The organism is Arthrobacter sp. MYb213 (genome assembly GCF_002979915.1).
Lineage (GTDB): Bacteria > Actinomycetota > Actinomycetes > Actinomycetales > Micrococcaceae > Glutamicibacter.
Genome location: NZ_PCQA01000001.1, coordinates 805,028 through 862,238 on the forward strand (window position 1 = coordinate 805,028; position 57,211 = coordinate 862,238).

The window sequence follows — 57,211 nt, forward strand, 5'->3', positions numbered from 1 at the left end:
TGGTTAGTGAGTCAAGGCCAGGTCGTTCTTTGAAGCGCAACTTCGGTGCGCTATAGGCAAGGACCGCAAACAAACTAACCAGCAAGATGATATTTGAGAGCGCCGTGCCACCCAGCATCAGTGCCACGACAAAAGGCAGGGCACTAAGCAGACTGGCGACAAGAATCATGCGATGTTTGTTTTTGGATAACAGTGCTCCTTCAATGCCTCCCTTGCGTGGATTACGCAGATCAGATTCATAGTCAAAAACGTCGTTGACCCCATACATGACCAGGTTGTATGGAAAAAGGAAGAACACCGTACCAACCACCAGAAGCCAGTCGATTTGTTGTCCGGCAATCAGGTAGGCGGCTGCGAAAGGGTAGGCGGTGTTCACCCAGGACACCGGGCGGGAGGTCGCTAAAATAGCCCGGATCATTTCGCCGCCTCCTTGTGTACAGTTGGTTTGCCGCCAAAGAGCCACCACAGCGCAGGCATCAAAAGAATCGCGGCTAGCGGGTAGAGGAAGTCCTCTATAGGCGCTCGTCCTACATACAGGCCAAGCAATGTTTGCTGCCCATAATCAAAGAGCCCTACGGCAATCATCAGGTTGTCGAAAATCGCGGTGAGCACCAGCATAATCACCAATGCCATCCCGAGTACGGCGAGCGCCTGACCGTAAGGAATTCGTTTGACCAGCAGGACTATGAGCAAAAGCAATGCCGCTGCGGCGACAAACCAGAATCCCATTTCAAGAAACATTGTGACCTCCGGTAGTTATTCCTTTGTTCCTGCGCAGCGTGCGGCGCACTACCGGTAATCCGGTAACCACCACCATGGTGGAGTAGCACAGGAATATCAGGAAGAAGACTTCTTCCAGCGGCAGTTGTTCGCCCACCATGATTCCTGTCATCAGGTGTGAATCTCGGTGCAGGAAGATCCCCTGGCTAATGGCCAACACGTCCCACAAGAGGAAAAACGCCGTACCCAGAATCAGGCTCAATACTGCGGCCAGCGGCTTAGCAAAAATGAAAAGCTTAAAGCGCGCATCGATGAGGGCCATACAGGCAAGCAACCCCAGCAAGATCAGTAGATAAATCATAGTTTCACCCCGTGCTTCTGCGCCCACCAGGTCTCATCAATGGCTCCCGGAGTATTGATGCCGTTGACCGCCTTGGCGGCAAGTTCCCCGCTGATCAGACACATGGGTACGCCGATACCTGGGCGTACCGAGCTTCCGGCAAAGTAGAGTCCAGATACTTTGTTGCTGCGGTTTTGTGGGCGTAAAAATGCGCTTTGCCCCAGGGTGTGTGCCAGTCCTAAAGCAGAGCCTTGGTAGGCACCGTACTGGGTGGCGAAGTCTGCTGGTCCAATGCTCTGTCGCACCACAATGCGCTCTCGCAGGTCTGGGATCTTGGCCCACTGCGCCAATTGGTCAATAGCCGCATCAGCTACCCGTTCCACCATTGGATCTCCTTGCCCGTCTGCTCCCCCGCTACCCCATTGCGGTAAGGCCGGTGCCGGGATCAAGATGAAGAGATTTTCGTGTCCTTCCGGAGCAACGGAGGGATCGGTGGCGCTGGGTTTACACACGTAGATGCTGGTGTGCGTCGCGAGGTCGCGTCCTTCATGGATTCGTGCGAAGTTATCGTCCCAGTCCTTGGTGAAGAATAGGTTGTGGTGTTCGAGTTCTGGAAGGTCACCGGTGATACCTAAGCAGAGCAGTACCGCGCTTGGTCCAGGGTCTTTGGACTTCCACGTCTTCGCTGGGTAGGTATGTAGCGAGGGGTCTAATAGTTCGCCTTCAAGGTGGTGTAGGTCTGCCGCCCCAATCACCACATCGGCTTCAATGCGTTGCATTCTTCCTACAGAATCAACCCAGCGCACAGCTTCCACCGCGGTCTCCGGGCGCCGCCCAGTTTCAATTTTGGTAGCTGTTGCTCCCAGCTTGATTTCTACTCCACGGCTTTGCGCGAGCTCCCCCATCGCATCGGCGAGCGCCGCGAATCCTCCCATAGGGTATTGCACCCCTTGGGTGAGATCTAAGTGGCTCATCAATTGATAGAGAGCTGGGGTGCGCCGCGGGCTGGAGCCTAGGAACACCGCCGGGTAACCAAGGATCTGGCGTAGTTGTGGATTGCGGAAGCGTTTGGCTACATAGCCTTGCAAGTTATTTGTCAGCAATGAAGCCAAGGTGAGCGCGTGGCGTGCTATCGCCGGGCGTACCAGGCCCTTCAGGGTGTTGAAATCGTCGTAGAGAAAATGATCTCGGGCAAGTCTGTAGCCGGTCGCAGCCCGGTCCAAGTATTTAGCTAAGGCAGGGGCAGAGCCTGGTTCCAGTTGCTCAAAGAGATCCTGTACTTGTGTGCCGGTCCCTACGTCTACCGGACTGTTATGACCTTCAAAGAAGGTTCGGTATCCCACGGGAAGCTGACGAAGATCCAGGTGCTGCTCCACACTGGAGCCCATGAGCTTGAACCAGTGGTCAAAGACCTCGGGCATGAGGTACCACGAGGGCCCGGTATCAAAGTTGAAACCTTCGCGGTGTAGCCGTCCGGAGCGACCGCCTAAGCTGGCGTGCTGTTCAAGCAAAGTTACCTGGTGTCCGCTGGCAGCCAGTAGACCGGCACTGGCCAGTCCGGAGAACCCTCCGCCAATCACCACGATGCGCGAAGACGTTGTGCTCATTTAGTACTCCAAGGAATAGTCGCGAGCACGGCCTTGAAGGTAAGCAAGGCCTTACGCGGTGTTGAGACCGAGATCCGCCTGGTCAGCAGCTCCCGTGCCGGGGTGTTATCTATTTGCCTGTTAAGTTCGGCAAATAAGTCGTGGGCTATACGTACCGCTCGTGCAGCACTGGGCGCGAGCAGGTTAATACCTTCTCGCGCTATTGCCAGGTCTGCATTGATCTGTGCGACTAGTTCATCCTTCTTGGCTTCGCTAAATGTGTTGGCAGCGGCGCCAGGGAAATAATTACGGCCCAATTGTTGGCTATCGGCGGCAAGGTCACGCAGGAAGTTCACCTTTTGGAAGGCGGCGCCTAAGCTTCGAGCGGCCTGCGCAGCCTTGGGTGAATCACTGTGATGTTTACCTGGCATCGCGCGGAAGACCTGCAGGCACATTAGTCCCACGACTTCGGCTGAGCCGTAAATATAGTCTTCTAAGGAGGAGTCGTCGTGATCGTTGCGCATCAGGTCTGCGCGCATCGATGCGAAGAATGGTTCGGTCAGTTCCACGCCGATACCGGTGGCTCTGCAGGTGGCTGCGAAGGCATGGACCACTAGGTTGGTGCTGTACCCGCGTTCCATGCCTTGTACGGTTTCTGCTTCCAAGGCATCTAAGACGGCGGCCACCTGAGGACCGCTCAAACCGGCCTCACTGGCTACCCCATCAACTACCTCATCAGCCAGACGGACCAACGCGTAAATATTGGAGATGTGTTGGGCAGTGACGCGGTCCAGCATTTTGCAGGCCAATGAAAAGGAAGTTGAGTATGCACCGATGACCACCTGGGCGCTGCGGGTGGCCGTGGCTGAATAGCGTTGAAGATCTGTCAGTTCCATGGCTTAGTTACTCCGTGAGAGGATCAGCGCGGTACATTCGTGCAGCATGGCCTGCGCCGTGGCGGGCAAACGCAAGAAGGTGGCCGAGCGGGTTGCCGAGGTACACAGCTGGTGGGCGAGTTTGCGGGCGAATTGTTCGGCCCCTGATTCTTCAAGGGCGCGGCGTAGGTCGCTAAGCTCGCTTTTTCCTGCGCGGTAGTGCGCTAACTGCGAGCTGAAGGCCTGCTGTCCATTAGCCAACGAGATCAAGATGGTGCTCTTGGCTTCGCGAAGATCCGAATCTACGGATTTTCCGGTAGCTTTCGGATCCCCGAAGGTTCCTAAAACGTCATCAATGACCTGATAGGCGATACCTAGCTGGCATCCAACGTTTCCTAGTACCTCTGCTTGCTCTTTTCCTGCCCCAGCTAATAGTGCGCCCGCCTGCAAAGGGAGTTGGAAGGAATAGGCTGCGGTTTTCAGTTCTTCCATGCGCAGCACTTCCCCGGTGGTGGCCGGCCGTTGCGACAGGGAGTAAAGCAGGTCTTCGAGTTCTCCGGCACCGGCTTGGGCGATGGCACGGTGAAATGCTGCCTCCACCTCGGCCTCGCAGTCCAGGCCCTGTGCCGAGCGGCCCGCGATTTTGATTGCTTCGGCCAACAGGAGGTCGCCAGCAATGATGGCGGCGCTATTGCCCGCATGATCGGCGTCGACGCTGTTACGTCCCGCGGCCAAGGCAAGGTCGCGGTAATGCGCGGAGAGAGTCGGTGCTCCACGGCGTACGTAGTCGCGGTCCACTACATCGTCATGCATCAGCAGTGCGGTGTGCAGTAGCTCGAAGGCACATGCCAAATCAAGCAAAGCCTTGGAAGCTACCCCGCCAAAGGCTTGATAACCAAGTACCACTAAGGCCGGGCGGGTCAGTTTTCCGCCGTCGATACTTACCGAAATTTGTTCCCACAATTTAGCGGTGTATGCCGAATAGCTTGCGGCGCGGGTTTGGGCTTCGGTCACCAGCTGGTCTAGGTGCGTGCGAATCTCGGCCAAGGTCTGCGTATCGGCAAAGCTAGGCAAGGCGGCGTGGGCGGTATAAGCGCTCATGATTTGTTACTCCGTGGCTGTTTTTCTGCGGCAGAATCTAATACTTTGCAAAGTTGTGTCAGGAAGCCGAGGATGGTTTGCTGCTCGGTCTCGCCTAGTTCTCGATATGCGCGGTAGATATTGCGCAAACGCATCGCCGTCTGTTGTGGGATTCCCGGGAAATTTTCGCCGTGCCGAATTAATGTTTTGCGTCGGTCGTGACTGTGGGCTTCGCGGCGAATATATCCGTGGGTGGCGAGCCGGTCCAGAACCGCGGTGATGGAGGCGGAGGTGAGCGACAAGCGTTCAGCTAGTTGTCCCGGGCTGAGCTGTTCGTTGATACCTAGTGCGCGCAGTGCACGCAGGTCTGTCTCATTCAGCCCGAGCTCTTTACGGTAGCCCGCCTCCGCATCTATGTATGCTTCTTGGAACTGCTCCATTAGGCGCAGGACCTTCGAAGACCGGGCATCCGGTGGGGTTTCCATAAAGAACTTCTCTCGACAGGTTGATTATTAGCTTCTCTAGATACATCATGGTTTAAGTATCCTGATTTGTCGACCCGACGATCGAGAAAACCGAACAAACAATCATTCGGAGCAACTGATGAAGCAAGCTCGACAAGAAACTGCCCCGGCGTCTTGGCCGGTGGTGATATTGGAAACCCTCGCCTTGGGAGCCGCAATTACTGCGGCTTTTATCGGCAGCGGAGCCATGGGCGGCACCCCGATACAGGAAGCCGCCGGTGGATACCTCAGCGCGGATTCAACCTTGCTAGCCCCTTCGGGCCCAGCATTTTCCATCTGGAGTGTCATTTACCTAGGTCTGGCAGTCTTTGCGATTTATCAGGCTTTGCCCCAGGGCCGGCGTTCACAGACTTTGCGCGCTCTGCGGGTTCCCGTGGCAGCCTCGGCATTGCTCAATGCCGCGTGGATCGCCGTTGTCCAGTTGGACCAACTTCTGGTGAGCACCATTGTGATTTTCATCTTGCTTGGGGTTTTGATCTGGATTTTGCTGCGACTGGTGAACTTCGGCACCGCTTCACGAGCCGAACACTGGATCATGTGGTTAACCTTTGGCCTGTATCTGGGGTGGGTGAGTGTGGCGAGTATTGCCAACACCTCAGCACTTCTATCCTCTTGGAATGTAGGAATTGATACAGCCTGGGCTCCCTACGCTGCGGTAGTGCTCTTGCTGGTGGCAGCGATCATTGGTTTGGGCGTTACTGGATACACTCACGGAAAGATCTACACCGCATTGGCCATGACCTGGGGTATCGCGTGGATTGGGGATAGTCGACTGACCGGCACCAACCAATCAACACTCGTGGGATACGCCGCGCTAGTCATCGCAGCAGCGTTACTCATTGGTGCGCTGGCCATTGCCTTTTCACAACGCCACCGCACAGAATCGAGCCGACCATGAGCGTCATTGCCGTCACCGGAGCCACCGGCTACATTGGGGGTCGGCTAGTCCCGCTGCTGCTGGAACGCGGGCACCAAGTGAGGGTTTTCTCGCGCAATAAAGAGCGCCTTCGTGATGTGCCGTGGCGTGCGCAGGTCGAGGTGGTCATTGGAACGTTGGAGGACCCCGAAGCAGTGGCTGAGCTCTGCGCAGGAGCCGACGTGGTCTACTACCTGGTGCATTCAATGTCCAACACCAAGAATTTTAAGCAAGCCGAGGAAGACGGTGCACGCAACATGTTGCGTGCTGCGACCAAGGCTCAAGTAGGACAGCTGGTGTATCTCTCCGGGCTACATCCTGAGGGCGAACTCAGCGATCATTTATCTTCGCGGGTGAGTGTGGGTCAGATCCTAGGTTCCGGCCCGGTTCCGCTACTCACCTTGCAAGCTGGACTAGTCATTGGTTCGGGTTCGGCAAGCTTTGAAATGATCCGTCACCTCAGCGATGTGTTGCCGGTAATGCCGGCCCCGCGCTGGGTACTCAATAAGGTCCAGCCCATAGCCGTGCGCGATGCGCTGCATTATTTAGCTCGCTGCGCCGAACTTCCGCACGGCGTTCAAGGAACCTACGATATCGGCGGCCCCAACGCCTACAGCTACGCACAGCTGATGCGCAGTTACGCCTCCGAGGCTGGATTGCGTCAACCTTGGGTCATTGCCTTGCCGTTGCTCACCCCACGCTTGGCTTCACATTGGGTCAATCTGGTCACTCCCCTGCCCCACACGCTCGCCGGAGCCTTAGTTGATTCTTTGCAGCATGACTGTGTGATGCGCAACTGGGATATTGATGAGCTGATTGAACGCCCTGCTGGCGGTCTGACGGACTACCCGCGTGCGGTGGCGCTAGCCCTTGAGAAAATTCGCTCCGACTCGGTGGAGACTAACTGGGCCACCTCCCATCCGGTCACAGCCCCGGCTGACCCGTTGCCTTCAGACCCAGACTGGGCAGGACACCGGGTTTACCTAGATCAGCGGACCGCGCATACCACCGCCAGCGCCGAAAGATTGTTTGCCGTGGTGGGGCGCATTGGTGGAGAAGCGGGCTACTTCACGTTCCCACTGCTCTGGAAAGCGCGGGGACTCATGGACAAACTCGCTGGCGGTGTGGGAATACGCCGCGGCCGTAGGCAACGCGAAAGCCTAGCCTTGGGAGATGTGGTGGATTGGTGGCGGGTTGAAGCTCTAGAACCTGGCCAGTTATTGCGTTTACGTGCAGAAATGCGAGTGCCCGGAAACGCGTGGCTTGAATTCCAACTAAGCCCGGAAGAAAACGGGCAGACGCGGCTCACCCAGCGAGCCATCTTCTTCCCCCGGGGACTATCCGGGCGCCTGTATTGGTGGTCGGTGTACCCATTTCATGGGCTCATCTTCTCCTCGATGCTGCGTAGCATCGTGTCGCAGGCCGAAGCCAGCAAGAACTAAACGATTATTTACCCGGCTCGGTAGCCTGCGGTTCATTCCCGTCAAGGCTATCTTGCAGGGCGTCGGAGGTGCCGGCGAGGAAACGAATCACTACATCCCGTTCGGCGGAGCTCAAATTGCGCGCTACGTCGAAGCGCTTGGCGTGGTGACGCCCCACTTGTTCGCGGGCGGCGAGGTGGGTTCCTGCACTGACTTCCACCTGTTGGGAGCGCCGGTCGGTGGGATGTGGTTTGCGTATCACGTGTCCACCGGCTTCGAGCCGGTCAATCATCTTAGTCACCGAGGCGGTGGTGACGCCCAAGTGGCGCGCAAGCAGACTCGGGGTGACGGCTTCACCTGCGTTCTTAGCGGAAATCAATTGGCGGATGGCGCGCATATCGGTTTCGTTGAGCTTCATGTAGCTTTGGCTGCGAAGCATGATGCGCCGTTCCACCGCGCGCAACCGTCCAAATTCAGCCATGATGCGGTCAATTTGCTCTAGATCCTGCGCGGGAATATCGGCGCGGGGTATGAGGGCTTGCTCTGGATCCGATTGCGCCAGACTAAACATCGTGGGCAGCTTTTCGCGCTCCACATTCCACCCCTTGAGTTTCACCTACATCGTTTCCCGCGTGGGAACACTCTTCCAAAGCTTACTCCCGCGTTGCGTGGGAGCTATGACACATAGGCTGCCCAAATTTTTCGCCGGATACACAAAACCTCCCGAACTTTAGAAGTCCGGGAGGTTTTATATCTTTGGTGCGAGTAGAGAGACTTGAACTCTCACGTCCGAAGACACTGGAACCTAAATCCAGCGCGTCTACCAATTCCGCCATACTCGCTCGCGCTACACCGACTTGAAGCCCGGTAACTCGACCTCAATAAGCATAGCGGACTTTTTCGCAGATATAAAATCGGCGAACCTTGGAGCTACTTTGGGTCAATCCCCAAGTCACGGCGAAGCTTTGCAACGTGACCTGTAGCACGCACATTGTACTGAGCTAGCATGACCTTACCCTGCTCGTCGAGCACTACGGTGGAACGAATCAGGCCCTCGTAGGTGCGGCCATAGTTCTTCTTTTCGCCCCATGCGCCATAGGCTTTGGCGACCTTATGGTCTTCATCTGCCAGCAGTGGGAAGTTCAATTCTTCCTTGGCAACAAATTTGGTCAGCTTGGTCACGCCGTCCGGAGAAATTCCGAGAACTTCGTAGCCCAGGCCCTGCAGCGAGGATAGAGAATCACGGAAGTCGCATGCCTGCTTGGTGCAGCCCGGTGTCGAGGCAGCTGGGTAGAAGTACACGATAGTCTTCTTGCCCTGGTAACTGGACAGCGAGACTTCGTTACCTTCGGCATCGCTCAAAGTGAAGCCGGGGGCCTGATCCCCTACTGCTAAGCGAGTAGGCGTGGTTGCTTCGTTGCTCATCGGTAGAACTCCTTTAGCTGGGTATACAAAAAATCCGATCTGAAGAATTCAGACCGGATCTAATGGTGCGCCCCTCGGGACTTGAACCCGAAACCTACTGATTAAGAGTCAGTTGCTCTGCCAATTGAGCTAGAGGCGCTTACTTCGCTCTGACTAGTCCGTTTCCGGAACATGTCTTTGCGACGTAGATAATCATAGGCAGAACTACCCCCAAAAGGAAAATCGGCCACCCTCCCCTGTTGATGGTATATAACTCCTAGTCAACTAGGAAATACGGACATTTTTGATTCGATTTCACCAAAAATTGATCAAAAATACCTGCGTGGCTTGAGCCACATTTAGCGCCAAAGGCAATCCCGAAAGGGGTTAGACCTTGCTTTCAACCTCAAATTCAACCAGAGGCGCACCGCGTTCAGCACGGCGGAAGTCGCTTCGCAGTTGCCCATAGCCTGCCGCACCATTCAGCGCCTCACCGGTGGTGCGATACACGCGATATCGACGCACAGCAGAACATTCATTGGCCAAATGTTCAGCTACCGCTTCCGGCTTTGATTTATCGCCAGGTCCATTGAACACCTCTCGAGCAAATTCGTACGGTACCCACCGGGCACCTAAATCGTCTTCACCGGCCAATGAGGCCTCGTGCATTTCTTCCCAGCGCTCGGTGATGCGCTGTTCAGAGACTTCGTACGGAACATGAGCTTCAATAATCTGCACGCTATAGCGTGCAGCGTCTAGATCGCTGATCAACTCTAGGGCAGGCTTCAGCGAAGCGAGTACCTTGTCGACAACCAGGTTGTATCCCAAGTCAATGCAGTCGCTGCGTAGTTGCTCGGCAAGTATCGAAGATTCCTCGTGAACCAGTGTGGCTAGGTCCAAGGGGAAGAATTCTTCGCCCTGAGCCTCTAGATCTTTAACAACCTGGGGTTTGATCCATGATTCGTAACTGCCATCGGATTGCGCCTCGCGAAGCAGTGCCTCTTTGAATTCATCAGAATCAATGACCACATAGTGCTCGAGGTTTCCCTCAAGCACCTGGCCAAGTAGCGTGCTTTTGCCAGCTCCGGGCGGGCCCGCTAGAACCAGGGCACGCCGGTCGGCGCGAACTTCTGGAACGGCAGCTAAGAATTCGTTTTTTAATTGTTCGTGTAGTTGCTTTCGCACATCGGTGGCCACCCACACACCCGGCTCTACCTCGGTGAACCAGTCAGGGTTTCGCACGGTCACGTGCGCAGAATCTCTGGCCAAGGCTTCGCCCGGCGCCGATAGGTCACTGACCGACTGGCGGTGTTGTTCAATTACTTCGTTATCTGCCAAGGCAGAAGCCCCCTCGAATCCTTAAAAATTCCAACTCATGTCCGATCAACGGTCTTGGATCAGCAAGAAATGTTCCACAAACTAATCTATGTGGTTCGGCTGGAAATTTAGGGTAAGCCTGTACCGAGCAGCCCACGTTTCGAGTTCAGTGCCAAAAAGTGTGTACAGAAACTTGCCAAAACAGATAACCATTAGGACTTACATCACCAACAAATACTGTGAGAGCAGGCACCGTGGCAAAAGATCTCGGAAATGCAAAAAGGCCGGACCGAAGTCCGACCTTCTCTACTGTGCGCCCCTCGGGACTTGAACCCGAAACCTACTGATTAAGAGTCAGTTGCTCTGCCAATTGAGCTAGAGGCGCCCGCTGCGATGTTCTAGAAGCTTTTTGTGCTTCGCGCTTTCGCAACGAGATAAAACTTTACCAGCTTTCGCCCGGAGTGCAAATCGAGAGGCATCTGTCTGCCGGTGACCTTCGTTACAGGAGCTGACTTGGGGTTATTCCGTAGATCTTCACAACTTTGTACAGTGAACCCATGAGCAACCAACGCACGGTTTCCTTCCCAACCCAAGAACTCCTCGACGCTGTCGGGCCGCTACCTGAGAACCTCACCCCGGTGATCTGGGACTTGGTTAATGAGCCAGAAACAGACTTAGCGCAGATCGACATCACGATCTTTCCGTACATGGCATCCCCGCATAGCCTGCGCAATATCAATCAGGCACCGAACGTCACCCACGTGCAAACCCAGACCACGGGCTTTGACGGACTAGTTGATCTGGTCGGTGACCGTGCCAACATCACCACCGCTGCAGGCGTCCACGCGGCGGCTACCGCCGAGATGGCCGTGGGGCTGGCCATCGCCTCGTTACGCGGGTTCCCGCAAGCGGTACGCGATCAGGCCGAGGGCAAATGGAATCCCATGCAGTGGCGCGGTCTGGCGGACCGCACCGTAGGTCTGGTGGGCGTAGGCGGCATAGGCGAGGAAATCCACAAACGTCTTGCACCCTTTGAGATCAACCTATTGCGCTTTGGCTCCCGTGCCCGCACCGATGAACACGGCGAGGTATTGGCCATTGATCAGCTAGCCCAGCGTGCCTTAGAGATTGAGGTACTAATACTGATCGTTCCGCTCAACGATTCCACCCACCATCTGGTGGACGCGCAATTACTTGCCGAACTTCCTGATGGTGCACTCATCGTCAACGTGGCTCGCGGGCCGGTAGTCGATACCGACGCACTCGTGGCCGAGGTAGCCTCTGGCCGACTCTCGGTTGCCTCAGATGTTTTTGATCCCGAACCATTGCCCAGTGATCACCCGCTGTGGAAGTGCCCCAACGCATTGATCTTGCCGCACAATGGCGGAAATACCGCGGCATTCTTCCCACGTATGGTCAGCCTGCTCAAAAGGCAGCTCAGAGCATGGTCTGCGGGTGAACTCGGAGAAAACGCTGTGCACCAGATCACCAGCTAAGGCTTTTTAGCTAACAATTTGATGCTACTTTGCGGCATCCCGTCAGATACTCGGGGTGCCGCAAGTGGTGTGCGCTATCTTTGATAAATACCCAACCGTTCACCACCGGGAAATCTGCTGTTTTCTTTTGGTTCGGTACCGCGACCATTTACCAGGAAGTTGAGTCTTCACTGTGCCTTCGAAGCAACACCATCTCGTGACGCGACGCATGATGCTCACCGGATCACTCGCTGCGACAACGTTGGCGTTGGCTTCCTGCACTTCCAAGGATGGACAAGCACAGGCTTCGGCTAGCGCTTCACTGAGCAAGCCGGCTACCCCACGCACGCTACGTCTAGCCTCTTCTGCTCCCCCGGTATATCTGGATCCATCCTTAGCCAATGACAGCGAGTCTTTCCGGATCACCCGTCAGGTCTATGAAACCCTGATTTCCATTGATCCAAATACTGGCAGCCCCATTGCCGGGCTCGCCGAAGCTTGGACCGAGAGTGAAGACGGATTGCGTTACACCTTCACCTTGCGCCGCGGTGTCACCTTCCATGACGGCAGCGCCTTTAATGCCAAAGCGGTCGTGGCCAACTTCAACCGCTGGGTCAAGCTGCCCAAGCCCTTGGCGGTGCGTGCATCCGAAGGTTTCGGCCATGTCTTCCACCACGAAGAGAATCTCCCGAAGCTGCCCACCGAGGCCGAGCTGAAATTGAAGTTGGAAAAGGGCGAAGAACTAACCGAGGAACAGCGCACCGCTGAGACTCTGCGTCTGGCAGAACTTGAAAAACTTCAGACTGTTTTTGCCGGCGACTTATTCAGTGGCAAATCTTCCGGTGGTAGTGCCAGCTACTTTGCTGGCATCGAAGCCACCGATGATTACACCGTGACGCTGAAACTGCGCCGACGTCGCGTAGGGCTCATCGAAGCATTTACCCTCCCTGGCTTGGCCATCGCCGCACCAGACTCCTTGACGGGTGGGCCAAAAACCAATCCGGGCGAATCACTACTTACCGCGCCGGTTGGTACCGGCCCGTACAAGTTTGTCTCCAATGCTGATGGCATTGTGAAGTTAGAACTCTTCGCCGATTACTGGGACAAGGCAAAGCTAGGAAATAATCCCAACCATCCGCAGCTGGTGGAAGTCTCCTCCATTTCCTCACCGTATAACCGTGAAAGCGCGTTGATGGCCGAGGAAATTGACGGCTTTGACATGGTCTCGGTGGACATCATGCGCACCTTGGTACGTAATGCCAAGGTGGTAGTGCAACGTGACCCATTCTCGGTGCTGTACCTCGGAATGGACCGGCGTAATACCTGGTTGGCCAAACCAGACTTTCGTAAGGCTATTGCGCACGCCATTGACCGCGGCTCGCTGGCAGACAAACTCTTCTTGCAGGGTTCCAAGGCAGCGCAGAGCATCTTGCCACCAACCTTCGGTGTTCCAGATCCTGAGGACACCATCACGCACAGCGTAGACAAGGCCAAGGCACTTTTGGCCGGCCTTGGCTACAAGGGTGAACTTATTGAGTTTGCCTACCCATTGCGGGTCTCACGCAGCTACCTACCGCTACCCGAGCGTACCTTCGCCCAACTTGCCGAAGACTTAGCCGCCGTGGGTATCAGAATCAAGCCACGCCCGATTCCGTGGACCGATGGTTACGTGCAGAAGATTCGTTCAAAAGACTTCACCGGACTACACCTCTTAGGTTTCTCTGGCGGTTACCGATTAGAAGATGACTTTATTTCCGGAATTTTGGAAACTAAAGAACATGAGTTCGGATACACCTCTAAGTTGCTTGACTCACAGTCTTTGGTGGCTCGTTCTTTGCCCGCTGGGGACGAACGTACAGCGGCTTTGACTGGCATTTTGAGCACACTGAACACCGATCTACCGCTGGTCCCACTGGTATTTCCTATCTCGGCGTTGGCCTTCAACTCCAACGTCACCTACTACCCGTCCTCCCCTATGCTCAATGAGAGCTATTTGGACGTGCAGATGACGAACTCACCCGCACTTTCCAGTTAACGATTTTAACCGGTGCGCTACTAGGTCTAGGCTGTAGTAGAGCAAAGTACCACTGTCGATGGAGATCCTCGTGCCTTCTGAAACGTCAACCGAATCATTTGACGTAGTACTAATCGGTGCCGGCATCATGAGTGCCACCCTTGGCACCATGATCAACCAGCTGGAACCGACCTGGTCCATTGGTCTTTTCGAAAACCTGGACAAGGCCGGCGAGGAATCCTCCTCACCATGGAACAACGCAGGTACCGGTCACTCGGCGCTGTGCGAACTAAACTACGCCCCGGCCAAGGCCGACGGCACCGTTGACCCCGCTAAGGCGGTTGGAATCAACGAGCAGTTCCAGGTATCACGCCAGTTCTACTCGTGGGCAGTTGAGAACAAGCGCGTCTCCGACGCGAAGTTCATCAACGCACTGCCACATATGTCATTCGTTATTGGTGAAGACCACTCCAAGTACCTTCAGGCACGTTACGACGCGCTGAAGCCTAACGCCCTCTTTGGCGATATGGAGATCACCACCGATTTAGACACCATCAACGATTGGGCACCGCTGGTTGCTAAGGGACGTGACGCATCGCAGAAGGTTGCTGCCTCCCGCGTTACCTCGGGTACCGACGTTGACTTCGGTCGTCTCACCAAGGATCTGACCAACTCGTTGGCTTCCAATGGTGCTTCGGTGAACTACGGCCACAAGGTCAAGGGTTTGAAGCGCGACGGTGCTGGCTGGGCCATCACCGTGAAGAACAACGCCACCGGCGCGGTCAAGACCGTCAAAGCAAAGTTCGTCTTTGTTGGTGCTGGCGGCGGCGCACTGTCACTGCTGCAGCACTCGGGCATCGATGAGATCAAGGGCTTCGGCGGCTTCCCAGTCTCCGGACAGTTCCTGCGCTGCACCGATGAGACCATCATCAACCAGCACCACGCTAAGGTGTACGGCCAGGCTTCGGTCGGTGCCCCACCAATGTCGGTGCCACACTTGGACACCCGCTTCGTCAATGGCGAGCGTTCGTTGATGTTCGGCCCATACGCTGGGTTCTCAATGAACTTCTTGAAGTCCACCACCCAGCTTGACCTGCCATTGTCGTTGCGTCCACACAACATCATCCCGATGCTTGCTGTTGGCAAGGACAATATGTCACTGACCACCTACCTGATCAAGGAGGTGCTCAAGTCACGCGCTAAGAAGGATGAGGCCCTGGCCGAGTACTTCCCAGAAGCAGATGGTTCCAAGTGGGAACTGATCACCGCCGGTCAGCGCGTACAGGTCATCAAGAAGGATGCCAAGAAGGGCGGTGTCCTTCAGTTCGGTACCGAGGTCATCACCTCTTCGGATGGTTCGATCTCCGGTCTGCTCGGTGCCTCCCCTGGCGCCTCGACCGCGACCCCAATCATGGTTGGTCTGCTCTCGCGCTGCTTCCCGAAGCAGTTCGCTGGCTGGGAGTCGAAGCTTGCGGAAATGATTCCTTCTTACGGTCAGAAGCTGAACGAAAACCCTGCGCTGTACGCAGAGGTTAAGGCTGCTACCGATAAGACTCTGGAACTGATCTAGTCTCTTAGCTACTAATAAGGCCCGTTCACCATTTGTGGTGAGCGGGCCTTATTAGTTAATACCTGAGTGCACCAGTCATCCTTTAGAGGCCGGTTGTGCTCACACCATAGGCAGCTTGCTTCTTGGTGTAGCCCTCGAAGATGAGCTGGTCGGTGAGACCAGATTTGGAAAATGAGGTGTAATCCAAATAGTCGGCTGCCTTCAACGCTGCCTGCTCATTCCAGTCAACACTCACTCGCTCAACAGCCCATTTGGCGTCCCCATTTGAAAATCCTTCAAATTCCAGCTGCTTGATGAGCCCAATCTTAGAAAATGCGGTGTAGTCCAAATAGTCACTGGCCTTGCTCAGCGCATTTTGTTGGCTCAGTGTTCCAGCCTCTTTTTCGGCTTTCGCTTCGGCTTCTGCTTGAGCACTAGCCTCCGCCTTTGCTTTCTTTTCGGCTTCAACCTTGGCTTTCTTTTCAGCCTCGGCCTTTTCCTCAGCTTCCGCCTTGGCACTAGCTTCGGCGGCATCCTTCTTTGCCTCCTCATCGGCAGCCTTTTGTGCACTGGCTTCCGCTTCGGCGCTTGCCGATGACATCGTGGTCGGTTCTGCCGTCGGTTCCAGCGTGGCGTTGGCTTCCACCGCGCTTGGACTTGGGCTAGCGGCAACTGGCGCCGGCTGCTCTTCGCCCCCTCCTCCAAGAGCCCCGATGACTCCGATAGCAAGGACACCAGCTACTACGCCCAGACCAATTTTCTTTCCACGACTCAGTGGTCGCTTCTTTGGCTTGTGCTGGGATGCCATCACCGGTGTAGTCAGCTGAGCGGTTTCTGGAGCATCCCAATCGGGCATCACCGACATATACAGGTAGGGATTAGCTTGGTACCGAATTGGAGGTTCGGATGCCGCACCAGTGATGGATTCGACCCACATAGGCCAGCCAACTGGTGGCGCACCCCAGGCACGTTCAGGAATCCAATCTGCGGCCGGCACAAAATCCTCCGGCAGGTAAGCACGCCATGCAGGCGGTGGGTTGAAACGAATCGACATGATGCCCCCTAGAACATTCAACGAGTGTGCTTGGCCGGAGAAAACTTCTTCGTGACCAAGTAGCTCTGAGCATAAGGACAAGTACCGACACAATGACCCGTCATCTCTTTGAGTGTCTCCGTGTGCCGCGAAGTAACTGCGACTTCGAGAACTTTTTGGCCGGCCATCGTCAACCCTTTGGATGATATTGGGTGGTTTACATCTCTTAGAGACCGTTGCGCACTGACAACCAACTAAAGTTGTTTTAAACCCCTCACTTCGCGACACCGCTAGGACTACACCCGCATGCAGCGCTTGGCCACCTTGTCATTAAAGAACCGGGCGCTCATTGCGCTCATCACGGTTTTTGCCGCCGTTTTTGGCGTGATCTCTATGGGATCTTTGAAGCAAGAACTCATTCCTTCCATGGAGTTCCCGCAGATCTCGGTGATGGCCACCCAGATGGGTGCGAGCCCCGATGTGGTGGACGAGCAGGTTGCAGCACCACTAGAGACCGCACTGCAGGCAGTCGAAGGACTTGAATCCTCTACCGCTACCTCGCAGGCTGGTTTCACCCGTATCGCGCTGACCTTCGAGTACGGTACCGACATGGACCGCGCGCGTGCTCAGGTTGAGCGTGCCATCTCCAACGTCAAGTCCCAACTTCCGGAGAATGTTGAGCCAACCGCGCTAGCCGGCTCCATTGCCGACCTACCGGTCTTGATGCTTGCGGTCTCCTCGGATCAGTCGCTGGAAGCGCTGAACGATGATGTTGAACGCATTGCGCTGCCTAAGCTGCAGAAAATTGATGGGGTGCGTGAGGCTTCGGTTTCCGGTGGTGCTTCCCAGCACATTGCGGTGATTCCTAATGATGGAAAGATGAGTCAGTCCGGACTGACCGTGGCTGATTTGAAAGACGGCATCGAGAATGCCGGTTCGCCTATGCCTATCGGCAATATGAACGTTGATGGTCTAGAACTTCCGGTCATTGCCGGTTCTACCCCAGATAGCTTAGATGCCATCAAGAACATCCCGCTGGTCACCGACAATGGTCCGGTACTGCTCAAGGATGTTGCCAAGGTTTCTGTCGAAGCCGATAAGGCCACCAGCGTCACCCGCACTAATGGTGAAGAGACTTTGTCTATCCAGGTCACCAAGACCCCAGCCGGCGACACCGTGGGGATCTCCCATGCGGTCAACGCGATGATTGGCGATCTGGAATCTGAGCTTGGAAACAAGGCAAAGATGACCACCATCTTTGATCAGGCACCATTTATCGAAGACTCCATCAGCCACCTTGCGCTGGAAGGCGCACTGGGTCTTGGCTTCGCGGTCATCATCATCCTAGTTTTCCTCTTCTCGGTACGCTCCACCCTAGTCACCGCGATCTCTATCCCGCTGTCCTTGCTGGCCACCTTCATTGGAATGAACGTGTTCGGCTACACCCTGAACATGCTCACCCTTGGTGCCCTGACCATCTCCATTGGCCGCGTGGTGGATGACTCGATTGTGGTCATCGAAAACATCAAACGTCACCTTTCTCATGGGGAGTCTAAGGCCCAGTCCATCTTGCTTGCGGTGAAGGAAGTGGCAGGCGCTATTACCGCCGCGACGCTAACCACCGTGGCGGTGTTCTTGCCTATCGCGATGGTTGGTGGCATGGCCGGTGAGCTGTTTAGCCCATTCGCCATGACCATGACCATTGCGCTGCTTGCCTCGTTGCTGGTCTCACTGACCATTGTTCCGGTGCTCGCGTACTGGTTCTTGCCACACCGCCCCGGCACAGGGGTTACCCGCACCGTACACGTGGCCGAGGATAAGTCTTGGTTGCAGCGAGTCTATGTGCCAGTACTCAACGGCACCCAGAAGCACCCGGTGATCACCTTGCTGGCATCGGTAGTGATCCTTGCAGGCACCGTGGCCATGACTCCGCTATTGAACACCAACTTGTTGGGCTCCACCGGCGAGAACTCGATCTCGATCACCGCTAAGATGCCTTCGGGCACCGCGCTGGGCACCACGTTGAAGGAAGCGGACAAGGTGGAGGCGAAGCTTCAGGACATCGACGGAATCGAAGATGTCCAAATGACCGTCGGCAGCGCTAGCGGCATGGCTGCCATGTTTGCCTCCGGCGCTGACACCGCAAGCTTCACCGTGATCACCAACCCTGATGTGGATCAGGAAGAATTGACCAACACCGTTCGCACTCGGGTTGAGTCGCTGGATCTTGCCAAGGATTTGACGCTCAGCTTCGGTTCCAACTCCTCGGCCATGATGTCCAGCGATGTCACTGTCGAGGTGAAGGCGCCGGATGAGGAAATCCTGCGCGAAGCCACCGATAAGATGCGTGAGGCACTGACCGGCACCGAGCACGTCACCGGCATTAGCGACAACCTCTCGGCAAAACGTGAACAGGTATCTATTGATATCAATGCAGACAAGGCCGCAGAAGCAGGGCTGACCGAAACTCAGCTCGCCGGAATGGTCGCATCTCAGGTCTCGTCCGTCCCGGCCGGCACCCTACGCCTGGACTACACGGATATGACCGTGCAGATTGGTGAAGGTATGGACCTGAACGGTCTGACCAAGCTGCGTGAGCTACAGATCCCTACCGCCACTGGAATTCTTGAGCTGCAAGATCTTGCCAAGGTGGATCGCACCGAGGTAGTCCAGCAGGTCACCACCTCCAATGGAGAACGTATTGCTACCGTCACCTTGACCCCAGCGGAGAATATGCTCGGTGCGGTTTCCAAGGATGTCACGCAGCGTCTGGATTCGGTGCAGCTGCCTGAGGGTGCCAGTGTTGAGCTTGGTGGCGCGGCTACCGAGCAGGCAGAGTCCTTCAACCAGCTCTACCTCGCACTGCTAGCAGCCATCGCGATTGTTTACGTGATCATGGTGGCAACCTTCAAGTCATTGATTCAGCCACTGGTTCTGCTGGTATCCATTCCATTCGCCGCCACCGGCGCAATTGGCCTGCTGCTGATTTCCGGCATCCCACTGGGTCTGCCATCGCTGATCGGCATGTTGATGTTGGTGGGCATTGTGGTGACTAACGCGATTGTGCTCATTGACCTGATCAACCAGTACCGTAGGGATACCCCCGAGCGTCCTGCAATGCCATTGGATCAGGCAATTATGCAAGGTGCCCGGCAACGTCTGCGCCCAATCTTGATGACCGCCTTGGCGACCATCTTTGCGCTGGTTCCTATGGGTCTGGGCCTCACCGGCCAGTCCGGGTTTATCTCCCAGCCATTGGCTGTGGTGGTCATTGGTGGCCTGGTGTCCTCGACCCTGCTGACCCTGATCTTGGTTCCAGTGCTCTACCGGTTGGTGGAGTCGCGCAAGGAAAAGCGCATGTTGAACCGTGCGGCACGTAAGCACTCAACCGAGCAGCACACCGCAGCTCAGGACCTTGCGCTTGCCATGGACGGAGCTAGTGCCAAGATCTCCACTGCTCCGGCGGCAAAACCCGCTCCAACGCCGGCAAAGAAATCCGCTAAGCGCGCTGCTGAACGGGTAGCAGAAAAACCTTCCAAGGACGCTAAGCCAGTTTCCAAGCAACCGGCAAAACCCGTTAATCCTGGGGAGCCGATAGTCAATCCGCTCACCGGGCAGATTCCGGTCACCCGCAAGGAACGTCGCGAATTTGAGGAAATGATCAACAAGGCTAACGAAAAGCCCAAGGAGTAATTAATTCGGCTTGCTAAGCAAACGGGTCTGCAACCACTTTGAACTGGTTGCAGACCCGTTTACTTTGGGCGCACGCATCGATGCAAGGTGCTCCCCCTATTCATCGCTTTTAATGCTCTATCCGGTTTTGAGGGGTTGTTGAATCATCAATTTCCAATTTAAGTTGTGCACAATTGAATTGTGTGCAATGCTTGTGTCATGGCAATAGTTGATGAGATGGTCTGTTTCGCTCTCTACTCCGCGAGCCGGGCAACTACCCGGGCGTATACGGAGCTGCTAGCACCGTGGAAACTGACATATACCCAGTACCTCGTACTGGTCATTTTGTGGACCGAAGGTGAAAAGCCGGTGCGCGAAATAGGCGAAGTACTACAACTTGATTCGGGAACTTTGTCACCGCTGCTGCGACGCCTGGAAGACAAAGAATTTATTGTCCGGCAACGCGACGTGCAAGATAGTCGTGTCGTCAACGTCAGCCTGACCTCTAGCGGTCATGCGCTACAAAACGACCTGGCACATATACCCGCACAGATTGCTTGCGGTACCGGACTTCCGGACCTCAAGGCCGCGCAAGCCTTGATCAAGTCATTGCACCGGGTCACAGAATCAATGCAAGAGATTTCTTCCCCCGACAAATAGTCCGAGGAAAGACCGCACAACCCTCAACCACACCGAAAGGCAACATCATGGAATCTTTGTACACCGCAGAGTCACTATCCACCGGCCACGGACGTGAAGGACGCGTGAAGACCGCCGATGGCAAGCTCGATTTGAATCTCACTCCGCCAACTGAATTGGGCGGCTCGGGAACCGGGACCAACCCGGAGCAGCTCTTCGCAGCCGGCTATGCCGCATGCTTCCATTCGGCGCTACATTCGGTGGCCCGCAGTCGCAAGATCAAAATTGAAGACTCCAGTGTCGGCGGACGTGTTCACTTGCACCGCGACGGTGACAGCGGATTTAAACTCTCCGTCGAGCTTGAAGTAGTCATCCCCGAGATGGACCATGCACAAGCTCAAGAACTGGCAGATGCCGCCCATCAGGTCTGCCCATACTCCAACGCAACTCGTGGCAACATCGATGTCACCGTCAGCGTCAGCGATGACTAAGAGTCGCGCGCTAGATTCCCCAGCTGAGGCCAAGCCCCTTGGATTTGCTCGTCATAGCGCGCGCATTGTTCTGGGCTCATTTCTGACCTTTGCAGGAATTAGCCATCTCACCTTTGCTCGCGAAGAGTTCCAAGCCCAAGTTCCCCATTTCGTCCCGTTGGATCCGGATCTGACCGTAGTGCTCTCCGGCGTTGCGGAGATCGGTTTGGGGCTCTCGGTACTGACCTTGCTCAAGAAGCGAGTTCATGTCGGCTGGATTGTTGCACTGTTTTTCGTCGCGGTCTTCCCCGGAAACCTTATCCAATGGCAGGAAAGTCGCGATGGATTTGGGCTGGATACCGATGGTAAACGATTTATCAGGCTCTTCTTCCAACCGGTATTGATTGCGTTGGTGCTATGGTCAACTGCTGCGTGGCGGGACCGCGCGCAACTGCGACGCCAAAAGTAGTCACCAACAAGAGCCTAGGCAGCAGATTCTAAGAGAAAAGTTCGCACCACAATCTGGATGGCTTCATGCCAACAGGTTGTGGTGCGAACTTGGTTAAGTACTTATTTCAGAGTGCAATATTCGGCAGCTTGTACACTAGGCGTTCGGCGCCTCGAGGATCACAGCTTTACCCTGACGGCGCCAACGCAGATAAGCCCAGACCGTCAGTACCGCCACAATGATCCAGGCAACCACAATCACCGCGCCATGGAAGAACGAAGGCACTGCGATGAAAGCTCCGATAGCCACCAAGGACAACTGACCCGGGATTACCGAGAGCGCGCTGGCAACGAGATATTCGCGTTGTGTTATTCCGAAGGCTCCACTGCCGTAGTTCACCGGCCAATATGGAATTCCTGGCATCAGACGCAACATAAACACTGCCAGCAGCCCACGGGACTCTAGCTTCTGCTCAACCGTGGCTGCATGCCTACCTAGAAGCCGGCGTACCGTCTGGCGGCCCAGTGCCCGGGCAATCCAATAGGCTCCCCAGCTACCGAGCATTACCCCGATGAGGGAATAGATGGTGCCCTCAAAGATTCCAAAGAGCAGCCCTCCGGCGGTCGCCATAATGGTCACCGGAATCGGGGTCAAGGCCACCAAGGCGTAGGCTCCGATGAACAACAGCCGAGTAGTCCAGGTGGTGGCATCCGCCGTATTTCTGATCTCTTCAATGGTTGGCAGGTGGACGTTGAACGCCAACCAGATCATTAGCAGGAAAACTGCAACCAGCGCGCCGTTGCGTGCATAATTCCCCCACAAGGAGCTAGCAACTTCCGGCTCGTCTTCATTGGGCAGCTGTGCCTGCTGGTTTTCCATTCTTGTAGCTTATCGGCAACCTCTGGCCGTACTGCATTCCTGTGATCAAGCACCGCTTGGCCCGCTGGGCCTAAGTAGTCTGCTGCGCGAAGCGATCCAGTATTTGGGGCTGTCGTCAATGCTGAAGACAGCCCCAAATACCGGAACCATTGTGAGTCGCTACCGTTAAACCAGACGAAGCTGCGTCAAGCAGGTGGCATTCGTATCCCCTGCTGTGGACACGGTGCTCTTCGCGGTTTTACCTTCATAACTAAATTCCAGATCCACGGTGATTCCGCGTGGAACCCAGAGCCCAATGAAGCCGTTGTCAAAGGTTCCCATAGACTTGTTCGCCAGCACCTCACCGGTTTCCGCGTTGCTGACTTTCACTTTTACTTCCTCGCCATACAGCTCCCCCAGACAGGTAGTCAGGCTGTGGAAATGACAGCTGTGCGTCTGATTCACATAGGGGGCTGCCGAGAGGTAGTACTGATCCTCGGGCATCGGCAGTCCTGCGGTTCGACCCGACTGATGGGTCAGTACCAGCTGGGATGGCTGTACCTGGGCGGTGAATTCACTAGGCCGTTGTTCTACGGACAACCTATCAAGCTTGTCTATCGCTTGCTTTGCGTCGAGTCCTTCAAGGCCCAGCTCGGCGAGGAAATCACCGGTATGCTCGGCATCAACCACCGTCTGCCCACCCTGGGCAGCCGGATCGGTCGTACTGCTGCAGGCAGTTAGTGCTGCCAGCGCCACCAGTGCTACGGCTGCTGGTCTAACTATTCGTCGGCCAATGCCGCGATTCTTTGCAAGTTCTCTGGACATGTCTTGTCTCGCTCCATCCTGATTTGTAATTTGATTACAGCGCTGCCAGCAGCTGTTTCATCTCTTGGATTTCTTCATTCTGGGATTTGACGATGCCCTTCGATAATTCGATGGCCGCGGGATAGCTTCCTTCGTTGATCTCGGTCTCAGCCATATCCACGGCACCTTCGTGGTGGGTGATCATCTGTTCAAGGAATAACTTTGCAGCTTGATTTCCGGAAGCCTCTTTGAGTGCTTTGATTTCATCTTCCGGGACCATGCCGTCGCCATGCTCCATGCTTGGGTGGTCCATTGCCTCGGACATGTCCCATTCGGCAAGCCAACGGTCCATGTGTTCAATCTCCGGTGACTGCGCGGCCTTGATCCGTGTGGCCAAGGCAGCGATATCTTCAGGAATGCTCTCCTTTTCCAGGAGAATATCGGACATTTCTATCGCCTGTTCGTGGTGCATTTTCATCCCCAAGGCGAAGGCCATATCTGCCTCGTTTGCGGAGACTGACTGCGACATAGAATGGCCCGAGTGTGAAGCAGAGGCCGAGGGACTTTGTGCCGGCGCCTCTTGCGGTTCGCCGACACAGCCGGAGAGTATGAGCATGGCACTCAGTGTGAGGGCGCTAGAAAATAAGGTCTGTCTCTTCATTATTGAATCTCCGGAGTGATTTAGAACGTGTATGGCACCAATATCAGATGGCGCCTAGGTCTTGGCACAGCGGGCTACGGACGCCCGCAAGGTGCTCACGTTCTACAGATCCCCAAAGCGGTGAGATCCGGCTTATTTGGCAGAACTCCACGAGCCAGTTTCAAAGCTGACCTGACTTTTGAGTTCCTTAGTTTCGCTGTCTCCAGAATCCGTGGCGGTCGCAAGAAAAGTAGGAAGGCCAACAACGCTAAAATGCATCCCGCGGCAGCCATTTCATGGCCGGCTGGGCAGTCGGCACACCCTCGCTCCGAGCCATGTCCGATGCCCGCAACCGATAAATGGTGCGTAGGCAGCTCTGTAGCGACGGTCAATTGTGTAGCTGGCGTCGTGGTGGAAATTGCGCCGGCCTGATGCAGAACGTGCATCGAAAATAGTCCTAGGACTAATACGCCAATCAGGAACACCAAACGAATAATAACCAGCGGGGAACGTTCCCGTTCGCTGGCCAAAATCTCGAGGTTGGCGGTGCTCATGCCCCTTACGTTACCCACTCGTGGCAAGCACATCGAAAGGACTAAGAGAAGATGACACACTCGCCATCAACGATTTCTTCTAGGGCCGTTGCGTTCTCGTATAAATCCTCAACAACGCTTGAGGATACGAAAATGGTTTCGGAATGCTGAAACGCGTCGGCTAGCTATAGCGCCCACTTTCGTTTCGCCTCTGATTTACGCATCACGCCGACTCAAGGTGAAATATCCCGCCCCGAGTAGTACAAGGCTCCACGCGAGTAAAACCATGAACGCCACCCCCGGGCCGTAAGGCTCGCTAGCGCCGGTGGCCATAAAGGTGGCCGCATTGGTGGGCAGATACTGGGTGAATTCCTGAACCCAGCGGAGTGGGATTAGTTGCAGGATCTGAGGCAGACCTACGATTAACATAATGGCCGAGACGATTGCACCCGCCGAGTTTCGGCACAGCAGGCCGAGTCCAAGGACCATCAGGCTCAGCAGTGCTAGATATACTCCTGCACCGAATGCGGCAGAAAGCAGATCGGAGAGTTCAAAGACTCCGTACTGTTCCGCGCTCAGCGCGGTTGGGATGGTCGCCAATAGAATCATCACCACACCAGCCAGGAAGCCGACTGTAGCTAGGAAGATAGCTTTCGCGGTCACTAAGATTGCCCGGCGAGGTACCGATTGCAAGGTAGTAGCGATGGTTCCGCTGGAGTACTCATTGGTGATCTGCAAGGCAGCGGCCGCAGCAAAGAACAGCTGCCCGAATTGCAGCGTGGCGAATACTAGCAGCGGGGCCGGCATGGCGGTGTCGAACCCGTTGTCGCCGCTGGCTTTTGCGCTGGCGCCCAGCAGCCAGCCCAGCGCGATGGTCACGAGGATTCCCGAAGCATAAAGTCCCACCAAGGCACGCAATCCGATGAATTTGGTGGTTTCGGCACGAGTTGCCGCCAGCAAGGATCCGGCAAAGTTTCCTTCCTTGGATTCATTGATCTTTAGCGTGCTCATTTTGTACTCACTCCCCCGGTTAGTTCGGCGGAGTAGTCCACCGTGTCATGTGTTAATTGGTTGTATACGTTTTCCAGCGAGCCTTGAATGATACTCAGTTCATGCAGTTCGATTCCGCCGTCAAAAGCCAGCGCACCGATGCGCTCAAGCGGCATGCCGATTACCTCCAGCCGGTCCTCCCCGGTGGTGCTGACTTTGGCGCCATGTTGCAGCAGCAGTCCGGCGAGCGCCGTAGCTCGTGGGGTACGCACGGTGATGAGCTGTTGGGTGAATTCTTTGATCAGATCCTGGGTGGGTGCTTCGGTGATGAGTTCTCCGCGGCCAATGAGGATCAGATGGTCAGCAACTTGTTGCACCTCGCTCATCAGGTGGCTGGAGACGAAGATGGTTCCGCCTGCGTCCGCTCGTGTGCGCATTAGCTGCCTGATCCAGGTGATTCCTTCGGCATCCAGCCCGTTCATCGGTTCGTCAAGGATGAGGATCTGTGGGTCTCCAAGCAAGGCGGCGGCGATCCCTAAGCGTTGGCTCATGCCTAGGGAGAATCCTCCAATGCGCTTGGTGGCCACCGATTGTAGGCCAACTTCGGCGAGCGCCTCCTCCGCCCGGCGGACCGGGATCCGGTTGCTCTGCGCCAGGGCTTTGAGGAAGGTACGCGGAGTATGCCCCGGATGACCGGCGGTCCCGGAGATGTGCGCTCCAACGGTGCGCAAGGGATAGGCCAGCTTTGCGTATGGAACACCGTTGACGAGCGACTGCCCGCTTGTTGGGGTGTCTAGTCCGAGGATCATGCGCATGGTGGTGGATTTGCCAGCGCCGTTGGGTCCGAGGAATCCGGTGACCATTCCCGCCGTGATATCCACGCTCAGGTTATTGACTGCGCGAGTGGCTCCGAAGTCCTTGGCCAATGCTTCCAGGGTGATCATGGTGTGCTCCTTAGATTCTGCTTCTAACCCTAAGAATTCGCTGGTACCTGCACACCGGCCAATAGTCGGCACTATTGGGGCGGCCATCCCCTACCTTGGTCGGTGTTCGCTCGGCACAACGCTGAGTAGCATGTTCTACATGACTACCTCGTGGAAGCAGCCGGCACTTCTGGTCGCCTTGGCGCTCTGCGCATATCTGGTTCCAATCTCTACCAACGGAGCCTGGATCCTACTTGCCCCGGTCGCTGCGATCTGCAGTTATCTAGCGGGACGGCATGTAGCTTCATTGGCCCATGGTCTGTTGGCCTTCGGTGTGGGCCTATTGGCCGCCGCGGTCACGCTTGTCTTCTCTGCGTCCGTGAGCCTGTTGACCTTCGCATTAAATATCCTGACCGGGGTGGTGCTCTTCGCGCTTCTGCCTTGGTGGATCGGCAGGGGCCGGCGCAATTCATCCCTCTTCCGTGCCCAGGAACGCCGGTATGTGGTGGTGCAGGCGGCACTGCGCGAGCGCGCGCGTATTACTGAGGCAATGCACGACCAGTTGGGCCATGATCTAGCGTTGCTCGCCTTGCAGGCTGGCGGGTTGCAGATTTCTTTAGACAAGGGAACTCCCGCTCATGAGCAGGCATCCAAGATCCGTAGCCAGGCTGACGAGGCTATAGAGCATCTGCATCAGATCATTGGTGTTCTGCATGAGGCTGGCGAGCAGGCGCCCTTGGAACCTGCGGGCATGGATCTTGACCGGCTCGTGGAGCAGACGAGGTCAAAGGGCATGGACATCAGGTTCACCCGTCTGGGTTCTCCGCCAGCCACAGGCGGCGCCAGATTGCTTCATCAGGTGGCCCAGGAGGCGCTAACCAATGCGGCGAAGTACGCACCTCACGCCGCTGTGGACATGGTTCTAGATGCCCGAAGCAATCCATCTATCCTGCGCATTTCTAATCCTTTGACGGGAGAGGTGCCAACAACCCGTTCGGGAGCCACCGGGCTTGCCTCACTGCGTACGGCTCTTGAAGCGCAAGGTGGCTCGCTGCGAGTTAACCAATCCGGAAAACGATTTGAGCTCATCGCCATGATTGCGCAACCGAAGCATGGTGACTCCGAACCTGCCCGCGAACAACCGGTGAAGCGTCGGAGTCGCCTGGCCATCATCTTATTGCCGATTCTCGCCATGGTGGTCATAGCCACCGGTCTTTTGCTACTTCAAAATGCCACGTACCGGGCAACGGCGCTACACCCCACGGATTTCCAAGACCTAACAACCGGCATGACTCACGACGAAGTTGACCAGATTGTCCACGCCAAAGGGCTGGATGAGCCATTGCCCGTCATCGACGAGCCAACGCCACCAGCCGAGGCTCAATGCCGTTACTACGCCGCACGTACCGGAGTGCTGGATCTGGGCAGTGAAATGTTTCGGCTTTGCTTTACCGCAGATTCGCTGGTTTCCGCCGACCATCTCTATCCAACACGCTAAGCCGAGGAACCACCTATGACGATGTCTTCACCTATCAGAATCTTGCTGGTCGACGACGATGCGCTGATCCGCGCCGGGCTCCGCGCAATCCTGACCAGCGACCAGCAGATTTCCATCATCGGCGAGGCAGAAAACGGAGTGCGCGCCTTAGAGTTGGTCGAACGCCTAAACCCAGTCGTGATCCTCATGGATATCCGTATGCCACAACTTGATGGGCTCGGCGCAATGGAAGCCATATTGCAGGTAAATCCGGAAGCCAAGGTGCTGATCCTGACCACCTTTGGCGAGGAAGATTACATTGACCGGGCGATGACCGGTGGTGCCGCAGGGTTCATGCTCAAGAGCTCCGGACCGGAGGAGCTGTTGGGTGCGGTCCATGCGGTAGCCGAGGGAGCCGCAGCACTTTCCCCGCGTATAGCCCGGCGGGTCATCGATAAGGTACGCAGTATTGATAGCGCGTCACTTGCTGCAGCCAAAGAGTTGGTCCAAGGTCTAACCCCTCGCGAACAAGAAGTACTCTCCCTCGTTGGGGCAAGTTTCACCAACGCAGAGATTGCGGCTCGGCTGGTGCTCACCGAGGCGACGGTCAAGGGTCATATGACCGCCGTCTTACTCAAGCTCAAAGCACGTAACCGCGTGGACGCTGCGTTGATTGCCTACAAGGCTGGAATAGTAACCTCCTAAAATTCCCACGTGTCCGACGCCATATCTATGTCTTGGGAATATCTGACACGTCAACTTGTTATTACATGCATACGCATATAAATTAGAGGTAAGAGCAAAAGGTACCTCAACACCAAGGAGTGGACATGCAATTCGGAGTCTTTTCAGTCAGTGACATCACCCGCGATCCAACCACCGGTAAGATCCCTACCGAAAAAGAGCGCATCGACGCTTCGGTAGCGATCGCTAAGAAGGTCGAAGACATCGGCATGGATGTCTTCGCCATTGGCGAGCACCACAACCGCCCATTCTTCTCGTCCTCCCCCACCACTACGCTGGCCTACATCGCCGCGCAGACCGAACGCATCATCCTTTCCACGGCGACCACCTTGATCACCACCAACGACCCAGTGAAGATCGCTGAAGACTTCGCGATGCTGCAGAACCTTTCCGGCGGACGTGTTGACCTTGTTCTAGGACGCGGTAACACCGGCCCGGTCTACCCATGGTTCGGTAAGAACATGCAGGACTCGGTCAACCTGACGGTTGAGAACTACAACCTGCTGCGCAGGCTCTGGGATGAGGACGTAGTGAACTGGGAAGGTAAGTTCCGTACCCCGCTGCAGAACTTCACCTCGACCCCACGTCCGCTAGATGATGTGGCACCATTCGTCTGGCACGGTTCCATCCGCACCCCACAGGTTGCGGAGATCGCCGCGTACTACGGTGATGGATTCTTTGCCAACAACATCTTCTGGCCAAAGGAACACTACAAGCAGCTCATTGACCTCTACCGTGAGCGTTACGAGCACTACGGACACGGCAAGGCACACCAGGCGGTTGTTGGTCTAGGCGGCCAGTTCTACATGGCTAAGGATTCCCAGCAGGCAGTCAAGGAATTCCGCCCCTACTTCGATAACGCCCCGGTCTATGGCAATGGCCCATCGATGGAAGACTTCACCGCACAGACTCCCCTAACTGTGGGCTCCCCACAGCAGGTACTGGAGAAGACCTTGAGCTTCCAGGAGTACTTCGGCGACTACCAGCGCCAGCTCTTCCTCATCGACCACGCAGGCCTTCCACTGAAGACCGTGCTGAACCAATTGGATATGTTCGGCGAGTACGTCCTACCGGAGCTGAAGAAGGAAATGGCCTCGCGTGCAGCTCCTGATATCGCGCCAGCTCCAACTCACGCCGGACGAGTGGCCGCGCGCAACGCTAAACTGGTAGTTGAGCAAGCCAACGCCCCTAAGGAGCCAGAAGTCAGTGACCGGGACCAGTAACACCCAAGCATCACTCAAGGTCACCACAGATGCGTGGGAGGCACTCTTTCGAGCGCAGGTCGCGGTGATGAGGCAGATTACCACCATGCCTGAGTTCGCGAAGCTCTCACTGCGCGAGTACGACGTACTGTTCAATCTGCGCCATGCTCCGGAAAATGAGACTCGGCTAGTTGATTTGAATAAGCATCTGCTGATCTCCCAGCCGAGTTTGAGTCGGATGATCACCCGCCTCGAAGAGCGCGGGCTGGTCAGCCGTTGCACCGATCCAAGCGATCAGCGTGCCAGCCGGCTGAAGCTCACCGAAGCAGGTCTGTCCATGCAGCGGGATATCGGCCGAGCCCACGTCAAGCAGTTACACCTGTTGTTAGGTGATGCGATGAGCGAGGAAGAATTCATTGAATTACAGCGCTTGAGCACTAAGCTACACAACGCGGTGGAATAGACGCCACACTTCAAAAGGGTTATCAATTCATACAGAATTGGTAGCCCTTTGGTGTTGCCAGATCAGCGAGTTCAAGTATCGTCGATCGTATCAACCCCACGATTTTCAGGAGTCGTCGTGAACGAGGCAACACATCTGCTGATCCACCGCTACCGTCCAGGCACCGGCCCACAACCGCCGAGTGAAGACTTTGATGAAGAAATGCTCCAGTGGGAGGCGTTGGATACGAGGTTGAAAGCCGAGGGGGTTCTCATCTCGTCGTTTGCGCTCCAAGACCGCGGGATCCTGCACACCCCAGATTCCACCCTTGCCTTGGACACCGAAGCAGAGATTATTTTTGCGGTGCACGCGATAAAGGTTGGTGTCGAGCATGAGGCACAGGAATTCGCTCGACTGATGCCGCATCTAGACTATGGCAGCGTGGAGATCCGGCCCCTTATGGATTAGTGGTGGTTACTTGTAGAAGCCTTCACGTAAGTTAATCCCGTGTTCCAGCCAGATCTTCATAGCAGTTAACATCCCAGTCCATCCTTCGCAGTTTCCAAAAGCTCCGGTTAATCCCTGCGGCGTGGGCAGCCAGCCTGCCTCGGTGATCTCCACCTTGGTGCGTGTGCCACCGTCAACAGACTCAAATTCGAAGGTGACGGTATTTAATCCGTCGTCTGACGCCACTCCTTCCCCGGCCCACCTCAGCACAATCCTTTCGTCTTGAATCGTTTGCACAACCTGCACAGGGAAACGGCCGGGGAAATCATGAAAATCCCAGCTAACCTCTGCGCCTGTTTCCAAGCGACCTTTGGCGCCTCCGGTAGTGAAGTATGCGGACAACTGTTGCGGATCTGCGACCGCTTCATACACTTCGTGGCTGGTCTTGGAGATATGTCCTGAAACGGTGAATGACAGTGGTTCAGAAGGCTGTGGTGTATCCATACTTTATGGTCTACCGCCTGAGCGCACCACCGTCAATGCTTTGCCGCCAGTTGAAAGCTCGGTTTGCAACACGATTGCTTCCCGCCAACCAACATCATGAGGTAGAAATCCTGGTAGGGCACTGACTATCGATTACGCCACCCAACAAACTTTAGTTTTCCGGATGTCGAAAGTCAGGGACTGCTACCAAGCTTGTTAGATTCCGAATAGCGCAGTTGTAAACCTGACAGCCGCGGCGACATCCATCTATGCCTGCTCGAAGGTTGCCTCAGTGAATCTATTGGACACAATTTCGATCATCGGCGAGATCATTGCTTGGGTCGGACTCAGCTTAGGCCTGCTCTGCTTTCTGCTCGCAAAGCAATATAAGCGAAAGAAAGCCAGCGCGGTCTATCTTGATGCTTTCGTATTCTCCGAAGGAAATGTCACCTCGGTCCGTTGGATGGCCCCGGATGGAATGCATGAACGTCCACTGACCCACACTGAACGACGCGTTATGGAACACGGGTGGCAAACAGTCCTCGTGGACATTAAAACTTATCGAAGGCTGATGCGCCGCGATCCGCAGGAGCCGCTGGAGATCTTTTCTATGTTGGCAAAGTTCTTGCTCGGTGCCGGGGTGTTGGGTTTCGCGCTATCGTGGTTATCAATCTTCGACTAACCGCTACGCATGACTCAACAGCCGTAAGGTGCTGCGTAACGGTAGCGTCCGGTAGGCAGCGCTCGCTCGTTGAAGACTCGAACCATGAAGTTATCTCCCCATGCTGGCTCGCTAGGAAAAATTCCGCGAGCCATAGCTGGCTCGTAGCCGAATCGTTTGTAATATCCGGTATCACCAAGCAATACGATTCCCGCCACATGCTCACTTTCCGCACGGTCGGCAATTGCCTGCATCAATGCGGTACCGGCGCCCTTGCTCTGGAATTCAGGAGCTACGACAAGTGGACCCAGGCCCAGAAGTTTATGCTTGCCGTCAATGGTTCCCCAAGTGGCAATCACGTGAGCGATGACCGTCTTGTCATTCGTGGCTACCAGGGAAAAGGTTGGTGAATAGCCGTCGCATTCAAAGAGTTGCTGGACCAGCCCAACTTCCATTGGTTCAACCAGATGGTCATCTTTGCTGAACGCCGCATGCGTCACAGCATAGATTCCCGCTCTGTCATCGAAGACTTCTTGCCTGATCTGCATGTTGGTAACTTACCAAAATTACGGTCCAGATGGAGATTCGTTTCTTTGCTGGACTTTATGCTTGCACTGCACTAGACAAGACTCAAAACGACATCCGACCAGTAAATTTATATAATTTCGCCGAAACAGAGCCAAACAATCGAGAGAGGAAAGTTGCGGACCCGTTCAGCGCCCCTCTTGCCCCAAGATGCTAGATAGTGATCGAATGGACCATCATCACTTGGACAACGGAGCGACTTCAGATGCCCAAATATACTGGCCCAAAGATTCTCACCGCCATGGCGGTTGGCGCAATACTTTCCCTAGGCACACTGCCCGGCGCAGCTGTAGCCGCCGGACTACCTGCCACGGTGCAATCCGCTGCTTCGGTAACCTCCGCTTCCACACTGGCGCCGGCGAACACTAACTCGATCTCCGTAGCCGCGGCACGGAGCATTGATCGCAATCCAAATCACCTGGATGTCTTCGTTAACAAGAGCTACCCGCTCAAACCAGCGAAGTACGCGCCAAAGACCAAAACCGTCAGCGGAACCGGTATCAGCCTTCGCACTGAAGCTACCACCGCCTACAACAAGATGGTGAAGGCAGCCAAAAAGTCTGGCGTACGCGTCAAGCTCATTAGCGGCTACCGTTCATACAATCGCCAAGCCCAGCTGTTCAACCAATACACGAGGCTTTACGGCAAGAAGTATGCCGAACGTATCTCAGCTAAGCCAGGCACCAGCGAACACCAGACTGGGCTTGCCGCAGACGTAGGAAACTACAACGGTGCGTGCGCATTGCAGTCCTGCTTTGAAAATACTCCGGTGGGCAAATGGATGAAGAAGAACGCCCACAAGTACGGGTTCATCCTGCGTTATCCCAAGGGCCAAGAATCCATTACCGGCTACGCCTACGAGCCATGGCATTTTCGCTATGTAGGCACGTCCTTAGCTAAGTCCTACAAGAACTCTGGCGCAAAAACTTTTGAGCACTACCACGGTGTAGCCACTACCAAGAAGAGCTCCCCTAAAGCTGGTAAGGGCACCGCAAAGACCACAGCGAACCTGAACATGCGCTCAGGTGCAGGGGCAAGCAACCGCGTCATTTTCACCATCCCTCAGGGCAAGAACGTCAAGCTCACAGGCTCTAAGAAAGCTGATTGGTATCAAGTCACCTATAGTTCCAAGACCGGTTGGGTGTCCGGAACGTACTTGAGCAATATCTCGATGCCAAAGAGCGAAACGAAAAAGAAAGAGACTAAGAAAAAGGAGAGCAAGAAGTCATCACCCAAGACCAACGGCTCTTCAAAGAAAACCACGGCGAATCTAAATATGCGCTCCGGTGCGGGCGCCAGCAACCGCGTCATTCTCACCATTCCAAAGGGTAAGACTGTCAAGGCTACGGGCAAGACCAAGTCCGGTTGGTTGCAGGTGACTTACAAATCGAAGACTGGATGGGTCTCGGGCACCTACCTCAGTAATACCTCGGCGCCTAAGAAGTCGAAGCCTAAGACGGAGAGCTCACCGAAGAAAAAGTTCAAGACCAAGAAGACCACCGCGAACCTTAATATGCGGAGCGGTAATAGCACCAAGAAGAAGGTCTTCTTGACTATCCCGAAGGGCAAAACAGTTGAAATCACCGGGTCGAAGAAATCGGGCTGGTACCCGGTGAAGTACAAGTCGAAGAAGGGCTGGGTTTCGGCCACTTACCTGAAGTAAAGAGGTGAGCAGATCCGCGTCGCCGGACTTCGGAGCCTATGGCTACGCGGCAGCCATACATAGATTCACTTGACCGCAATTCATGATCACTGCGACAAGGCGCTCACCATATGATGCCTACCCCAGGGCAACACCAATGGTTTATGAGTCGTAGGATCCTCGATGACTCTGCAGTTCAGCCCAAAGACTTGGTGCACCACGTCTTGGGTGAGGATAGCGGCTGGATTTCCCTGTGCTCGGATACTCCCATCCCGCATAGCCACCAGGTAGTCGGCGTAGCGCGCCGCCAGATTCAAATCGTGCAGAACCATCACTATGGTGGTTCCTTTGGTCCGATTCAGATCTGTGAGCAGATCCAAGACTTCAACTTGGTGATTGATGTCCAAAAAAGTCGTCGGTTCGTCTAACAGGAGTATCTGCGTCTGCTGAGCGAGCGCCATGGCAATCCAGACTCGTTGACGCTGACCTCCGGAAAGCTCATCTACGGGGCGATCTGCCAGTTCTGCCGTGGTTGTAAGTTCCAAGGCTTCGGCCACTGCTTCATCATCCTGCCGTGACCAACGGGAAAAAATTCCCTGGTGAGGTTGCCGTCCGCGGCCAACCAGGTCTGCTACGGTAATGCCTTCTGGTGCAATGGGATTTTGCGGCAATAGCCCCAGTACCCGGGCCAGAGCTTTCGCCTGCATTTGATGGATCATTTTGCCATCTAGCAGCACCCGTCCAAGTTGGGGAACCAGCAATCTCGACATGGAACGCAGAAGTGTCGATTTCCCGCACGCGTTGGGTCCGACGATGGTAGTGATTTGTCCCGCAGGAATTTCCAGCCCCAGCTGATGGATCACTGAACGGTCGCCATAGCCTACTTGGAGATCTTCGATGACTAGTTCAGGGTTTGGCATTAGAGCGAGCCTCCTGCTTTGTTTGTACGGATGATCAGATACACCAGATAAGGCGCACCGAGGACCCCGGTGATAACTCCCACAGGGAAGCGAGTTCCTAAAAGATACTGCCCGGCGAAGTCAGCGACCAAAACGAGCACGCTTCCAACTAAGGCTGAGGGGATGAGCAATGATCCGCGCGGTCCCATGAGACGTGAGGCGATGGGTCCTGAAAGGAAAGCAACAAAAGCTATCGGGCCACAAGCCGCCGTGGCGAAGGCGATCAGTCCTACGGCGGCCACAATAATCACCAAGCGCGTGCGTTCCACTCGGACACCGAGCGCGGCAGCCGTATCGTCGCCTAACTGAAGACTTCCTAGGTTCTTGGACTGCAAGAGCAATATGGGTGCAAGAATCAGCACTGCCAGCAAGGCAGGAAGAACTTGCGGCCAGGTCATGCCGTTCAGGCTTCCGGTTAACCATCTGAGCGTTTCCTGCAGATCCCATTGTCCGGCCTTCGTCAGGGTCCAGCTGATCAGCGATTCGAGCATGGCAGCAATTCCAATACCTACAAGGATCAGCCGGGTACCGGCAGCGCCGCCTTTATAAGACAGCAGGTACACGAGCAAAGCGACTATGAGACCCGCACTGATGGCCAGCACAGAGACCACGCTATCGCTGGCAGAAAGCACGATGATGGCGAAGGCCGCCGCAGCGGAGGCACCGGTGCTGATTCCGATCACGTCTGGGCTGGCCAACGGGTTGCGCAGCATGGTTTGAAAGCAAACCCCGGCTAAGCCAAAGCTCATCCCGGCTATCAATGCCATGACGGTACGCGGAAGGCGCAGACGTCCCACAGTGAAACTTGCTCCTGGCACCTCCTGCCCGAGGATGACTTGCCAAACCTCAACAAGCGAGTAATTAGTTTTGCCCACGGTCAGGCTCAGCAATACCATCGACAAGACCACTGCGCTCAGGGTGAGAATCACCAGCCGGCGATGATGTGCCCGGCTGCGCCGCCCCTTGATCAGGGCATCAATAGTCCCCCGACGCACTGTCGAATCCATATGACGCGTTTCTTCTTCAATACTCAGACTCATAGTTCACGGATCTTTGAACGGCGCACAATGACAATGAAGACCGGTGCGCCTATGAGCGCGGTCAAAATTCCAACATCCAGTTCGCCCGGTTGGGCAATCACCCGGCCGATGATATCTGAAAGGATCAGTAGCGCAGCGCCGGCTACGGCCGAGAAAGGCAATAGCCAACGTTGATCCACTCCGATCAGCAGCCTACAAAGGTGCGGAACGACCAGACCGACGAACCCAATGGGGCCGGCCACAGCAGTCGCCGCCCCACAGAGAACCACAGCTGCCAGAGCGGCGATGACGCGGACCACCATGACTTTTTCTCCTAGCCCAGCGGCAAGTTCATCACCTAAGGCCAGCGAATTCAGCGAGTTCGCTGAAAGCATCGCCAGCAGCAACCCGGCGGCCAGAAAAGGTAGCATCGGGGCCACATTTTCAAAAGTGGCTCCGCCAACCCCTCCAATCTGCCAGGAACGAATCAGGTCCGCGAGGTCTCCTCGGGGTAGGGAAATTGCTGTCACAAATGAGGCCAAGGCTGCCGAGGTCGCCGCTCCGGCAAGGGCTAGCTTCAACGGCGTGGCTCCGCCACGACCCAGCGAGCCGACCACATAAACAAAGACCGCCGCCAATCCAGCACCGAGAATTGCAGTCCAGATATATCCGTGAGCCGTATTGATCCCCACATAAGTTATCCCGATGACAACGGCTAAAGCGGCACCCATGTTCACCCCGAGAATGCTGGGATCCGCTAACGGGTTACGGGTGACCGCCTGCATGACTGCTCCGGAAAGGCCAAGCGCAGCCCCGACCACCAGAGCCAGAACGGTTCGCGGGATGCGCTTGACGATTGCGGCCTGTGAGATGTTCTCGGTGTTGCCCGCAAGTCCGGCCAGCAGATCCTCAAAAGCAACCGAACGCGAACCGATCATCACTGAAGCGGCCCCGAGCAATACAAGGATGGCAAGCAGTGTAAGGAGCCACAGCAGACGCCTCCGGCGTGGTGAGCGCAGACTAGCGTCCACCACGCCGGAATCGATATTTGCTACGTCCATAGTTAGAAGGTGCCTCGGTTCTTGCTCGTCGCAGAGATTACTTTGCTACAGTCTGGGCTGCGTCGTTCAGCAGGTCCAAGTAGTCATCCAGTACCCAGGAAATCGCTAGTGGGGTCGGGTTCGCTGCTGTTCCCAGGGGGCCGCTTCCGTCCAAGGCGACGACCGCACCATTTTTAACGGCCGGCATCTTTGAAAGCAGCGGATCCTTTTCCAAGGTCTCGATCAGCTTTTTGTCACCGTAGGTGACGATGACGTCCACATCCGCCAAGTCATCAACTCGCTCTGCGGAAATCTTTCCCGCAAAGGCTACCGCCCCTTTCGAAGCGGTAGCTACGGCAGCCGGGGTGTCCATGCCTAGATCGCTGAAGAACGCGGTACGCGTGTCATGGGTGGTGTAGAAGTTCACTTCGCTGAGATTGGTTGGGTCCACATGCGTCACGAACATCGCCGAAGTGCCTTCAATTTCCGGATGCTCCGCGAGGCCTTCCTTAATTTCAGTCTCAATCCCGGTAATCAGCTCTTTGCCTTCAGCTTCCATGCCCATGGCTTTGGAACTCAAGGCAATATTGTCTCGCCAAGAGGTGGCCCAAGCTGCCTCGGGGTAGGCCACCACGGGCGCAATCTCGCTAAGCGTCGCGTAATCCTCTGCCGTCAGACCAGAGTAGGCCGCCAAGATCAGATCTGGATTGGTATCGGCAACGGCTTCAAAATCAATGCCGTCATCTTCGTTGAACAGTACCGGCGTTTCACCACCTAACTCGGTCAGGGCTTCGTCAACCCAAGGCAAGATGCCATCGCCGTCATCGTCACCAAAATTGGCGGCTGCCATGCCCACCGGCACTACACCTAAGGCAAGCGGCACCTCCTGATTCGACCAGTTAACCGTTGCGATGCGTTCGGCTTTTTGGGTGATTTCTGTGGTGCCCAGTGCATGCTCAATGGTGATCGGGTAGGAGGTTTCACTTGAGGCGGGGGCCGATGGGGTGGATTCTGCAGCTTCAGAAGCAGCATTGCTGGCGCAACCGCTCAGTGCCAGCAGTGCCACCGCTGCAACGGCGGTACTTTTAGAGATCAAAAAACTTGGTTTAGGCATGGGATATCTCCGCGTGTACTCGATGAGTTGCTCATAAGCTCTCAGCTGCGTTGCGGCCAAATAGGGCAGCATTCACGAATTAGGTCCTGAAAGCGTTGAGCAATGAAATTAGGTAAGGCTTCCCTGCAATCGTAGTCTTGTGAGGCATCTCGACGCAATCGCGAGAAACCGACACGAATATCGCGAAAAGGACAACTGTTGGCCGGCCAAACCTCAGTCTGGAAAATTGGTTCGAGTTTACTCCGGCTTAAACGCAGATAGGGTAAACCCGGTAGTCCGGCGAAAAGAGGCGCCAAGTGCACTGATGGAACTAAATCCCAAGTCATCGGCGACGTTTTGAAGATCTTCACCGCGTGCTATCAGCTCGATGGCCCGCTGCGCTTGCATAGCTGAAATCCACCGCGAATAGCCATGTCCGGTCTCGGCTTGAAATGCTCTGGTAACAGTTCGCGCGCTCACGCCAAGAACTGTGGCCCAGTCCTGCAACCGTCGCGGTTTCGAATAACTGTGCAACATTTCGTTAATAATGGGTTGCAGCAGCGCCGTCTTGGGAACCTGAATCGAAACTTCTTGGGCGGCGGGGAGCAAGTTATCGAGCGCTGTGGCCTCGGTGATCCGGCGCGAAGACTCGGCAAGTGCCGGAGAGGATAACTTCTGCAGAAGTAGCTTCAATAACTGAGTCAATTCCACCGGAACTGGAGTTTCGGAGATTGATTCCACACGGGTCACGCCGAAGTGCGACATATTGCAGCGGCTTCCAGCCGGCGCTCGCCCCGAATGAAGTACGCCGGCGGGAATCCACATGCCAATCGCGGGAGTGATAGTCCAAATGTGCGAATCAACGGTGACCGAAGAAACTCCCTTGGCATTCCAAAGCAGTTCATGAGTCGGATGGGAATGAGCTGGCCAATGAGTTTCGGCCACCACGTCTTCTTGATGGAAAGCAATGACAAAGGGAACCTCAATGGAACCGGCACCATAAACGGGCAGCAGCTTTTCCTCAATCTGGCCTGTCATGGCAATCATTTCTCCTGTATGGGCAATTGCTCACGAAGCAACGCGTGGATTTTTTCGTGTCCCGCGAGATCTTGGGGACGTTGCAGAGCCCGTTTCATCTGCCGTCTGGAGGCCAATTTCCGCCGCTACGCCGGCTAATACGTGCATCTGCAGCGAAGTTTATCAGGAAGCGGCGGGCACGCAGCTGGCTGTTGTGGCATCGATTCGAAGTGCGTCGCCGCCCTTCCTCGCGTCTCGCTTGTCCTCAATTTGTAGCTAGTGCGGAGTCAAGGCGTACATAGGCAGTTTGGCGACGGGCTTGTGGTGCCAGCCGTCGAAGCACCTAGCGATCTCACACAGCCAGTCCCGTCACCGTCGCCACCACGGCACTAGCCACCTGGCTCAGTTCGTTCTCTTTGATTCCGCGGGTAAACGATAAGCGCACCGCAGTATGAGCAAGTTCTGCTTCGTATCCCATCGCGGTCAGCACAGCTGACGGGTCGGTGTTTCCCGCTGAACAAGCTGAACCAGAAGAACAGAGCACGCCGCGTCGTTCAAGCTCAATCAGCACGGTCTCCCCTGCCGTACGCGGGAACACGAAGGAGACAATTCCGCCCACACGCTGCTGATCGTGGCCGGTCAGCTGAACCAGCCCTTCACCCTTTGCATCTAAATCCTTGGTAATTCTTTCAATCAGGTACTTGCCGTAGCCATCGCCCACACCGCTAGCGCGCTGTTCGGCGCAAACTTGCAAAGCACGGGCAATGCCCACCGCGGCCGCAGGATTTTCGGTACCCGAGCGCATCCCGCCTTGTTGTCCGCCACCGTGAAGTAGGGGCACCACTGGATACTGGTTTGAAAAGTAGAGCAGCCCACTACCCTTGAGCGCACCGATCTTATGACCGGATAAACTCATCGCATCCACATGCGAGGCAATCACAGCGAGGTCCAACCATCCGGCTGCCTGTACTGCGTCACTGTGCATGACTGCGCCCGCTGCCCGAGCTAGTTCAGAGACCTGGGCAATCGGCTGAATGGTGCCAACCTCATTGTTTACCGCCATCACCGAAACGACGGCGACGTGCTCATCGATGAGTTTTGCTGCTTGAATCAAATCCACTAGACCCGTACGGTCCACCGGAATCTCGCGGTGTTCAAATCCGTGGAATTGAACCAAATAGGCACAGGCCTCTAGCACTGCAGAATGCTCAATGGAGCTAGTGACCACAACTTTCCCGCGAGGACGAGCCAGAGCAGCCCCAATAATTGCGGTGTTATCCGCTTCGGTGCCTCCCGAGGTGAAGTAAATTTCACCTGACTGTACATCTAAGGAAGCTGCAACTTGAGTCCTCGCCCAATCATTGGCACGTTTAGCCTGTTGCCCTAGCTCATGAAGTGAGGCTGGGTTGCCGAAGTTGCTGGTGAGAAGTGGGGTTACTAAGTCCAGAACCTCTTGTCGCGCCGGCGCCGTGGATGCGGCATCCATATAGATCATGCAACAACCATATCGAGGCCAAGGTCAATGGCTTGCACCGAGTGGGTGATGGCGCCGGAAGAAATAATATCCACGCCGGTTTCAGCAATCGCTGCCACGGTGTCAGCGCGCACGTTGCCACTGGCTTCAATAGTCGCTTGGCCGTCAATGAGTTTGATCGCCGCTGGCAGGTCCGCCACCGCAAAGTTGTCCAGCATGATGATATCTACGCCCGCGGCAAGCACCGCAGGGATTTGGTCTATGGAGTCAACTTCAACTTCCATGGCTGTGGTGTGCCCTAACCGGGCACGCACTGACTTCAACGCGTTGGTCAGCTCCTCCCCATTGCCCAACAAGGCCAGATGGTTGTCTTTAGCCATGAAAGCTTCGGAAAGATTGTCTCGGTGGTTTACTCCACCTCCGCAACGTACTGCATAACGCTCCAAGACGCGTAGCCCTGGAGTGGTTTTCCGGGTATCTGCGATACGTGCCTGGGTGTGAGCCACAAGCGAGACCAGTTCACCGGTACTAGTAGCAATGGCACTCATCCGCTGCAAAAGATTCAACGCAACACGTTCTGCGGTCAGCACCGAAGCTGCAGGGCCACTGACCGTCAAAAGCTTGTCACCGGCCTTGAACTGGTGGCCTTCTTGGACTACCTGAACCACCTGGATCTCCGGATTGATCATCGTCATCGCTCGGGCGAACACGGTACCCCCGGCCAGAACGCCTGCTTCCCGTGCTCGCACTACCGCGGTAGCTTTTGCTCCAGCCGGCACGATGGTATCAGCGGTGATATCACCACGAGGATTATCCTCGGCAAAAGCGAACTCTAAGATGCGGTCAATAGCTGCGGTAGGCACCGGATGAACTGGTTGATTCACGCGTTTATTTCCTTATTCTGTGTACGGTTATCAGCTTGCTGGGTTTTGGCTAGACGAAACCCGTAGCGAATGGTTGAAGTATTAGATTCATGGACCGCATCGAGCCGGTGATGCGCACCGAGGCTACTAACCCTTTGTAGAGCTCCTTGGGCGATGAGCCGGGCTGTAACCCACAGGTTTGTCAGCTCAATCAACTCTCGTTGATCTTGGGCTACCGGGGCACTGCTCGTAAGTGCACGGTTCATTACTTCAAGGCCATCGCCTGTACGGTGCACACCTAGATGTTCACTAGCTAAAGCCTGCAATTGCGAAAGATCCAAGGGTGCATCGTTACGCGCGGGTGGCAGCTCACTGACTTGTAGCTGGGAAATATCGCAGGTCACTGAAAGATCATCACTGATCATGGAGTGCACCGATTTGCGTGCGAAAACCATAGCTTCAAGTAGTGAGTTACTTGCTAGGCGGTTTGCTCCGTGCACGGTGGTGTTTGCGCATTCACCCGCGGCATATAGTCCAGTCAGGCTGGTGCGCCCAAAGGAGTCGGTATAGATTCCGCCCATCCAATAATGCTGCGCGGCAACCACTTCCACAGGTTCCGTGGCCAGATCCAGCCCGGCTTTGGTGAGACGAGCGGTAATGGAAGGGAAACGTCGCTTCAGGAAACCAGTTCCGCGCTCAGCTTCCACCGCGCGGGCATCCAAAAATACTCGGTGCCCCGCAAGATTTTGACTGTGAATTGCACGAGCCACCACGTCCCTCGGAGCAAGCTCAGCGCGTTCATGAACCGCTGTCATGAAGCGTTCACCCTCTTCAGTGATCAGGATTGCGCCTTCACCGCGCACTGCCTCACTGATCATCCCGGCCTGTGGGTACTTAGCTGGGTCTACCAGCGTGGGGTGGAACTGAATAAATTCAGCGTCCGCTATCACCGCTCCGGCACGGGCGGCTAACCCAATGCCGTCGGCGGTGGCGCCCGCCGGGTTGGTGCTCGCCTTGTATAGCGTTCCCAATCCCCCGGTTGCCAGCAATACCGCATCGGCTTCGAGAACCAGTTCCTGCTGATCTTTGAGGTAGCGTACGCCGCGCAGTTGCTCATCAACGTATTCAAGCTCGGTAGCTAGCGCGTGCTCAATAATTTTGAGCTTCCCCGCCTCTTGAGCCAAGCGGACAGCCTGGCGCAGTGCGTCGATGAGCCCAGCACCGGTGGCATCTCCATCCACATGCAAGATTCGGTGTGCGCTATGCGCGGCTTCAAGGCCTAGCTGGTAGCTTCCGTCCGGGTTCTTATCAAAAGCCACCGAGTAGTCTTCGAGCGTTGAGACCAGTTCTCCGGCAGCAGCACACATCTGTTGTACCGCCGTTCTCCCGCAGTGTCCGGCACCGGCGTTTAATGAGTCGGTCACATGGGCATCAACGCTATCCCCGGCAGTCACACCCTGGGCAGTAACTGCCGAGAGTCCGCCTTGGGCGAGTTTACTGTTCCCGTCTCCCAAGGAATCTTTGGTCAGTACTGTCACTGACGAGCCAAGACGCACCGCTTCCAATACAGCGCTCAACCCGGCGGCACCGGAGCCGATAATAACTAATCGACGTCCGCTGGTTATGGTCATGGCTTAGCCGCGAGCATGCGCTCTAGGGCAATTTTTGCATCACCCTGCTGGCTCTCTGGAACCTGAATTCGGTTGACCACACGTCCGGCCACTAGTTCCTCTAACACCCAGGCAAGGTAGCCCGGGTGAATGCGGTACATCGTGGAGCAAGGACAGATCACCGGGTCGAGACAGAAAATGGTGTGCTGCGGGTATTCGGCAGCTAGACGGTTGACCATGTTGATCTCGGTACCAATGGCAAAAACGGTGGGCTCCGTAGCATCTGCAATAGCCCGGCGGATGTAGTCGGTGGATCCGGCTTCATCAGCAGCGTCCACTACTTCCATAGGGCACTCAGGGTGCACAATGACACGCACACCAGGGTAATCTTCACGAGCTTTCGTGATCTGACCTGGGTTGAATCGTTTGTGTACCGAGCAGAATCCGTGCCACAAGATCACCTGCGCTTCGCGCATAGTTTCTTCGCTGTTTCCGCCCAGCGCCTTGCGTGGAGTCCACATTGGCATCTTTTCCAATGGCACACCCATGGCCTTGGCGGTATTGCGTCCTAGGTGCTGGTCTGGGAAGAACAGCACACGGCGTCCGCGTTCAAAAGCCCATTCAAGGACGGTGGCAGCGTTGGAACTCGTGCAGACTAGTCCGCCATTTTTTCCTACGAATGCTTTGAGCTCTGCAGAACAATTCATGTACGTCACGGGAATGACGGGCATCCGCCCGTCATCTTCCTCGTCCTTGAACAGATCGGTCAGCTCATCCCAACACTGCTGGACGCTAGGCCCATCTGCCATATCCGCCATGGAGCAACCTGCGGCAAGATTGGGCAGGATCACTGCTTGTTCAGGTTTGGAGAGAATATCTGCGGTTTCTGCCATGAAGTGTACGCCGCAGAAGATGATCGCCTCGGCCTTGTCACGGGTCAGCGCCGCGTTGGCCAACTGGAAGGAATCTCCCACAAAGTCGGCGTACTGAACAACTTCATCGCGCTGGTAGAAGTGGCCAAGAATCACTGCACGTTCGCCGAGGGTTTCGCGGGCGGCACGAATGCGGGTATCGAGTTCTTCCACGCTTGCGGACTTGTACTCGGCAGGTAAACCACCTTGCACCGGGTAGCCCGAAGGAATCTTGTCTTCCTGTGAGGCACCAGGACCGTAGCCGGCCGGGGTATCCCATGGGTTGGTTGCCAGATCCGTGGAACACGTGGATCCTGGACCCACAAGGGTGAGCCGGGTAATGGTCGAGGAGAGAGTCTGTTCGCTCATTTGCTGGTATCTACTTCCATGGGATCGGGGCCGTGTCCGAGATACCGGTACAGCCTTGGCGGCCTATGCTTGCCGCCTGCTAAATATTCGTCGGTGGCCTCGATCGAGGCGGTATTATTCAATTGCCGGCGAAAGTTCGCCGGGTCAAGTTCTTTGCCGAGAATGGCTTCGTACACCAACCGCAACTGCGCGAGGGTGAATCTTTCGCCCAGGAGCCGGTGTGCGATCTGCCCATACTCGGTTTTATTCGCCAGTCGCCACAGTGCGTAGTCCACGATCTTTCGGTGGTCAAAGGCCATCTCTGCAATCTGTGGATCATCGACATCAAACCATGCGACGTTTTCATCGGGTACCCGCGTTCCTACCTCCTCGATATTCACCAAGGCGAAGTACGCAATGGTCACTAATCGGTGAGTTGGCGAACGGTCGGTGTCACCGAAGGTGTAGAGCTGTTCAAGGTAGCTCGGATGGAGTCCGGTGGTCTCGGCCAGGGTGCGTCCTGCCGCTTGTCCTAAAGACTCGCGTGAGCCCACAGGTCCACCGGGTAAAGCCCACGAACCCGCGTGGGGTTGGCGAATCCGTCGAACCAGCGGTAAGCAAAGCTTGCCTGGTCCGCCCTCGGGATCGCGTCGGATTCCGAGAATTACCGTGGACACCGCTAGGGCCGGCGGCAGGTTGCGCCGCTCGTCCACATTGGCCCATCCGGGTACCGATGACATGTTCTACGTACTTTCGTCTGGGTGTTGGGGTGCAAGGTGTGGCACTCCAAGTCGTTAGAGTCATTCTGACATTAACTGGAATGATACGCGAGCCACATCACTTTGTAGGCAGCTCGGCGCCACTAAATACGCATCAAAAGGTAAGTCTTGGAGACATTAGGCAGTTCGTAAAACACCGGCTGATCTGAGCAGGATCACACATCGAGGGAATCTTGCGTCGGTCTGAATACGACGAAGAAATATTTCTTCAACCCGTGTCGCCCGTCCTCAGCACCCGTCTACGAAGAGTTCAATATCAAGAGAAAATATGTGCATTCGTCTACGGACCCACGTCCTTTCACCTTGCTTTCTCCGCAATACTCGGCCAAAGACCGACAAGCGAGGCAGAGCACTGCAAAGTCGCCTAGGATCATGAGCATGAGTCTGGATCTATATCTTCGTGTGATTACCGCAAGCAATGAATCCGAAGCACGAGCGGTGCTTCTCATTCACGGTTTTGCCTCATCGGCCGAGATGAACTGGAACCGTTCACGCTGGGTTCAGCGCTTCCTTGACCAAGGAAGTGATGTCATCCTGCTTGACCTACCTGGACATGGAGAAGATCCATACCGCAACGAGGGAAGTTGGACTCCAACCCGAATCCGCGAAGCTATCGCGGCAGGACTCAAAGACCTCAATCTCGGACCAGTGGATGTGTTGGGCTACTCGCTCGGGGCACGCCTCGGCTGGGAATTCGCCGCTCACTTCCCACAGCTAGTTAACCGGCTAGTCATGGGTGGTCCGGCGAGTATCGATCCGCTGGCTGCTTTTGAAGTGGACCAGGCGCGCGCTTATATAGAGCGAGGCGAAGAAATACACGACGAATACACCGATAAGGTCATCAATATCGCTAAGTCAGAAAATGCCAACGACTTCAATGCGCTTTTCCGGCTTATTGAGGCGATCAAGACTGATCCATATATTCCGGCTTCCAAGGTTCCGGTCTGCCCGACGTTATTGGTGGCTGGCGATCACGATGATCTGGCCACCACCATGCCTCAGCTTCGCCGACTTCTAAAAAATGCTGGCACCGAGTCCGCCATTCATTGGCTCCCCGGACGCAATCACGCAAATGCTGTCACCAGCCGCGAGTTCAAAGAAAAGGCGCTGGAATTTTTCGCCAGCGCCTGATTAAAACAAAACCGGTGTCATGCTCGCATCCCCACGATGCGCGTGCCAGGCAGATCCTATCCCCATAGGATCTTTTGCCTAGCACGTGCACGACACCAATTTCGTCTGTTCCTACTCAAACACGAGTTACCGACAATTTGATTGCGTTGGAGCCAAGTTAACGCATAACGCGTTACTTATCACACTGGTACTCACACTTATTTCCAATAACATCAACTTCCGCGCCTGCACGCAGCAATCTATTCGCTGACATTATCTGAGTCCCGTCGGCAGATTAGAAGGTCATTAGCCGGCCTTAGGCCGACAATGTTTGCCTAAGATTTGCACACTATTCAGCGCGATTCAGTGGATTTTAAGAATCCTAATCGCTCGTTGAAAAGAATCACTTGAAATCGTTGCCTATCTCTATTTGAGTAGTTATCGTCGAGTTGTTGAGTGAACTTAATCCGCGCTCTGCTTCTGGTTTATTACTTCGCCAAATGGTCCAGATAAGGCATTGCGTGCTTCGCAGCTCACCATGATTACCCACGAACTCAACGCCATGACGGCCAAAAGTCCACAGAAGGTGCATGATGAAAAATAAACTCCCGCTCCTTGTTTCCCTGGGCGCACTCGCACTGCTGGCCACCTCTTGCGGAGCAGCCACCTCCGTGGCTACGAACCCAAGCAGCTCTACACCAGCAGCGTCAACAGCAACTTCCTCTCCAAGCACCTCTGCCCCGGTCTCGAAGTCTTCTTCACCCGCAACATCCACTACTGCCGATGACCGAATCACTGCCGATCAAATCATTCCAACGCTCTCGCGCCCAGACACCGACGAAGACATGCCACCAGCAGAAATCGATGACCCATCGATCAAACAAGTCAGTTTCCGAGCTCTTGCTTCTCTGGCGTACGCCGAACAATTCGCGGCGGTCAATGACGCAGGCGATCTTTGCTTAGTTGCCTGGGCCAACAGCGGAGACGGAGATGGAACGGCCAACCTGAGCGGACCAGGCATTGAATGCGACGATCCAGCCGAGGTGAAAGACGATGGACTGTCACTAAGAATCAAATCCAGCAAAGACAACCCGGGCGTAGTACTCAATATGTTGCCTCCGGACCTGACCGAAGACGTAGTCCGGACGGAACTGCTCAAGATTCCCGGTAATCACGAGGACCTACGTCCACCGGTGGAATTTGGTGCAACCGACTTTGGACTGGTTTCAGTGGCCATGCTCCCAGAAACCGCTGATGAGCTTGGCAAAATCAGCATTCCGCGACCGGATGGAACCTCGTTCGCTCTCGATCTAGACTAAGCCTGCTCTTCGGTGGCACCGCCTGCGGCTCGTTTACCGTGGCGCATAAACCAATAGTGTGAGATCCGGGGCTTCAGCCGGAGTCAGGTTATGTTGCTCATAACGGGTTAGCCCCTTCTCTGGGTGTTGAAACGTCCGTTCGCGAGTACCAAATCCGGCGACATCGCGTTCCTTCCAGATGGCCGCGAATTCCGCTGATGCCTCGGATACTCGCGCCACGATTCCGCTCTCTCCCGCCGGAGAAAGCCAGCCACGGGTTTCGGCGCGGAAGCTACCGACAAAACTTCGACTTTGCGCTTCCCAATCCGGAAGCATTTCGCGCAATTGGTCATCGGTAAAAACCAGCCACAAGAGATTTCTATCCGCCTCGTCCACTGAGGAGATACGGGGATAGAGCTTCGCATAGGCAGCGTTCCAGCCAATAATTTTCCAGTCGGCAGCAAGCAAGAACGCTGGGAAATCAAGGGCATCTAATAAACGTCTCAACGCAGGCGTGAATTCGCTGGTGATGTCCGGAGCCTTTTCACCATGGCCTCCCAAGGACAACAGGTAGGCACTCTCCACCGGCGTAAGTCTAAAGAGACGCGACAGCGAGTCGAGCACCTGACGTGAAGGGTTGATATCTCTGGCTTGCTCAAGCCATGTGTACCAGGTGACAGAAACTCCTGCCAGGGTCGCGACTTCCTCGCGGCGCAGTCCGCGCACACGGCTTCGGCCAACTTCCGGCAGCCCATGCGAGGCGCGTTCGGCACGTGCTCGGCGGTCTTTGAGGAATGCTGCTAGTTCCTCACGTCGGCGCTGACCTGCGTTCATCCTGGATCCTTTTTATCATGGTAGTACTACTACTAGTATCAACGCCGTCTGGGTCTAGGCACAAATCTATGATGAGATTTTAAAATGACCACATATCGCTCTCACACCATCACCCACGGCCGCAACATGGCAGGCGCCCGTGCGCTGCTTCGCGCAGCCGGCGTCAACGGCGCAGATCTAGGCCGCAAGCCAATCATTGCCGTAGCAAATAGCTTCACCGAATTCGTTCCAGGCCACACCCACCTGCAGCCTGTTGGTCGTATCGTCTCCGAGGCGATTATTGAAGCCGGTGGTATTCCCCGCGAATTTAACACCATCGCCGTAGATGACGGTATCGCCATGGGTCACGGTGGCATGCTCTACTCGTTGCCATCACGAGATCTGATTGCCGACTCGGTGGAGTACATGGTCAACGCCCACTGCGCGGATGCACTGATCTGTATCTCTAACTGTGACAAGATCACCCCAGGCATGCTCATGGCAGCCTTACGTTTGAATATCCCTACCGTGTTCGTTTCCGGTGGCCCTATGGAGTCCGGCCGCGCCACCTTGGTAGATGGCACCGTGCGCACCTTGGACCTAGTAGACGCCATCTCCGAGGCAGTCAATGAGAACGTCTCTGATGCAGACCTACTGCGTATCGAAGAATCCGCTTGCCCTACCTGTGGTTCATGCTCTGGCATGTTCACCGCAAACTCTATGAACTGCCTCACCGAGGCCATGGGCTTGGCTCTGCCAGGAAATGGCTCTACTCTGGCTACCCACACTGCACGCACCGCACTGTATCAAAATGCCGGTAAGACCATCGTGGATATCGCCAACCGTTACTATGCGGACAGCGACGAGACGGTACTGCCCCGCAATATCGCCACCATCGAGGCCTTCGGCAACGCGATGACCTTGGATATCGCCATGGGCGGCTCCACCAACACCATCTTGCACCTGCTGGCCGCCGCACATGAGGCCGGCGTTGAGTTTGGTTTAGAAGAAATCAATGAAATCTCTGGCCGGGTTCCTTGCCTTGCTAAGGTCGCTCCGAACTCCGCCGGAGCCGGGAAGATCTACTACATGGAAGATGTTCACCGTGCCGGTGGTATCCCAGCTATCCTGGGTGAGCTTCGCCGTGGTGGTCTCCTGGATGACACCGTTCACACGGTTCATGCAGCAACTATGGGCGAATGGCTAGACGAGTGGGACATCCGTGGCGGTAAAGCCAGCGAGGAAGCTCGCGAATTATGGCATGCCGCTCCAGGTGGCGTACGTTCTTCCACCGCCGGCTCACAGTCAGCGCGTTGGGAAGAACTAGACACTGACGCCGCCGAGGGTTGCATCCACTCGGTAGAGCACGCTTTCTCCCAAGATGGCGGACTGGCAGTACTGCGCGGCAACATCGCCGTAGATGGTGCGGTTGTTAAGACCGCCGGCGTAGACCCATCCATCTGGACCTTTAGCGGACCGGCAGTCGTCTGCGAGTCTCAGGATGAAGCAGTCGAGAAGATCCTCAACAAGCAGGTCAAGGCCGGCGACGTTGTAGTCATCCGTTATGAAGGTCCAAAGGGCGGTCCGGGCATGCAGGAAATGCTTTACCCGACCTCCTTCCTCAAGGGACGCGGTCTGGGTAAGACTTGCGCGCTCATCACCGATGGCCGCTTCTCCGGCGGCACCTCGGGACTTTCCATTGGACATGTCTCCCCCGAAGCAGCATCCGGTGGAATGATCGCCTTGGTAGAAGACGGGGACATTATCTCCATTGATATCCCAACCCGTGACCTCACGCTGAACGTCTCAGATGATGTCTTGGCAGAGCGCCGCGAGCGCCTGTTGGCAACTACCGGTTACCGTCCGGTCAGCCGCGAACGAGTGGTTTCCCCTGCGCTACGTGCATACGCAGCTATGGCGTTGTCCGCAGATAAGGGCGCCGTGCGCGACGTAGATCGTGTGGAGCGTGCGTTGCGCGAAGCTGATGAGCGCGCGGCAGCAGCCCTTCGAACTACCGAAACCGCCAAGGCCTAATTAGCCCGGTTTCTCAGTACGCAAAGACGCCCGTGATCTCCTAAGTATTTAGGACATCACGGGCGTTCGCGCGTTGTCGGACAGAATACGCAGTGCCTTATTTCCCCGGATCAGCCGGTTGCAGGCTCGCTATAACTTGTTGTGCACCGAGTTCTCCGGCTTTTGTTGGCAGTAGTGCAAATACGTGTAATTGGTCTGGGGCTTCGTGCCAGGTTACCGATACTCCAGCTGCTTCTGCTTTACGCCGCAGTTGATGAGCATCCGGGTTAAGCACATCTCTGGTGCCTACCACTATCGTCAGGGGGCCCAGCCCAACCATGTCTCCGGATAACGGACTCACTACCGGATCAGTCACATCATCTGAACCGCGCCAGGCTTCGGAAAGTACCCGGCCACCCGGAACCCCAAGCCACGGATCGCTGGGTTGCACGATATCAATTTCCGGATTGGTCCACGTGAGGTCCAGCGCAGGAGCGAGCAAGGTGATCCCCTGCAAGTCGATTCCCGCATCACGTAATTTCAATGCCGCGGATAGTGCAATTTGACCGCCAGAAGAATCACCGGCAATTCGGACCTGCTTTGTTGCTTCCGCTTCCGCACGGACCAGATTTACGGTTGTCTCGCAAACCTGACGCGCGTTGCCTAGCGGCAGGAGTGGGTATATAGGAACCACCACTCGTTGTCCGGTTTCCCGAGCAATGCGTGCAATGATCTGCCAATGCTGACTGGCAATCTCGTTGACCCAACCGCCGCCGTGAACGTACACCACTACGCAGTCCGTGCCGCGCCGTGAGAAAGTCTTCTTTGCCGGTTGTACGTCGTATACCGGCCATCCCGAAGGATCCGATAATCGGCGTTCTACGCGTACACCTCGAAGCCTTGCCGGGGGCCCAAAGGGAATGGGGCGTAGATAGCGTTTCTTGAGGTGTTTCCGAGCCCCTGCTTCGGTCACAAACGGCTTGTTGGCACCTATAGCTTTAAGCGCCAGCGGGATTACGGACTCAGGCACGGTGAGGCCCATAGGTATCCTTTCAAGCATTTATTGGCTAGCTATGCTTACCCTACTGAAGTGCACAGATGATGGTGAGCATCCATGATCCATTTCGGCAGCTCGTCGTGAGAGCTCCCTAGACAACAAATGGTTCTTCTCAGATCCACCACGCACACAGGATTCAAACAGCTAGTTTCTACTTTCCGCACCCTAAAACATCTGCCAGCTTGATTCCATAGGGGCATCACGAGACTGACCTGTGGTATGAAAATCCATAACGATTAGGTAAAGCTCACTAATTAGCGTGTTTATACCTAGAATTTACCAAACGATTTGGTTCGATAGGGTGGTGAAAAGAGCCGCTCTATGAGTCAACGCCGCGTATTCCGCCGCTTCATCCTGCCCACCGTCTGGTTACTGATAGGCGCACTGATTGCCGTCAGCCTCGTGAAACTCGCCTTTACCGGCAGTGCCTCGGCCCAAGACGACCAGCTATACCCCACCGGCGAAGTACCTGCCGAAACCGTCATGGTGGAAACCTCTACCATCGAGAACACGCTGAAAATTGCCGGCACCATCAAGCTCCTAGAATCACAGTCGCTTAATGCCCCGGCAGATGGCGTGGTCAATTGGGCCTTCGTGAAACCCGGGGACAACGTGAGCAAGGGAGATCGCATCTTCCAGATGCTTATCGAAACCATGCCCGAGGCCACCGACCAGGTTGATTCCGAGGTTGACTCCGATGCAGCCACCGATCAGGTTTCTTCGAGCTCCGGGAAGCCTGTAGTGAGCTACCGCGATATCTACGCACCAGCCACCGGCAAGGTCACCAAGTTTGATATTGAGCTAAATGATGAAGTCACCAAGGGCGCAGACCTGGCCAAGGTGCAGCCGCAAAACTTCACCGCGGTCGGCACCATCAATCCTTTGGACCGTTACCGACTCACCGATTCAACTCTGGAAGCTACGGTCACCATCGATGGTGGACCAGAACCTTTCACCTGCAAAAACCTGCGGGTAGGTGACACTTCCGCCCCATCCTCCGATTCTTCCAAGGATCAAGATTCGGATGCAGGTATGGAGACCATGAGCGGTCAATCCCAGACTGAGAACAGCTCGGGTAGCGAGATCTCCTGCGAGGTTCCAGCGGATATCGTCGTTTTTGACGGGCTCACCATGAACATGGACATCGAGGCGGGATCCGCTGAGAACGTGTTGACCGTACCGGTCAGTACCGTGCGTGGATTGGTAGGTCAGGGCGCGGTCTGGCGACTGGACGAGAATGGCAAGGAAATCCGCACCGAAGTTGAACTTGGTGTTACCGACGGCAAAATCATCGAGGTCATTTCCGGGCTTAAAGCCGAGAGTGAAGTACTGCGCTACGTTCCAGGGTCAGATCCAGTTCCAGATCAGGAATTTGATGAGGAAATGGGAATGGAGATCTACCCCTGATGAGCGCAGCTCAGCTGCTACAGCTCACAGATGTCACCCGCAGCGTGCTGTTGCCTGATGACAGCCAGCTACACATCCTCAATGGAATCAACCTGACCGTCACCGAAGGCGATCACATCGCCATTGTGGGACGCTCCGGTACTGGCAAATCTACCCTGCTCAACATCCTTGGATTATTGGACCGTCCTACCTCCGGAACCGTTGCTTGGCGCGGTAAAGATGCTTCCGGGCTCAGTGCCAGGCGTGCAGCCGCCGCCCGCGGACGAGACCTGGGGTTTGTGTTCCAGCAATTCAACTTGTTGCCCGGGCGAACCGCCCTGGAAAACGTGATGGCACCGCTGATGTACGCCAGCGGACGCGACTTCTGGCAACGACGCAAGTTGGCCAGCGAGGCACTTGACCGCGTGGGGCTTGGCAGCAGACTCGATTCGATGCCGCAAACCCTCTCGGGAGGCGAACAACAACGTGTGGCCATCGCGCGCGCATTGGTGCGCCGGCCACGTGTGGTGCTGGCCGATGAGCCCACCGGCGCGCTAGATGTATCTACCGGGCGTGCGGTCATGGAATTACTGGACGCTGCCACCGTTGACTCCGGAGCTGCTCTCATCACCATTACTCATGATGCCAATGTGGCGGCACTGGCTCGCCAACAGTTCCGTCTTGAATCCGGGTTACTTCATCCGCTAAGTCTGGAGGTTGCCTAATGAATAACCTTGCACACATGGCTACCGGATTTGTTGCTGCCTTGCTCGAAGCTTGGCAAGAGTTGCGCATTCACAAGCTACGGGTACTGCTCTCACTCATCGGTGTCACTATCGCTGTGGCCTCACTGACTACCGCGGTGGCCGGCGCCTCGATGGCAAAACAAATGATGACCGAACAGCTCGAACGTCAGGGACGTCCGGCATTGATCTCCACCTATGCCATGGATCCTTCAGGCCAAGGAATCCCGCGTAGCTCGGCAGAAGTTTCGCAGGCTTTCGCCAAGACTAGCGAACGCTTCAATATTGAATACACTTCAATGATTGGGCGAACCTACGGGCCGCAGGCCTCCTATCAGGGCCTGAACGCTGAGACCACCGTTCAAGTAGTTGACCCTAGTTATGGGCCAATGCACCGCATCTTCGCCCAGCACGGACGCTGGCTGGAATCCGAGGACGCAAAGAACCTTTCTCCGGCGGTAGTAGTAGACAAAGGATTGTTCACCGAGCTGGGACTAGATAAGGGTTCTTTGCCGGCGACCATCGATTTAAAGAGCGGCGGCGATACCGTATCGGTGACGGTGATTGGGGCGACCTCCACCAGAGATATGGGAATGGGCGGAGAATTATGGATGTTGCCACAAACCTATGAGCATTGGTTTGCATCAAGCGCGCCGCTGGATGACGTCAGTTATGTCATGTGGGTTCCCATCGAAGGATCTGAAGAATTAGCCTTCGAATTTGCGCGACAGATGCGCGCGGAATTGCCTGGCTACATGGTGGATTCTAATCGTCAGGATTACTTGGCGTGGGGTGCCGACGAAACTCTGTCACAGCTGAGCCTGGTGGTCGGTGGGATCTCAGGGATCATCTTGCTCTTGGGATCACTCAGCCTGCTCAACGTGGCAATGGTGACCATGAAGCAGAGAATCCGCGAGGTCGGTATTCGTCGAAGCTTCGGCGCCACCACCGGACGCATCTTCTTCTCGGTGATGATGGAAAGTGTTGTAGCCACGGCCGTGGCCGGCGGACTCGGCGTGATGATCTCCGTAGCCCTGGTGACAAATCCGAAGCTGATCAACTCCGTGCTGGCCATGGGGATAGATGACATGCCAGGTTTCCCGGTGGATGCAGCCCTGCTGGGCATGGGAGTTTCCATCGCCGTCGGAGCGCTCACCGGTGTGCTGCCTGCGCTGGTAGCGGCCCGGGTACGTATTGTGGACGCGATCCGCGTTTGATTCATTGGAGTTCTGGAGCTGAGGGCACCTTCTGGGAAAACAAGTCCTAGTCGGTGCCCTCACTTTTCCACTGAACAGCACGGGCAATTAACGGCTACTGGAACTGCTCCTACTAACTTAGCTCTTCAAAGATCGCGTTCCGGAGAAGTTTTTTGCGCTCGTCGCCGTTACTCCGGACCCCTCAGCAGTATCCTGTGGTCACATAGCATCGTCGGGAAGATCATGGCACCCCGCGGGGTCTAAACAGCGCGAAGCAAGGTCACCCTCGAAGTAAATAAGCATCCTTCGGTAGTGGCGTAAACCTAGCATTGGTTACCCCAGACTGGCAGGGAATTTCACTCCCCGTAACGCTCAGACTTCGCGACGGCAACGTGCAAGGACTGGGAACCGGTAATAGCGGTGACACCGTGGATATCCAACGGCAAGGAAGCACAGTTAGTCTTGGGTCAGTCAACACCAAAGGCAACTTCGTCAAGAACAGAAAAACAGTAGTACTTAACGCCAGCATCACAACGTCCACAGTCACCATAGCCGGGGTCCCCAAGACCGTGATCACCCTGACGGTAGGGGCACCCACCAGCGGATCGAGGAGCCTACGGATTTCAGGCACAGCAGCGACTATGGTGTGGACGCCGTCCTCATCAGTCACGAGCCTCTCAGGAGTTGCCAGCTCACTGATTCCGACGAATGAGACCGGGACTTTGGACAGGGATTTCTAAGTCAGCTGCGAGCGCGCTCCACAATAAGGTTCATTCAAAGTCGAAAGAATTTTCACTCGGCGACCTTCAACCGAGCACATATGGTTCCAATTCTTTGGACTACTACGCGCGAACTCGGACTACACGCGTAGAATTTTTAGGATTCTTCCAGCCCTGCCGTGTATTGAGGAAGATTATTCGTTTCCGCTAGTCCTGCACAGGCTTCTTTGGGGTCTCATGTCGTCGTTAATGACGGTGGCTGCGGGAGAAAAGCAAAGGCTCGCGGCATCTCGTTCCACTACTTTGCAACCTCAAGAGATTCGAAATCGTGGGATGTAGGAGATTACGTTATCTACTCCGAGGTAAAACCGGACGACGAAAAAGAAGTTTGTTAGGCAAGTCCTTTGCGCCAAAAAAGTTCGACTATTCTTCTGGCAACATATCGGGTCCACGACGGTCCAAAAGATAATCTGAGCCATTGGACGCAAGCAGAACCTTTGGGCGGGATAGGGAACTATCACTCAATATTTTCCTGAAATATTTTGGCCGACGGCTAGGGCTTGCAACTGGCCAAATCGATTCGCTCATCTCACAGAACTTGAACACTGGCCCGTATGGGTCACGCGTGCCGCGCATCAGCTATCGGTTCTTCTCACAAGAATTAGGCCACCTCTTGGTGCAGGCTTCATCCTTGGGGAAATCATTGATCTAACCGGGACGCCATCGCGATTGAAAGTCGTCTGGATGAAGAGAACAGCTTGGAATTCCCTTGGACATGATGAATCCGCACTTCAACGAGAGTGGTAGAAATATAAATGGCTTAAATTCGGGGTTTCATACCTTTATTCGATGACAGGAAATGCGGTTAATCTCTTCGAACTTTCGGTCAACCTTTTAGCTCGTCTGCTCAGACCCGCTGGTCCGAGCGGAATACTGATATTTCTGCCGATACATTGAGGCATCAGCCTCGGCAATGCACTGCTCAAGGTTGGTCCGGCCTGGCTGAGCTGAACAATATCCCATGGCGACAGCGATCCCGGCGTCTTCCAAGGCCTCGGCAAATGCTGAGAAATATGATTCCGTATGGGATGGAGGCACTCCGTTGGCCAAAATCATGAACTCATCGCCTCCGTATCGGGCGACACGGCATGATTCGGTGCTCTTATCCCTCAGGATCTCGCCAGTACGTTGCAACAAATTGTCTCCAGCGATATGGCCTTGAATGTCGTTTACCTCCTTGAGCCCATTGAGGTCTATCACCGCGACAGAGACGGCATCTCCGAACGCTTCAAGGCGTTCTTGAGCATCATCGGTGATCTTGTCCCAGCCGCGACGGTTGAGCAGTCCAGTCAAAGCGTCTGTTTGCGCCAAAGCGTCGGATAGTTCGCTATTTCTCCGCTCCCTATCAGCTACTCTCGCGAGCTTCAATTGAGCAGATAGAAGTGAACTAATCAGAGCAACGAGTTCTTCATCTATTTTCTCTTCCTCAGTGAGCGGATCGGTGCGCACCCCGCACAGGACACCAAACATCTCATCCCGGTCATCACTGATGGTGTAACCGGCATAAGCACCCACCTTGGCTGAAAATCGCATACTCGAATAGTCGGGATCTAGAAGTGTATTTCCCACAACATGAGCAGCACCATTGGCCATTCGACTGCACAACGATTCTTCCCACTCAACACGTTGACCAGTCGTGAGCAACTGATCCGGCTCAACGTGCAGGTGGACCTGTTCTCCATCGATCACGCGAGAAACAGACCAGTCTGTCAGCGGGGTATGTGCTTTAAGATAAGCAATAGCTTGCTCTGCAGAATCGGTGAATATCTGGGCACCGTTGAATGCCTGT

General features: G+C 55.5%; 54 protein-coding genes and 3 tRNA genes (2 of these 57 cut by a window edge). 22 read left to right on the forward strand and 35 right to left on the reverse strand.

What is annotated here, in order from left to right; genetic code table 11:
- The 7 genes in view from CQ011_RS03725 to CQ011_RS03755 are tightly spaced (at most 3 nt apart) and all read right to left on the reverse strand, a layout consistent with a single transcriptional unit that may run on beyond the window.
- Positions 1–418, reverse strand: partial view of a prenyltransferase gene (locus CQ011_RS03725; protein ID WP_105674717.1) — the beginning only. The gene continues 443 nt to the left of window position 1, outside the view; the window shows 418 of its 861 coding nt (coding positions 1–418); it begins with the start codon at positions 416–418; its stop codon lies beyond the left edge, outside the window.
- The gene (locus tag CQ011_RS03730) at positions 415–741 is read right to left on the reverse strand and encodes a lycopene cyclase domain-containing protein (RefSeq protein ID WP_105674719.1); all 327 of its coding nucleotides are present in this window, start codon (positions 739–741) and stop codon (positions 415–417) included. Before CQ011_RS03730 ends, CQ011_RS03725 begins: the two co-directional genes overlap by 4 nt.
- Complete coding sequence (locus CQ011_RS03735; RefSeq protein ID WP_105674721.1) at positions 731–1,081, reverse strand: lycopene cyclase domain-containing protein; 351 nt, start codon at positions 1,079–1,081, stop codon at positions 731–733. Before CQ011_RS03735 ends, CQ011_RS03730 begins: the two co-directional genes overlap by 11 nt.
- Positions 1,078–2,667, reverse strand: coding sequence for a phytoene desaturase family protein (crtI, locus tag CQ011_RS03740; protein ID WP_105674723.1), 1,590 nt, complete (start codon positions 2,665–2,667; stop codon positions 1,078–1,080). Before crtI ends, CQ011_RS03735 begins: the two co-directional genes overlap by 4 nt.
- Positions 2,664–3,542 (reverse strand): phytoene/squalene synthase family protein, encoded by an 879-nt coding sequence (locus CQ011_RS03745; RefSeq protein ID WP_105674725.1) that lies wholly within the window; start codon positions 3,540–3,542, stop codon positions 2,664–2,666. The genes crtI and CQ011_RS03745 overlap by 4 nt, the downstream gene beginning before the upstream one ends.
- Before the next feature lie 3 nt (positions 3,543–3,545).
- Entirely contained in the window at positions 3,546–4,622 is a 1,077-nt protein-coding gene (locus CQ011_RS03750; protein ID WP_105674727.1) for a polyprenyl synthetase family protein, read from the reverse strand.
- On the reverse strand, positions 4,619–5,086 hold the full coding sequence (locus CQ011_RS03755) for a MarR family winged helix-turn-helix transcriptional regulator (protein ID WP_105674729.1): 468 nt from the start codon (positions 5,084–5,086) through the stop codon (positions 4,619–4,621). The genes CQ011_RS03750 and CQ011_RS03755 overlap by 4 nt, the downstream gene beginning before the upstream one ends.
- 118 nt (positions 5,087–5,204) lie before the next feature.
- Between CQ011_RS03755 and CQ011_RS03760 the strand changes: the two genes are divergently transcribed.
- Both CQ011_RS03760 and CQ011_RS03765 read left to right on the forward strand, forming a co-directional pair.
- Positions 5,205–6,023 carry a TspO/MBR family protein gene (locus CQ011_RS03760; protein WP_219844178.1) on the forward strand — a complete coding sequence of 273 codons (819 nt, stop codon included), beginning with the start codon at positions 5,205–5,207 and terminating at the stop codon, positions 6,021–6,023.
- Positions 6,020–7,483 (forward strand): SDR family oxidoreductase, encoded by a 1,464-nt coding sequence (locus CQ011_RS03765; RefSeq protein ID WP_105674731.1) that lies wholly within the window; start codon positions 6,020–6,022, stop codon positions 7,481–7,483. The genes CQ011_RS03760 and CQ011_RS03765 overlap by 4 nt, the downstream gene beginning before the upstream one ends.
- A 4-nt stretch (positions 7,484–7,487) precedes the next feature.
- On the opposite strand, the gene CQ011_RS03770 is transcribed toward CQ011_RS03765, so the two are convergent.
- From CQ011_RS03770 to CQ011_RS03795, 6 genes are all read right to left on the reverse strand, one after another.
- Positions 7,488–8,057, reverse strand: coding sequence for a MarR family winged helix-turn-helix transcriptional regulator (locus CQ011_RS03770; RefSeq protein ID WP_105674733.1), 570 nt, complete (start codon positions 8,055–8,057; stop codon positions 7,488–7,490).
- A gap of 162 nt (positions 8,058–8,219) precedes the next feature.
- Positions 8,220–8,304: transfer RNA gene (locus tag CQ011_RS03775), tRNA-Leu, on the reverse strand.
- A gap of 88 nt (positions 8,305–8,392) precedes the next feature.
- Complete coding sequence (gene bcp, locus CQ011_RS03780; RefSeq protein ID WP_105674735.1) at positions 8,393–8,887, reverse strand: thioredoxin-dependent thiol peroxidase; 495 nt, start codon at positions 8,885–8,887, stop codon at positions 8,393–8,395.
- Between the two features lie 63 nt (positions 8,888–8,950).
- Positions 8,951–9,026 (reverse strand) — tRNA-Lys (locus CQ011_RS03785).
- Between the two features lie 227 nt (positions 9,027–9,253).
- A complete protein-coding gene (locus CQ011_RS03790; RefSeq protein WP_105674737.1) occupies positions 9,254–10,204 on the reverse strand; it encodes a zeta toxin family protein in 951 nt (316 codons plus the stop codon).
- Between the two features lie 291 nt (positions 10,205–10,495).
- Positions 10,496–10,568 (reverse strand) — tRNA-Lys (locus tag CQ011_RS03795).
- A gap of 172 nt (positions 10,569–10,740) precedes the next feature.
- Here CQ011_RS03795 and CQ011_RS03800 point away from each other — a divergent pair.
- The 3 genes from CQ011_RS03800 to CQ011_RS03810 all read left to right on the forward strand — a co-directional run bounded on the left by CQ011_RS03800 (position 10,741) and on the right by CQ011_RS03810 (position 15,242).
- Positions 10,741–11,679, forward strand: a complete 939-nt coding sequence (locus CQ011_RS03800) for a 2-hydroxyacid dehydrogenase (RefSeq protein WP_105674739.1) — start codon at positions 10,741–10,743, stop codon at positions 11,677–11,679.
- Positions 11,680–11,851: 172 nt separating this feature from the next.
- Entirely contained in the window at positions 11,852–13,693 is a 1,842-nt protein-coding gene (locus CQ011_RS03805; protein ID WP_146112554.1) for an ABC transporter substrate-binding protein, read from the forward strand.
- A 58-nt stretch (positions 13,694–13,751) separates the two neighbouring features.
- Positions 13,752–15,242, forward strand: a complete 1,491-nt coding sequence (locus CQ011_RS03810; RefSeq protein ID WP_181147977.1) for a malate:quinone oxidoreductase — start codon at positions 13,752–13,754, stop codon at positions 15,240–15,242.
- An 82-nt stretch (positions 15,243–15,324) separates the two neighbouring features.
- Here CQ011_RS03810 and CQ011_RS17965 read toward each other — a convergent pair whose 3' ends face one another.
- Positions 15,325–16,275 carry an Ltp family lipoprotein gene (locus CQ011_RS17965; RefSeq protein ID WP_286161075.1) on the reverse strand — a complete coding sequence of 317 codons (951 nt, stop codon included), beginning with the start codon at positions 16,273–16,275 and terminating at the stop codon, positions 15,325–15,327.
- A gap of 285 nt (positions 16,276–16,560) precedes the next feature.
- Between CQ011_RS17965 and CQ011_RS03820 the strand changes: the two genes are divergently transcribed.
- From CQ011_RS03820 to CQ011_RS03835, 4 genes are all read left to right on the forward strand, one after another.
- Positions 16,561–19,947 (forward strand): efflux RND transporter permease subunit, encoded by a 3,387-nt coding sequence (locus tag CQ011_RS03820; RefSeq protein ID WP_105674745.1) that lies wholly within the window; start codon positions 16,561–16,563, stop codon positions 19,945–19,947.
- A 198-nt stretch (positions 19,948–20,145) separates the two neighbouring features.
- Positions 20,146–20,586, forward strand: coding sequence for a MarR family winged helix-turn-helix transcriptional regulator (locus CQ011_RS03825; protein ID WP_286161076.1), 441 nt, complete (start codon positions 20,146–20,148; stop codon positions 20,584–20,586).
- Between the two features lie 47 nt (positions 20,587–20,633).
- Positions 20,634–21,056 (forward strand): organic hydroperoxide resistance protein, encoded by a 423-nt coding sequence (locus tag CQ011_RS03830; RefSeq protein WP_105674747.1) that lies wholly within the window; start codon positions 20,634–20,636, stop codon positions 21,054–21,056.
- Positions 21,049–21,504 (forward strand): DoxX family protein, encoded by a 456-nt coding sequence (locus CQ011_RS03835; protein ID WP_146112555.1) that lies wholly within the window; start codon positions 21,049–21,051, stop codon positions 21,502–21,504. Before CQ011_RS03830 ends, CQ011_RS03835 begins: the two co-directional genes overlap by 8 nt.
- 135 nt (positions 21,505–21,639) lie before the next feature.
- Here the strand turns inward: CQ011_RS03835 and CQ011_RS03840 are convergent, their stop codons facing one another.
- The 6 genes from CQ011_RS03840 to CQ011_RS03865 form a co-directional block, all read right to left on the reverse strand.
- Complete coding sequence (locus tag CQ011_RS03840) at positions 21,640–22,362, reverse strand: TVP38/TMEM64 family protein (protein ID WP_286161077.1); 723 nt, start codon at positions 22,360–22,362, stop codon at positions 21,640–21,642.
- Positions 22,363–22,527: 165 nt separating this feature from the next.
- Positions 22,528–23,166, reverse strand: a complete 639-nt coding sequence (locus CQ011_RS03845) for a CueP family metal-binding protein (protein WP_105674749.1) — start codon at positions 23,164–23,166, stop codon at positions 22,528–22,530.
- A gap of 34 nt (positions 23,167–23,200) precedes the next feature.
- Entirely contained in the window at positions 23,201–23,761 is a 561-nt protein-coding gene (locus CQ011_RS03850) for a DUF305 domain-containing protein (protein ID WP_286161078.1), read from the reverse strand.
- Positions 23,762–23,901: 140 nt separating this feature from the next.
- A complete protein-coding gene (locus CQ011_RS03855) occupies positions 23,902–24,339 on the reverse strand; it encodes a hypothetical protein (RefSeq protein WP_105674753.1) in 438 nt (145 codons plus the stop codon).
- Between the two features lie 195 nt (positions 24,340–24,534).
- The gene (locus CQ011_RS03860) at positions 24,535–25,329 is read right to left on the reverse strand and encodes an ABC transporter permease subunit (protein WP_105674755.1); all 795 of its coding nucleotides are present in this window, start codon (positions 25,327–25,329) and stop codon (positions 24,535–24,537) included.
- Positions 25,326–26,339, reverse strand: a complete 1,014-nt coding sequence (locus CQ011_RS03865) for an ATP-binding cassette domain-containing protein (RefSeq protein WP_353616155.1) — start codon at positions 26,337–26,339, stop codon at positions 25,326–25,328. Before CQ011_RS03865 ends, CQ011_RS03860 begins: the two co-directional genes overlap by 4 nt.
- Before the next feature lie 52 nt (positions 26,340–26,391).
- Here CQ011_RS03865 and CQ011_RS03870 point away from each other — a divergent pair, with 52 nt between their 5' ends.
- The 5 genes from CQ011_RS03870 (at position 26,392) to CQ011_RS03890 (ending at position 30,564) form a co-directional block, all read left to right on the forward strand.
- Positions 26,392–27,729 (forward strand): sensor histidine kinase, encoded by a 1,338-nt coding sequence (locus CQ011_RS03870; RefSeq protein ID WP_181147978.1) that lies wholly within the window; start codon positions 26,392–26,394, stop codon positions 27,727–27,729.
- A 21-nt stretch (positions 27,730–27,750) separates the two neighbouring features.
- Complete coding sequence (locus CQ011_RS03875) at positions 27,751–28,413, forward strand: response regulator (protein ID WP_286161079.1); 663 nt, start codon at positions 27,751–27,753, stop codon at positions 28,411–28,413.
- 125 nt (positions 28,414–28,538) lie between these two features.
- Positions 28,539–29,675, forward strand: coding sequence for an LLM class flavin-dependent oxidoreductase (locus CQ011_RS03880; protein ID WP_105674763.1), 1,137 nt, complete (start codon positions 28,539–28,541; stop codon positions 29,673–29,675).
- Positions 29,659–30,117: a MarR family winged helix-turn-helix transcriptional regulator gene (locus CQ011_RS03885; protein WP_105674765.1), complete on the forward strand. Its 459-nt coding sequence runs from the start codon at positions 29,659–29,661 to the stop codon at positions 30,115–30,117. The genes CQ011_RS03880 and CQ011_RS03885 overlap by 17 nt, the downstream gene beginning before the upstream one ends.
- Positions 30,118–30,234: 117 nt before the next feature.
- Positions 30,235–30,564, forward strand: coding sequence for a YciI family protein (locus CQ011_RS03890; protein WP_105674767.1), 330 nt, complete (start codon positions 30,235–30,237; stop codon positions 30,562–30,564).
- 6 nt (positions 30,565–30,570) lie between these two features.
- Here the strand turns inward: CQ011_RS03890 and CQ011_RS03895 are convergent, their stop codons facing one another.
- Positions 30,571–31,047, reverse strand: a complete 477-nt coding sequence (locus tag CQ011_RS03895; protein WP_105674769.1) for an SRPBCC domain-containing protein — start codon at positions 31,045–31,047, stop codon at positions 30,571–30,573.
- A 271-nt stretch (positions 31,048–31,318) separates the two neighbouring features.
- On the opposite strand from CQ011_RS03895, the gene CQ011_RS03900 reads away from it, so the two are divergent.
- Positions 31,319–31,708, forward strand: a complete 390-nt coding sequence (locus CQ011_RS03900; RefSeq protein WP_105674771.1) for a hypothetical protein — start codon at positions 31,319–31,321, stop codon at positions 31,706–31,708.
- A 14-nt stretch (positions 31,709–31,722) separates the two neighbouring features.
- Here the strand turns inward: CQ011_RS03900 and CQ011_RS03905 are convergent, their stop codons facing one another.
- Positions 31,723–32,235 (reverse strand): GNAT family N-acetyltransferase, encoded by a 513-nt coding sequence (locus CQ011_RS03905; protein WP_105674773.1) that lies wholly within the window; start codon positions 32,233–32,235, stop codon positions 31,723–31,725.
- Positions 32,236–32,477: 242 nt separating this feature from the next.
- On the opposite strand from CQ011_RS03905, the gene CQ011_RS03910 reads away from it, so the two are divergent.
- Positions 32,478–33,935, forward strand: coding sequence for a D-alanyl-D-alanine carboxypeptidase family protein (locus CQ011_RS03910; protein WP_146112557.1), 1,458 nt, complete (start codon positions 32,478–32,480; stop codon positions 33,933–33,935).
- Between the two features lie 86 nt (positions 33,936–34,021).
- Here CQ011_RS03910 and CQ011_RS03915 read toward each other — a convergent pair whose 3' ends face one another.
- The 10 genes from CQ011_RS03915 to CQ011_RS03960 form a co-directional block, all read right to left on the reverse strand.
- Complete coding sequence (locus CQ011_RS03915; RefSeq protein WP_105674777.1) at positions 34,022–34,834, reverse strand: ABC transporter ATP-binding protein; 813 nt, start codon at positions 34,832–34,834, stop codon at positions 34,022–34,024.
- On the reverse strand, positions 34,834–35,913 hold the full coding sequence (locus tag CQ011_RS03920; RefSeq protein WP_286161080.1) for a FecCD family ABC transporter permease: 1,080 nt from the start codon (positions 35,911–35,913) through the stop codon (positions 34,834–34,836). Before CQ011_RS03920 ends, CQ011_RS03915 begins: the two co-directional genes overlap by 1 nt.
- Entirely contained in the window at positions 35,910–36,953 is a 1,044-nt protein-coding gene (locus CQ011_RS03925; protein ID WP_105674781.1) for a FecCD family ABC transporter permease, read from the reverse strand. Before CQ011_RS03925 ends, CQ011_RS03920 begins: the two co-directional genes overlap by 4 nt.
- 37 nt (positions 36,954–36,990) lie before the next feature.
- Entirely contained in the window at positions 36,991–38,046 is a 1,056-nt protein-coding gene (locus CQ011_RS03930; protein ID WP_105674784.1) for an iron-siderophore ABC transporter substrate-binding protein, read from the reverse strand.
- A 237-nt stretch (positions 38,047–38,283) separates the two neighbouring features.
- Entirely contained in the window at positions 38,284–39,063 is a 780-nt protein-coding gene (locus tag CQ011_RS03935; protein WP_105675056.1) for a helix-turn-helix domain-containing protein, read from the reverse strand.
- Positions 39,064–39,394: 331 nt separating this feature from the next.
- Positions 39,395–40,537: a cysteine desulfurase family protein gene (locus CQ011_RS03940; RefSeq protein ID WP_105674786.1), complete on the reverse strand. Its 1,143-nt coding sequence runs from the start codon at positions 40,535–40,537 to the stop codon at positions 39,395–39,397.
- Positions 40,534–41,400, reverse strand: a complete 867-nt coding sequence (gene nadC, locus CQ011_RS03945; protein ID WP_105674788.1) for a carboxylating nicotinate-nucleotide diphosphorylase — start codon at positions 41,398–41,400, stop codon at positions 40,534–40,536. The genes CQ011_RS03940 and nadC overlap by 4 nt, the downstream gene beginning before the upstream one ends.
- Positions 41,397–43,010, reverse strand: coding sequence for an L-aspartate oxidase (gene nadB, locus CQ011_RS03950; protein ID WP_105674790.1), 1,614 nt, complete (start codon positions 43,008–43,010; stop codon positions 41,397–41,399). Before nadB ends, nadC begins: the two co-directional genes overlap by 4 nt.
- The gene (gene nadA, locus CQ011_RS03955) at positions 43,007–44,269 is read right to left on the reverse strand and encodes a quinolinate synthase NadA (protein WP_105674792.1); all 1,263 of its coding nucleotides are present in this window, start codon (positions 44,267–44,269) and stop codon (positions 43,007–43,009) included. The genes nadB and nadA overlap by 4 nt, the downstream gene beginning before the upstream one ends.
- Positions 44,266–44,988, reverse strand: a complete 723-nt coding sequence (locus CQ011_RS03960) for an NUDIX hydrolase (RefSeq protein WP_105674794.1) — start codon at positions 44,986–44,988, stop codon at positions 44,266–44,268. The genes nadA and CQ011_RS03960 overlap by 4 nt, the downstream gene beginning before the upstream one ends.
- 417 nt (positions 44,989–45,405) lie before the next feature.
- On the opposite strand from CQ011_RS03960, the gene CQ011_RS03965 reads away from it, so the two are divergent.
- Together CQ011_RS03965 and CQ011_RS03970 are read left to right on the forward strand one after the other, a co-directional pair.
- Positions 45,406–46,158: an alpha/beta fold hydrolase gene (locus tag CQ011_RS03965; protein WP_181147979.1), complete on the forward strand. Its 753-nt coding sequence runs from the start codon at positions 45,406–45,408 to the stop codon at positions 46,156–46,158.
- A 572-nt stretch (positions 46,159–46,730) separates the two neighbouring features.
- On the forward strand, positions 46,731–47,456 hold the full coding sequence (locus CQ011_RS03970) for a hypothetical protein (RefSeq protein ID WP_105674798.1): 726 nt from the start codon (positions 46,731–46,733) through the stop codon (positions 47,454–47,456).
- Between the two features lie 33 nt (positions 47,457–47,489).
- Here CQ011_RS03970 and CQ011_RS03975 read toward each other — a convergent pair whose 3' ends face one another.
- Positions 47,490–48,269, reverse strand: a complete 780-nt coding sequence (locus CQ011_RS03975) for a helix-turn-helix transcriptional regulator (RefSeq protein ID WP_105674800.1) — start codon at positions 48,267–48,269, stop codon at positions 47,490–47,492.
- An 84-nt stretch (positions 48,270–48,353) separates the two neighbouring features.
- On the opposite strand from CQ011_RS03975, the gene ilvD reads away from it, so the two are divergent.
- The gene (gene ilvD / locus CQ011_RS03980) at positions 48,354–50,282 is read left to right on the forward strand and encodes a dihydroxy-acid dehydratase (protein WP_105674802.1); all 1,929 of its coding nucleotides are present in this window, start codon (positions 48,354–48,356) and stop codon (positions 50,280–50,282) included.
- A 97-nt stretch (positions 50,283–50,379) separates the two neighbouring features.
- On the opposite strand, the gene CQ011_RS03985 is transcribed toward ilvD, so the two are convergent.
- Positions 50,380–51,303 carry an alpha/beta hydrolase fold domain-containing protein gene (locus tag CQ011_RS03985; protein WP_105674804.1) on the reverse strand — a complete coding sequence of 308 codons (924 nt, stop codon included), beginning with the start codon at positions 51,301–51,303 and terminating at the stop codon, positions 50,380–50,382.
- 336 nt (positions 51,304–51,639) lie between these two features.
- On the opposite strand from CQ011_RS03985, the gene CQ011_RS03990 reads away from it, so the two are divergent.
- The 3 genes from CQ011_RS03990 to CQ011_RS04000 are packed head-to-tail and all read left to right on the forward strand — an operon-like array spanning position 51,640 to position 54,664.
- Complete coding sequence (locus CQ011_RS03990) at positions 51,640–52,725, forward strand: efflux RND transporter periplasmic adaptor subunit (protein WP_105674806.1); 1,086 nt, start codon at positions 51,640–51,642, stop codon at positions 52,723–52,725.
- Complete coding sequence (locus CQ011_RS03995; RefSeq protein ID WP_105674808.1) at positions 52,725–53,429, forward strand: ABC transporter ATP-binding protein; 705 nt, start codon at positions 52,725–52,727, stop codon at positions 53,427–53,429. The genes CQ011_RS03990 and CQ011_RS03995 overlap by 1 nt, the downstream gene beginning before the upstream one ends.
- Positions 53,429–54,664, forward strand: coding sequence for an ABC transporter permease (locus CQ011_RS04000; protein ID WP_105674810.1), 1,236 nt, complete (start codon positions 53,429–53,431; stop codon positions 54,662–54,664). Before CQ011_RS03995 ends, CQ011_RS04000 begins: the two co-directional genes overlap by 1 nt.
- A 1,592-nt stretch (positions 54,665–56,256) precedes the next feature.
- On the opposite strand, the gene CQ011_RS04005 is transcribed toward CQ011_RS04000, so the two are convergent.
- Positions 56,257–57,211, reverse strand: the 3' portion of a protein-coding gene (locus tag CQ011_RS04005; RefSeq protein ID WP_105674812.1) for a GGDEF domain-containing protein. Its footprint extends 23 nt past the window's final position; only the last 955 of its 978 coding nucleotides appear in the window; its start codon lies beyond the right edge, outside the window; the stop codon is at positions 56,257–56,259.

Bases quoted from the DNA above. Each gene is read 5' to 3' on its own strand.
- CQ011_RS03860 (WP_105674755.1), bottom strand. From the start codon at position 25,329: ATGAGCACGCTAAAGATCAATGAATCCAAGGAAGGAAACTTTGCCGGA.
- CQ011_RS03880 (WP_105674763.1), top strand. From the start codon at position 28,539: ATGCAATTCGGAGTCTTTTCAGTCAGTGACATCACCCGCGATCCAACC.
- CQ011_RS03830 (WP_105674747.1), top strand. From the start codon at position 20,634: ATGGAATCTTTGTACACCGCAGAGTCACTATCCACCGGCCACGGACGT.
- CQ011_RS03765 (WP_105674731.1), top strand. From the start codon at position 6,020: ATGAGCGTCATTGCCGTCACCGGAGCCACCGGCTACATTGGGGGTCGG.
- CQ011_RS03750 (WP_105674727.1), bottom strand. From the start codon at position 4,622: ATGAGCGCTTATACCGCCCACGCCGCCTTGCCTAGCTTTGCCGATACG.
- CQ011_RS03905 (WP_105674773.1), bottom strand. From the start codon at position 32,235: ATGCAGATCAGGCAAGAAGTCTTCGATGACAGAGCGGGAATCTATGCT.
- CQ011_RS03895 (WP_105674769.1), bottom strand. From the start codon at position 31,047: ATGGATACACCACAGCCTTCTGAACCACTGTCATTCACCGTTTCAGGA.
- CQ011_RS03940 (WP_105674786.1), bottom strand. From the start codon at position 40,537: ATGATCTATATGGATGCCGCATCCACGGCGCCGGCGCGACAAGAGGTT.
- nadB (WP_105674790.1), bottom strand. From the start codon at position 43,010: ATGACCATAACCAGCGGACGTCGATTAGTTATTATCGGCTCCGGTGCC.
- CQ011_RS03915 (WP_105674777.1), bottom strand. From the start codon at position 34,834: ATGCCAAACCCTGAACTAGTCATCGAAGATCTCCAAGTAGGCTATGGC.
- CQ011_RS03825 (WP_286161076.1), top strand. From the start codon at position 20,146: ATGGCAATAGTTGATGAGATGGTCTGTTTCGCTCTCTACTCCGCGAGC.
- nadA (WP_105674792.1), bottom strand. From the start codon at position 44,269: ATGAGCGAACAGACTCTCTCCTCGACCATTACCCGGCTCACCCTTGTG.
- CQ011_RS03730 (WP_105674719.1), bottom strand. From the start codon at position 741: ATGTTTCTTGAAATGGGATTCTGGTTTGTCGCCGCAGCGGCATTGCTT.
- CQ011_RS03975 (WP_105674800.1), bottom strand. From the start codon at position 48,269: ATGAACGCAGGTCAGCGCCGACGTGAGGAACTAGCAGCATTCCTCAAA.
- CQ011_RS03810 (WP_181147977.1), top strand. From the start codon at position 13,752: ATGGAGATCCTCGTGCCTTCTGAAACGTCAACCGAATCATTTGACGTA.
- CQ011_RS03985 (WP_105674804.1), bottom strand. From the start codon at position 51,303: ATGGGCCTCACCGTGCCTGAGTCCGTAATCCCGCTGGCGCTTAAAGCT.
- CQ011_RS03870 (WP_181147978.1), top strand. From the start codon at position 26,392: ATGACTACCTCGTGGAAGCAGCCGGCACTTCTGGTCGCCTTGGCGCTC.
- CQ011_RS03760 (WP_219844178.1), top strand. From the start codon at position 5,205: ATGAAGCAAGCTCGACAAGAAACTGCCCCGGCGTCTTGGCCGGTGGTG.
- ilvD (WP_105674802.1), top strand. From the start codon at position 48,354: ATGACCACATATCGCTCTCACACCATCACCCACGGCCGCAACATGGCA.
- CQ011_RS03755 (WP_105674729.1), bottom strand. From the start codon at position 5,086: ATGGAAACCCCACCGGATGCCCGGTCTTCGAAGGTCCTGCGCCTAATG.
- CQ011_RS03875 (WP_286161079.1), top strand. From the start codon at position 27,751: ATGTCTTCACCTATCAGAATCTTGCTGGTCGACGACGATGCGCTGATC.
- CQ011_RS03935 (WP_105675056.1), bottom strand. From the start codon at position 39,063: ATGACAGGCCAGATTGAGGAAAAGCTGCTGCCCGTTTATGGTGCCGGT.
- CQ011_RS03995 (WP_105674808.1), top strand. From the start codon at position 52,725: ATGAGCGCAGCTCAGCTGCTACAGCTCACAGATGTCACCCGCAGCGTG.
- CQ011_RS03820 (WP_105674745.1), top strand. From the start codon at position 16,561: ATGCAGCGCTTGGCCACCTTGTCATTAAAGAACCGGGCGCTCATTGCG.
- CQ011_RS03835 (WP_146112555.1), top strand. From the start codon at position 21,049: ATGACTAAGAGTCGCGCGCTAGATTCCCCAGCTGAGGCCAAGCCCCTT.
- CQ011_RS17965 (WP_286161075.1), bottom strand. From the start codon at position 16,275: ATGTCGATTCGTTTCAACCCACCGCCTGCATGGCGTGCTTACCTGCCG.
- CQ011_RS03735 (WP_105674721.1), bottom strand. From the start codon at position 1,081: ATGATTTATCTACTGATCTTGCTGGGGTTGCTTGCCTGTATGGCCCTC.
- CQ011_RS03745 (WP_105674725.1), bottom strand. From the start codon at position 3,542: ATGGAACTGACAGATCTTCAACGCTATTCAGCCACGGCCACCCGCAGC.
- CQ011_RS03930 (WP_105674784.1), bottom strand. From the start codon at position 38,046: ATGCCTAAACCAAGTTTTTTGATCTCTAAAAGTACCGCCGTTGCAGCG.
- crtI (WP_105674723.1), bottom strand. From the start codon at position 2,667: ATGAGCACAACGTCTTCGCGCATCGTGGTGATTGGCGGAGGGTTCTCC.
- CQ011_RS03965 (WP_181147979.1), top strand. From the start codon at position 45,406: ATGAGTCTGGATCTATATCTTCGTGTGATTACCGCAAGCAATGAATCC.
- CQ011_RS04000 (WP_105674810.1), top strand. From the start codon at position 53,429: ATGAATAACCTTGCACACATGGCTACCGGATTTGTTGCTGCCTTGCTC.
- CQ011_RS03840 (WP_286161077.1), bottom strand. From the start codon at position 22,362: ATGGAAAACCAGCAGGCACAGCTGCCCAATGAAGACGAGCCGGAAGTT.
- CQ011_RS03855 (WP_105674753.1), bottom strand. From the start codon at position 24,339: ATGAGCACCGCCAACCTCGAGATTTTGGCCAGCGAACGGGAACGTTCC.
- CQ011_RS03850 (WP_286161078.1), bottom strand. From the start codon at position 23,761: ATGCTCATACTCTCCGGCTGTGTCGGCGAACCGCAAGAGGCGCCGGCA.
- CQ011_RS03920 (WP_286161080.1), bottom strand. From the start codon at position 35,913: ATGAGTCTGAGTATTGAAGAAGAAACGCGTCATATGGATTCGACAGTG.
- bcp (WP_105674735.1), bottom strand. From the start codon at position 8,887: ATGAGCAACGAAGCAACCACGCCTACTCGCTTAGCAGTAGGGGATCAG.
- CQ011_RS03960 (WP_105674794.1), bottom strand. From the start codon at position 44,988: ATGTCATCGGTACCCGGATGGGCCAATGTGGACGAGCGGCGCAACCTG.
- CQ011_RS03910 (WP_146112557.1), top strand. From the start codon at position 32,478: ATGCCCAAATATACTGGCCCAAAGATTCTCACCGCCATGGCGGTTGGC.
- CQ011_RS03845 (WP_105674749.1), bottom strand. From the start codon at position 23,166: ATGTCCAGAGAACTTGCAAAGAATCGCGGCATTGGCCGACGAATAGTT.
- CQ011_RS03970 (WP_105674798.1), top strand. From the start codon at position 46,731: ATGAAAAATAAACTCCCGCTCCTTGTTTCCCTGGGCGCACTCGCACTG.
- CQ011_RS03990 (WP_105674806.1), top strand. From the start codon at position 51,640: ATGAGTCAACGCCGCGTATTCCGCCGCTTCATCCTGCCCACCGTCTGG.
- CQ011_RS03925 (WP_105674781.1), bottom strand. From the start codon at position 36,953: ATGGACGTAGCAAATATCGATTCCGGCGTGGTGGACGCTAGTCTGCGC.
- CQ011_RS03865 (WP_353616155.1), bottom strand. From the start codon at position 26,339: ATGGCCGCCCCAATAGTGCCGACTATTGGCCGGTGTGCAGGTACCAGC.
- CQ011_RS03800 (WP_105674739.1), top strand. From the start codon at position 10,741: ATGAGCAACCAACGCACGGTTTCCTTCCCAACCCAAGAACTCCTCGAC.